Below are 45461 nucleotides of genomic sequence, written 5' to 3' on the forward strand. Positions count from 1 at the left end.
CGGCCGTCAGACGGCCGGGGCCGTCGCCGTGGCGGTGGCCGCCGGGGCGTGGCTGGTGCAGGACGGCAGCACCGAGGGCGGCGGGCCGCCGCTGCCCCCGGAGTACACCGCGGGCGGGCCGGCCCCGGCGGCGACGGCCGCCGGACCGCCGTCACCGGCGCCCGCCACCCCGACACCGCCGCCCGCCCCGGTGCACGCGCCGCTGCCCGCCTCGGCGCCCACCCGGATCCGGATCCCGTCGATCAAGGTGGACGCCCCGGTGACGGGCCTCGGCCTGGACGCCACCGGCCACCTCGCCAGCCCGCCGATGGACCAGCGCAACCTGGCCGGCTGGTACCGGGACGGCGTCACCCCCGGGGAGCGGGGCAACGCGCTCGCCGTCGGGCACGCCGACAACCGCACCGGGCCGGCCGTCTTCTACCGGCTGGGCCTGCTGCGCCGCGGCGACACCGTCGAGGTGGTCCGCAAGGACCGGCGCACGGCGGTGTTCAGCATCGACGACGTGCGGGTGTTCGCCAAGAAGGACTTCCCGGACACGCTGGTGTATGGCGACACCGACCGGGCGGAGCTGCGGGTGATCACCTGCGGCGGGAAGTTCGACCAGCGGACCGGGTACGAGTCCAACACGGTGGTGTTCGCCCATCTCTCCTCCGTCCGCTGAGCCGGTCTCCCCTCCGTCCGCCGGGCCGGCCCGCCCCCGCCCGCCGTGTCCCGTCCGCCCTGCCCCTTCTGGCGGGGCGTTGCGGCCCGTCAGTACGACCTGGGCAGGCCGAGGGTGTGCTGGGCGACGTAGTTGAGCACCATCTCCCGGCTGACCGGCGCCACCCGGCCGACCCGGGTGGCGGCCAGCAGGGCGGCCAGGCCGTACTCCTGGGTGAGGCCGTTGCCGCCGAGGGTCTGCACGGCCTGGTCGACCGTTCGGGCGGCCGCCTCGCCGGCCGCGTACTTGGCCATGTTGGCGGCCTCGCCGGCCGCGAGGTCGTCGCCCGCGTCGTAGAGCAGTCCGGCCTTCTGGGTCATCAGCCGGGCGAGTTCGATCTCCACCGCGCACTGGGCGAGCGGGTGGGCGAGGCCCTGGTGCGCGCCGATCGGGACCGACCAGACGGTACGCTCCTTCGCGTAGCCGACCGCCTTGCCGAGCGCCTGGCGGGCCAGGCCGAGCGAGAACGCGGCGGTCATGATCCGCTCGGGGTTGAGGCCGGCGAAGAGCTGCAGCAGCCCGGCGTTCTCGTCGCCGACCAGCGCCTCGGCGGGCAGCCGGACGTCGTCCAGGAAGACCTGGAACTGCTTCTCGGGGGCGACGAGTTCCATCGGGATCGGCCGGTACTCGAAGCCCGGGGTGTCGCGCGGGACGACGAACAGGGCGGGCCTGAGCTTCCCGGTGCGGGCGTCTTCGGTGCGGGCGACGAACAGCACGGCGTCGCAGTGGTCGATGCCGGAGACGAACACCTTGCGGCCGGTGAGCAGCCAGTCGTCGCCGTCCCGGCGCGCGATGGTGGAGATGCGGTGGGAGTTGGAGCCGGCGTCGGGTTCGGTGATGCCGAAGGCCATCCTCCGGGTGCCGTCGGCGAGTCCGGGCAGCCACTGCCGCTTCTGCTCCCCGGTGCCGTAGCGGGCGATGACCGTGCCGCAGATCGCCGGCGAGACGATCAGCAGCAGCAACGGGCAGCCGGCGGTGCCGAGTTCCTCCAGCACGATGGCGAGGTCGGTGATGCCGCCGCCCCCGCCGCCGTACTCCACGGGCAGGTTGACGCCGAGGTAGCCGGCCTTGCCCGCCTCGGCCCAGAGTTCCTCGGGGGCCTCGCCGGCCCGGGCCTTGGCCAGGTGGTACGCGGAGCCGTAGCGCTGGCCGAGGCCGGTCACGGCGTCGCGCAGGGCCTGACGTTCGGGGGTCTCGATCAGCGGACTGCCGGGGGTGGTGGTGCGCGGTGCGGACATGCGGTGGTCCTTTCCGGGCGGGGCGTCGGCTTGGCGGGGGTGCCGGCTTGGCGGGGCGTCGCTTGCTTCGGGGGCGCCGGCGGCCGGGGCGGGTTGCGGTACGCCGGCCGGTGGCGCCCCGGTCACGGCGTGGGCTGGACGACGGCCAGCAGGGTGCCGAGTTCCACCTGCTGGCCAGGGGCGGCACGGAGTTCGGCGAGCACGCCGTCGGCCGGGGCGGCGACGCGGTGCTCCATCTTCATCGCCTCCAGCCAGAGCAGCGGCTGCCCGGCGGTGACGGTGTCGCCGACGGCGGCGGCGGTGCGGACGACGGTGCCGGGCATCGGGGCCAGCAGGGCGCCGGGGTCGGTGTGGGCGGCGGGGTCGGGGAAGCGGTCCAGCGCGGTGAGCACGGTGGCCCCGGCCGGGGTGTCGACGTACACCCGGTCGCCGTGGCGGGCCAGGTCGAAGGTGTGCCGGACCGGCCCGGTCCGCAGCACGACGTGCTCGGGCGTGGAGGAGACCAGGGCCGTCCCGGGGTGGTCCTCGGCCTGCAGCCCGTCCCGGGTGAGCCGGTAACGGACCTCGAACTCGGTTCCGTCGTCGGCTCGGTAGCGCTTGGACTGCGGCTGGGAGGGGAGGTTGCGCCAGCCGGACGGCAGGGCGCCCCGGCGACCGGCCGCGTCGGCCAGGGCAGCGGCCAGCGCGGCGAGGGCGGCGGCCCGCTCGTCCGGGGCGGTCAGTGCGGCGGCGTGCTCGGCGAGGAAGCCGGTGTGCAGCTGCCCGGCCAGGAAGGCCGGGTGGCGCAGTGCCCGGACCAGCAACTCCCGGTTGGTGGCGGGTCCGTGGATCCGGGCCCGGGCGAGTGCGTCCGCCAGCTTCCGGGCGGCGGCGGGCCGGGTCGGCGCCCAGGCGACCACCTTCGCCAGCATGGCGTCGTAGTGCACGGTGACCTCGTCACCGTTGCCGGTCCCGGCGTCCAGGCGCAGGCCCCGGCCGGCGAACTCGCTGTGCGGCGAGCGGAGTTCGAGCCGGTGGACCATGCCGGTGGACGGCCGCCAGTCGTGGGCCGGGTCCTCGGCGTAGAGCCGGGCCTCGACCGCGCAGCCCTCCGGCTCCGGCGGGGCCGGGGGCAGCGCCTCCCCCTCGGCGACGGCGAGTTGGAGGGCGACCAGGTCCAGCCCGGTGACCGCCTCGGTCACCGGATGCTCCACCTGCAGGCGGGTGTTCATCTCCAGGAAGTAGAACCGGCCGTCCTCGGCCAGCAGGAACTCGGCCGTCCCCGCGCCGGTGTAGCCGATCGCCTGCGCGGCCGCGACCGCGGCGGCGTGCAGCCGGGCGCGCAGCTCCGGGCCGAGCCCCGGCGCCGGGGCCTCCTCGATCACCTTCTGGTGCCGCCGCTGCAGCGAGCAGTCGCGGTCGCCGACCGCCCACACCGTGCCGTGGGCGTCGGCGAGGAGCTGGACCTCGACGTGCCGGCCGGTGGGCAGGTAGCGCTCGCAGAACACCTCGTCGGAGCCGAAGTTCTTCGCCGCCTCGGTGCGGGCGGCGGCCAGCTCGCCCGCCAGGTCGGCCAGCCGGTGCACCACCCGCATGCCGCGTCCGCCGCCGCCGGCCGCCGCCTTGACCAGCAGCGGCAGGTCGGCCTCGACGGGGTCGGTGACGGCGGCCAGCACCGGGACGCCGGCGGCGGCCATCAGGCGCTTGGCGGCGGTCTTGGACCCCATCGCGGCGATGGCCTCCGGGGGCGGGCCGATCCAGGTCAGGCCGGCGTCCAGGACGGCCCGGGCGAACCCGGCGTCCTCGGAGAGGAAGCCGTAGCCCGGGTGGACGGCGTCGGCGCCGGCGGCGAGCGCGGCGGCGATGACGAGGTCGCCGCGCAGGTAGGTGTCGGCGGGCGCCGCGCCGGGCAGCCGGACGGCGACGTCGGCCTCGCGGGTGTGCGGTGCGCCGGCGTCCGGGTCGGAGTGGACGGCGGCGGTGGCGATGCCCAGGCTCCGGCAGGTGCGGAAGACCCGGCGGGCGATCTCACCCCGGTTGGCGACCAGCAGGTTGGTGATCACTTCGGTCCCTCTCACATTCGGAAGACGCCGTAGCCGCGCGCGCCCTCGACCGGCGCGTTGTGGATCGCGGAGAGGCAGAGGCCGAGCACGGTCCGGGTGTCGCGCGGGTCGATCACGCCGTCGTCGTAGAGCCGGCCGGACAGGAAGACCGGCAGCGACTCCGCCTCGATCTGCTGCTCGACCATCGCCCGGATCGCGGCGTCCGCGTCCTCGTCGTAGGGCTGCCCCTTCGCGGCGGCCGACTGCCGGGCCACGATGGAGAGCACGCCGGCCAGTTGCTGCGGCCCCATCACCGCCGACTTGGCGCTCGGCCAGGCGAACAGGAACCGCGGGTCGTACGCCCGCCCGCACATGCCGTAGTGGCCGGCCCCGTACGAGGCGCCCATCAGCACCGACAGGTGCGGGACGCGCGAGTTGGCCACGGCGTTGATCATCATCGCGCCGTGCTTGATGATGCCGCCCTGCTCGTAGTCCCGGCCGACCATGTAGCCGGTGGTGTTGTGCAGGAACAGCAGCGGGATGTCCCGCTGGTTGGCCAGCTGGATGAACTGGGCGGCCTTCTGGGACTCCTGGCTGAACAGCACGCCCTGCGCGTTGGCGAGGACGCCGACCGGGTACCCGTGCAACCGGGCCCAGCCGGTGGCGAGGCTGGCGCCGTAGCGCGGCTTGAACTCGTCGAAGTCCGAGCCGTCCACGATCCGGGCGATCACCTCGCGCGGGTCGAACGGCACCTTGAGGTCGCCGGGGACGATGCCGAGCAGCTCGTCCTCGTCGTACTTCGGCGGCTCGGCGTGCGCATCGGGGCCGGGGCCGGGCTTGCGGTGGTTCAGCCGGGCGACGATCCGCCGGGCCAGCCGCAGCGCGTCCGGCTCGTCCACGGCGAAGTGGTCGGCCAGGCCGGAGGTGCGGGCGTGCATCTCGGCGCCGCCCAGCGACTCGTCGTCGGACTCCTCCCCGGTGGCCATCTTCACCAGCGGCGGCCCGCCGAGGAAGACCTTCGCGCGCTCCTTCACCATCACGGTGTGGTCGGACATCCCCGGCACGTACGCGCCGCCGGCGGTGGAGTTGCCGAACACCACGGCCACGGTTGGGATCCCGGCCGCGGAGAGCCGGGTGAGGTCGCGGAAGAGCGCCCCGCCGGGGATGAAGATCTCCTTCTGGCTGGGCAGGTCGGCGCCGCCGGACTCGACCAGGTTGACCAGCGGGAGGCGGTTGACGAGCGCGATCTCGTTGGCCCGCAGCGCCTTGCGCAGCGTCCACGGGTTGCTGGCGCCGCCGCGTACGGTCGGGTCGTTGGCGGTGATCACGCACTCGACGCCCTCGATCACGCCGATGCCGGTGACCAGCGCGGCGCCGACCGGGTGGTCGCTGCCCCAGGCGGCGAGCGGGGAGAGTTCGAGGAACGGCGAGTCCGGGTCGATCAGCAGCTCGATCCGCTCGCGGGGCAGCAGCTTGCCGCGGCCGCGGTGCCGTTCGACGTACTTGGGGCCGCCGCCGGCCAGCGCCTTGGCGTGCTCACCGGCCAGCTCCTCCAGCTTGCCGAGCATCGCGGCGCGGTACTCGGCGTAGTCGGCGCCCGCCGGGTCGAGGCGGGTGGGCAGGACGGTCACAGCAGCGCCTCCGGTATGTCGAGGTGGCGGGAGCGCAGCCACTCCCCCAGGGCCTTGGCCTGCGGATCGAACCGGTGCTGGGCGGCGACACCCTCGCCGAGCAGGCCGGTGATGGTGAAGTTGACCGCGCGCAGGTTGGGGAGCAGATGCCGGGTGACGGGCAACTCCGCCGTCTCGGGCAGCAGTTCGCGCAGCCGGTCGGCGGTGAGGGTGTGCGCGAGCCAGCGCCAGCCGGCCTCGTCGCGGGCCCAGACGCCGAGGTTGGCGTCGCCGCCCTTGTCACCGCTGCGGGCGCCGGCCACCAGGCCGAGCGGGGCACGCCGGGTCGGCCCCGCGGGCTCCGGCGGCTCGGGCAATCCCGGCTCGGGCAGTCCCGGCTCGGGCAGTCCCGGCTCGGGCGTTTCCGGTCCGGAGAGGCGCTGGCCGGCCCGGCCCTGCGGCTTCGGCGGCGGGACGGCGACCCGCCGGCCGTCCGGCAGGACGGCGGTGTGCTCGACCAGCCCGGCGTCGACGTACGCGGCGGTGAACACCCCGTACGGCGAGCCCGGTCCGGGCGGGGCGGTGAGATGGAACCCCGGGTAGCCGGCGAGCCCCAACTCGACGGCCGCCCGGCCGAGTTCCCGGCCGACCTTGGCCGGGTCGCGGTCCCGGGCGGTGAGCCGGAGCAGCGCCGAGGCGGCCTCCTCGTCGGCGGCGTCCGGGTGGTCGGTCCGGGCCAGCGTCCAGCGCAGTTCGGCCGGGCGGTGCTCCGGCGCCAGGGCCTCCTCGAACTGCCGCCGCACCAGGTCCGCCTTGGCCTCGATGTCCAGCCCGGTGAGCACGAAGACCACCTCGTTGCGGTGGCCGCCGAGCCGGTTCAGCCCGACCTTGAGGTCCGGCGGCGGCGCCTCGCCGCGCACGCCGTCGATCCGGACCCGGTCCGGCCCCTCCCGGGTCAGCCGGACGGTGTCCAGCCGGGCCGTGACGTCCGGGCCGAGGTAGCGCGGACCGCCCGTCTCGTAAAGGAGTTGGGCGGTGACGGTGCCGATGGTGACGGCGCCGCCGGTGCCCGGGTGCTTGGTGATGACGCTGGAGCCGTCCGCGTGCAGCTCGGCCAGCGGGAAGCCCGGCCGCGTGACGTCGTGCTCCCGGAAGAACGCGTAGTTGCCGCCGGTCGCCTGCGCCCCGCACTCCAGCACGTGGCCGGCCACCACGGCGCCGGCCAGGGCGTCCGAGTCCGCCTCGCCCCAGCCGAAGTGGGCGATGGCGGGGCCGGCCACCAGGGCCGCGTCGGTCACCCGGCCGGTGACCACCACGTCCGCCCCCGCCCGCAGGCACTCGGCGATCCCGAACGCCCCGAGGTAGGCGTTGGCGGCCAGCAGGCCCTCCGGAAGGCCGAGTTCGGCCCGGCGCGGCAGCAGATCGTCCCCCTCGACGTGCGCCACGGCCGGCGCGAGCCCCTGCCGTTCCGCCAACTCCCGGACCGCCGCCGCCAGTCGGGCCGGGTTGAGCCCGCCCGCGTTGACCACGATCCGCACCCCGCGCTCCAGGGCCAGCCCGAGGCACTCCTCCAGCTGCCGCAGAAAGGTCTTCGCATAGCCGAGTGCCGGATCCCTGAGCCGGTCCCGCGCCAGGATCAGCATGGTCAGCTCGGCCAGGTAGTCCCCGGTCAGCACATCCAGCGGCCCGCCCGTGAGCATCTCCCGGACCGCCGAGAAGCGGTCCCCGTAGAACCCCGAGGCATTGCCGATCCGCAGCACCGAACGCACGCGTACCCTCCAACTACCCTGCCGGTTGGCGTCGCTGAGCAGCGTGGCACCGCCACGCAAAAGAAGCAAGCACGCCTGCTTGTTTTTGCCTCGGGGGCCTCGAAGCCGACCGGGACGGCCACTGTGACCGGCCAGGCTTGTTGGCCACGGGACTCGCTGCTTGGGAGCAATGCTGGAGACCTGTGGATCGGTTCTTGTGACTCAGCACGCTAACTGTCGTGTCAGCACGACATCTGTCGTCCAGGGCGAGCATCGATCTCGCGAGCGATTGAGCCGGGACAGGTTAGTTGGAACTTGGTCACGGTTCTTGGAACCGGAGCGCCCCAGCACTGGAATCGCTCTTGGGCCAGCCAGTACCCCAGCTGTAGTTCGTGAGGCGCGTGTGGCTGGAGGGATGAACTGCGTGGATCATTCCCAGCAGTGGTCGGCGTAGGTCCGGTTGTCCCACTCCGGGTGCTCTGTGGTGTAGGTGCCCCAACCCATGCGCCGGTAGTACAACGTCATCGCGTCGAAGTGGCTCGCAGCCTCGACGGTCCACACGAGCCGGGCGCGTTCGGACAAGAGCGCACGAGCCCCGTCTCCGCGCGGTCCGGCCAGGCAGAACGTCTTTCCCTCGTCGCCTTCGTCCCAAAGCTCGTGAAGCACTGGGTCAGGATAGATCCCAAGCGGCACGGGGTGGCCACAACGGCTGAACCGCCGTCGCCGCACCAGCTGCCCTGCGAACGCCCTCGTTCGGTTCCATGTCTCTCAGGAGAGCGGCCACGGGCGCCGCGAGCCCGGATGGTTCGGAACTGGTTCCCACATGAACGGCAATCCACCGCAGGTTGCAAGACCGATGGCCAGACGGTTCCAAACAAGACGCGCCCCACAAGGTCAAAACGGCCAGGTCACGACACCGTGCTGGTTCCAACTATCGTGTCCCGGCTCAGCGATTGAGCCCTGACCCGGTGGTTGGAAACGCTCGTGGTCTTCGCCGGAGCCCGTAATCCCCCAGGTGCTGGCTGCAAGAGCCGCTAGGTTGGTGTGCGTGGAGACGCGGGGGCAGAGGTATCGATATGTAGGTCCGGCGGAGCTGAAGGCGCTCGCCCGGACGGGCAGTGAGGGTCGGAGTATCCGTTCGTCGGCGGACTTCGGCGAGTGGGTCTCTGCGCTGACCCTGGATGAGTTGGCCGAGCCGATCACGTTCGTCGTCGACAGCGGTGGGGTGCTGCGCCTCGCCCCGCGCCGCAGCGAGCACGTGGTGTGTGCTGGAGGCGGAGAAGTGCTGAGCGCTGGCGAGATGAGCTTCCGTGAGGAGTCCGGGCGGTGGGTGGTCGAGGAGGTCAGCAACCAGTCGACCGGCTACTGCCCGGACGTCAGCTCATGGCCGGCCGTGGCCGAAGCCCTGGACCAGATCGGAATCCATCACCCGTCCGGGTTCACGCACGAGCTGGTCTTCCGCCGCTGCCGCTCCTGCCGGGAGCTCAACATCGTGCGGGACGAGGACTTCGTCTGCGTCTTCTGCGGCGAGGATCTGCCGCGGGAGTGGAACGCCGGGGAGCCCGGGTGACCGGTCAAACAGCGAAGATCGCCTCGCGGTGCGAGTGCGGCAGCATGGCGAGGCGACAGGTGAACCAGTTCATCCTTCACGAAGAGTTGTGGTGGGACTCGGAGTTCTCGTGCGACGCCTGCGGCACCTACATGTGCGAACACACCGGCCCGGGACGGGCACCTGATGATGTCCGGGAGGCCCTACTCTCAGCGCACGGACCCGTCAGACTGCAGTTGGCCGGTCCGATTCCCAGTCTCGTCCCAGCTTTGAAGGTCGTTCGGGAGGTCTCCGCGGCCTCGTTGCCGCAGGCTCGCGAGCTGGTCGGGGAACTCTGCCGCGACGGCCTGGTGGGGACGTTGTCGGAAATGGAGTTCCTGAAGGCCCGGTTGCAACTGCGCGGGGTTCACGCCGACGTCGATCGGCAGATACCCCGGCGAGACTGACAAGGTTCCAACAAGCGTGTCCCGTCGTCCGGGAATCACCAGCTCACGCTTACTCACTGGTGCCAACTACCGTTTCCAGGAAACAAGGCTGAAGGTTGATCGACCGAGGCCTGAACAGCCCAGGCTGTCACGGGCCGGGGTCACATCTTGTGCACCTCGACCGAGAAGCCGCGGGCGAGGACACCGTTGAGGTGTTCCGCATGGGCGCCAAGCCACTGCTCTGTCGGGACGCCGGGGGCGCTGACCCCAAGGAGTACGTAGTCGTCGGCGTCAGCGGTGCTCTGGCCGCAGACGCAGCACAGGAGGCGCTCGAACATGGTGTCTGCGGGGCTCGCGACGTTGGGCATGAGCGGCAGGGTAACGAACGTAGGCCCTTCGCTCTGGGGGAATATCGCGCCGACTGTCGGGTTCGGGACCCGTCGTCCACCCACGGCCCCAGCAGAAGCGCGACCTCCCCTGGCCTCTAGGCTGCTCAGGTGTCGTGCCACTGGGCGGCTTCGAGCTCAGGGGCGACCGCCGTGTGCTGCAGGCCGCCCTGCCGGCCCCGATTCCCGGGCAGCGGAAGGGCGGCCTGTTCCTGGTCAGTCCCGGCGGGCGCCTTGGATGATCCGGCCGATGACGGCTGCGGCCTGTTCCGGGTGTCCTCCCAGCCACTTGCCGAGGTGTTCCTGGACAGCCTGTTCGACGCAGACGCGCACGGCTGCGTTACCCAGCCGGCCGCGCGTGGAGCCCTCGAACTCGGGATGGTCCAGCTTCACTGACACGACAGCTGTCAGACCTTCACTGATCCGATCGGCGTCAAGATCGGGATCGGTCGCAGTCAGCAGCCGCTGCTCACGTGCGTATGCGGTGACTGCGGCCGCCACTCCGTCGCGGAAGCCGCGCTCGTGCGTGCCGCCGTCAGTGGGCCGGCTGTTGGCGAAGCTCCGGACCCGCTCGACACGGGAGGCACGCCAACGCAGGGCTACCTCCACCGTCCCCGGCATCAGCGGTTCCTCCCGCTCGAAGCCGATGATGTGCGGATGAACGGGTTCTTCCTTCTGCTCGTCAAGGACGGCCACGAAGTCCCGCGCGCCGTCGGGGTACCGGAACCGCGCCGACCGAGCCGCGCCCGGTCGGCGCTGATCGGTCAGAGAGATCCCCAAGCCCCGGTTCAGCAAAGCCAGCTCCCGGAAACGCTCGGCCAGCCCGTCGAACGAGTACTCCGCGGTTCCGAAGATGTCAGCGTCGGGCCAGAAGGTGATGGTGGTCCCGCTGCTGGTCGACGTGCCTGCCTCGGTGAGCGGGGTGACGGCCACGCCGCGTGCGTACTCCTGAACCCAACGGGCTCCCCCACGCCGTACCTCGGCCGTCATCCGGCTCGACAGAGCATTGACGACGAAGGGTCCCACCCCGCAGAAGCCGAGCGTCACATCGTGGCGGCCGCCGGGCCCCGCCCCGGTCTGCATGCGGCTCAGCAGGGCTTCGAGGCCGGAGATGCCTGTGTCCCCCACTTCGTCGATGCGGACGCCCCGCCCATCGTCGGCGACACACACGCCGCTGTCGGATGTGAGAGTGATGTCGACGCAGCTGGCGTTGCCGGCCAGGACCTCGTTCACAGCCCGGTCGGCGATCTCGAACACCAAGTGGCGCAGGCCGCGTTCACCGGTCGAGCCGATGTACATCCCGGGCCGCTTCCGGATAGCTTCCCACCCCTCCAGCACCTGGATCTGGCTGGCGTCGTACTTGCTGGCTTCCTCGCTCATGATGTCCCCTCCAATGCTGTCCAGCAGAACTCCTCAGCCTAGGCGAATCCCTGGAAAACACCAGGTCAGGCCATATTTTGCGGAGTGCGTAGACGGGCGGGTGAGAGCCTGTCTGAAGACGGTCGATCCCGAGGTCGCAAACTGGTGCCGGATCGCTGCCACGGGCCCGGCGAAGCCGCGTACGACACCGTTGTTGGCGGCCCCGGGGTCCCCAATTTCATCAATTTTGCGTGTCATCCCGGGATTCCATATCTGTCGGCATCGCCGCCGCACTGATCGGGTCTCTGGCCAGGCACCTCTACGAGGCCGGACAGGGCCGGCCAGAACGGGCAGTCACATGAAGCCGGGCAGCACCCGGATCGCTGTCGATCTCGCGGGTGAGATGCTCGGCATGTTGAAGCAGGAGGTCGCGCAGGGCCGCGTAGTGGGCCATCGGGTCTGGGCGAATGAGTTTGGCCCAGGTACTACTGCAGCGCTGGAGCCACGTATTGCGGATCAGACCTGGTTGAGCTGCTTCAACAGGTCGCGGCGCGAAGCGAGGCTCACCCTGGGTGACCTGCGCCCACACGAAGGCGGATGCCTCCTGCCGTTTCCGGTCGTCCATGATCGGTTGGAAGGGCCCGGGAACAGTAGGGAGGTGCTCGATGATCTCCTTCCAGAGGTCCAGGGACAGGCTCCAGTTCCGGAGGACAAACCGGCGGTACTGGTAGTCGATCAGAGTGGGGGCGGCATCCAGTTCCTGGTCCGCGCCGGCGCACGCTTCGAGAACGGCGTCCTCGTCGAACGCGAGGAGCAGGCCGCTTGATGGCTGAAGGAGCCTCCAGCCGACCCATACCGAGCTGACCTATCCTCAGTCAGGCTAGTTTGGGGCGCCGAGAGCTTGGTGCGACTGGACTACCGCGCCCAGCGTCCCATGGCCGGCGCGGTGCCGATCAGGCACTCGATGTCGGTCGGGAAGCCGACGAGGGCGTAGGCAGTCAGGCGCAGGTGGCCCTCAAGGCAGACCAGGTTGTCCGGTCTCTCGCCGACGAGGATGAGCGGAGGAAATCGCTCACCTCCGATGACCGCGTGGGCCGCGTCGACGAACGGTTCGTTGGGCACGTCGAACGCCCGTAGCCCTGCCTTGACGCGTGCGGCCGCGTCGGTCGGCCGGCGGCTGCCACCCGACACTTCGACCCAGTAGGAATAGTCGAGGTAGCGTACGGCGGCCGCCTCGTCGGCGGACAGGAGCGCCCTGGTCCACGTGACGTGAGTGGGGAAGTTCTCGAACAAGTCGCGGTTCTCGCCGTACCCGCGCGTCGCAGCGAGCAGAGCGCGACGTGCGATGTTCTCTCCAGCGTCGGAGAGATCCGGATGCGTCAGCAACTGCTCGGCCTGCCCGGCCGCCGCCAGATGGGACCGGAGGTTCGGGCCGAACCTCCGGCTGTACAGCTCGCCGCTCAAGAAGCAGGCGACCATCTCGTCCTCACTGCTCATACCCAGTACCTGCACGGCCGTCAGCATAGGACCGACCCGGCTGGGCGCCGCAGCCTGCTCGCACGTCATCTCGTTCACAGGTCTTGACCATTGCTCAGCTGCTTGGCTGTACCAACGCTCTAACTAGTTCCTGCTCCTGCATCTTCCGGGATGAGCTGCAGCACAGAGGCCGGCCGTCGCCCACGGGATCTCGCGGCTGGGCCCACCGACCGGAAGCCGGCGGCTCACCCGGGCCGCGGCCCGATGGCACGACTCGTCGGTGGTGTGGCGTAGGGTCCCGCTCATGATCGCGCGTCCCACTGGGCAGGCGGAGGGGCCGTACGACGCCGCCTTCCTGCCGCGCCAGCAGATGATCCTCAGAGCCGACGAGCAGCCGGTCTCCGATCCGGTGGCCAAGTTCGGCGGTGAGCCCGTCTGGCTGAGCGCGCCGGCCTGGCCGGTGCACCCGGACTCCGGTGAGCCGCTGGTGTTCATCGGGCAGTTCCCCATCCCCGGCCCCGAGCTCCGGCTGGCCTACCTCTTCCTCCATGAGGAAGACATGGAGATGGGCGGGCTCCGCCCGGAGGACGGCGACGCCGTCCTGCTGGTGCAGCCGGACGGCCGGATCCCGTCGTTCACCGCCATCGGACCACCCGGCACGCGTGGGCGGACACTGTGGCGCCGGGGGCCCGACGACGCCGAGACTCCCGTCGAATGGCGCGTCGAACTCCAGCCGGTGCCGCCCGGGATCAACCGCTCGATCGACGAGACGGCGGCGTTCCAGCGGAGCATGCGCGGCAACGGTCCCGACGTCGAAGTCCCCGGCGGGGAGGATCTGCACGACTACCTCGGCGGCGCCGCCTGCTACCCGAACCACTACGCCCGCGTCGACTCCCCCTGGCAGTTCCTGTTCAAGATCAGCGATGCCGGCGAGGGCGAGGACGATCCGTACGTCCTCAACTTCGGCTACGGCTACGGCTTCGCCTTCGTCAGCCCCGACCACCGCGAAGGCCGCTTCTACTGGGAGTGCTCATAGGATGGCAGCCCAGACCCCATCGCTCACAGCCCTGGGAGCAGTTCGTGTCCTCACTGGATGAGTTGCGGGCCCTCCTGGGCATCCCCGCCCACGGGGTGTCCGACACCGACAACTGGACAGACGTCGAACACCACGTGGGCTCCGCTCTGCCCGGCGACTTCAAGGCGTTCCTGGATGCCTGCGGCAGTGGGGTCATCTCCGGCGAACTCGTCGTCTTCCACCCGCAGGGATCGAGCCCACTGCTGGAGCGCATGATCAAGACCCATCGGACGTTCTCCGAACGTCGACGCGGCGCCCTGGACTGCGGCGACTCCCGGCGCTTCCCGTATGCCTTCCACCCCGAGCCGGGCGGGCTGATCTCGTGGGGATACGACCACAGCGGCGACGAGCACTTCTTCCTGCCCTGCGATCCGGACCCGGACCGCTGGAAGATCGTGACGATGATCCACGAGGAGGGCTACGAGACCTTCGACGGCCCCTTCTCAAGCTTCGCCCTCGCCTTCGTGAAGCGGCTCTTCGAGGTGGATCGGTACCACGGCGTCGAGCCGGAAGCTCTGGAGTTCCTCGAACCGGCGGATCTGGAGGAACTCGCCGCCGCGTGTGGGATCGGGCCCGTTCAGCCGAGCTTCGAACCGTTCTGAAGCGAGGCCACCACTGCGGGCCCGCCGGCGGCACCCGTCTGCGGGGCGGCACCCGCCTGCCGTGTGGCCGCCGTCGACGGCGAGCGGGTGGCGACCGGCGCCCGGCCGTGGGGCGGGCGGGCGCCGGCGTCCGACGGTCAGTCCAGCGGGAGGGCCATTTCCAGCAGCAGGCCGGTCGGGTCCAGCTCGTAGGGCTCGGACTCGCCGGTGAGCGCGAAGCCCCGGCGGCGGTAGAAGGCCGTCGCCCTGGGGTTGTCCTCGTGCACCCGCAGCAGCAGCCGGTGCGCCCCGGCCTCCTCGCGCGCCCAGTCGAGGACGGCGTCCAGCAGGCCGTCGGTGACGCCGAGCCCGCGGCCGCGGTACGCCGGGTCCACCCAGACGCCCACCAGCAGGGCCTCGTCCGGCACGGGCGTGAACGAGATCATCGTCCCGACCCACCGGCCGTCCGGCGCCACGGCCGCGAACCCGACGCTCCCGGCCGCGCTCACCCGCTCCACCCGCGCGCGCCACTCGTCCTCGCCGTGGCCGAGCGCCGTCTCGTACGTCTCCATGAACGCCATCGGCGTGTCCAGCAGCTGTGCGAGCCGTACCTCCCGCATCCGCTCCCAGCCCCCTGGCCCGATGCGCTCGATCCGGTGCTCCATGCCGTTCCCCCGTCACTCCGATGATCATCCGACCCCGGCAGCATAGATCGGGCCGCCGGCGGGTCAGTACTTGATCCGCTCCCAGCCGCGGCGGGGCGGTCGGGCGGCGGGCCCGCGGGAATCGCGGGGGTCGCGGGTGCGGTAGACCAGGTAGGGGCGGAAGAGGTACTGGACGGGGGCGCTGAACATGTGGACGAGGCGGGTGAACGGGATCAGGGCGAACAGGGCCAGGCCGACCACCGCGTGGATCCGGTAGGCGAGCGGGGCGGCCGCCATCAGGCCGGTCTTCGGCTGCAGGGTGAACAGGCTGCGGGCCCACGGCGCGATGGTGGCGCGGTAGTCGTAGCCCGCGCTGAGCGAGGAGTGCATCAGCTTGGCGACCAGGCCCAGCACGATCGCGGCGAGCAGCACGACGTACATCAGCTTGTCGTTGCGGGTGGTGGCCCGGAAGACGGCCGCGTTGGTGCGGCGGCGGTAGACCAGCAGCAGGATCCCGGCCACCGCCAGGAACCCGGCCGCGCAGCCCGCGAACAGCGACAGAAGGTGGTACGCGTGCTCGTCCAGGCCCACCGCGTCGGTCCACGCCGCGGGGACGAACAGGCCCATCAGGTGGCCGGCGAGGACGAAGAGGATGCCGTAGTGGAACAGCGGCGAGGCGATGTTCAGCAGCCGCGACTCGTACAGCTCGGAGGAGCGGGTGGTCCAGCCGAAGCGGTCGTAGCGGTAGCGCCACACCAGGCCGGAGACCAGCAGCGCGAGGGCGAGGTACGGCAGGGCGCCCCAGAGGAAGGTGCTCACCGGCGGCCTCCGGTCAGGACGGGGAGCAGGCCCAGGTGCCCGTACGGCGGCTGCCCGTCGAGGCCGACCCGCTCCTGCGGCGGGCCGCTGCGGGCGAGGGCCAGCGCGGCGGCCCGGTCCTTCGGCGAGGGCCCGGGCAGGGTGGCGCAGACGGCGGCGAGCACCCGGGCGTACGGGGTGCCGTGCTCGGTGAGGGCGAGCCGGAGGAGTTCCAGCGCGGGCCGGTGCTCGCGCAGCAGCGCGTCCGAGCCGGTGGCGGCCGCGAACTCCAGCACGGCGGGCAGGAAGTCCGGCAGTTCCTCGCCGTCGAACTCCAGGCCGCCCGCCCGGTACGCCGCCTTGAAGCGGACCAGCGCCTCGCCGCGCCGCCGGGTGTCGCCGTCGGTCCACCAGGTCAGGTGGAGGCTGTGCCGCCGGGTGAAGTCGAAGGTACCGGTGTAGTGCGCGGACAGTTCGGCGGCGGTCCGGGCACCCGCCCAGCCGAGGAAGGCGCGCAGCGGCCGCCCGGCCGGGTGGCGGACGGGCACGAGCGCCTCGTGCAGGTGCGGGAGGGCGGCGCAGGTCTCCGGATCCGGCCAGCAGAGGCACTCGGCGGCGGTCCGGCGCAGCAGTGCGAGGTCGTCGTTCACTTCGGCGGTTCCTCCTCGTCGGCGGTCTGGCGCCTGCGCAGGGCGTGGAAGCTCTCGACGGTGACCAGCGGCAGCGGCCGGCGGCCGGAGCCGGAGCCGAACGGGCCGTCGTCGAGGGGTCCGTCGCCCGGGATGCCGTCGAGGCTGCAGCCCTGGGCGACGGCGGACTCCTCCAGCTGCCGGGCGTCGGCCTGGGCGGCGGTCGGGATGACGTAGCGGTCCTCGTACTTGGCGATCGCGAGCAGCCGGAACAGCTCCTCGGTCTGCTCGCCGCTCAGCCCCACCGCGGCGGCAGCCGCCGTGTCCGGCTCCCGGCCGAGGTTGACGGCCCGCATGTACGAGCGCATCGCCGCGAGCCGGTCCAGGGCGGCGCGCACCGGGCGGGTGTCGCCCGCGGTGAACAGTCCGGCGAGGTACTCGAGCGGGATCCGCAGGGCGTCGATCGCGCCGAAGAGGTTGCCGGCGTCCTCGCCGTCGTGGCCGCTCGCGGCGACCGCCTCGACCACCGGGGACAGCGGCGGGATGTACCAGACCATGGGCAGCGTCCGGTACTCCGGGTGGAGCGGCAGGGCGACCCGGTAGGTGCTGATCAGGGTGTGCACCGGCGAGCGGCGGGCGGCCTCGATCCAGTCGTGCGGGACGCCGTCGCGTTCGGCGGCCCGCCGCACCGCGGGGTCGGCCGGATCGAGGAAGACGTCCAGCTGTGCCTGGTACAGGGCCTGCTCGTCGGTGACCGAGGCGGCGGCGGTGACCTTGTCGGCGTCGTACAGCAGGACGCCGAGGTAGCGCAGCCGGCCGACGCAGGTCTCGGAGCAGACGGTGGGCAGGCCGACCTCGACGCGCGGGTAGCAGAAGGTGCACTTCTCGGCCTTGCCGGTGCGGTGGTTGAAGTAGACCTTCTTGTACGGGCAGCCGGTCACGCACTGGCGCCAGCCGCGGCAGCCGTCCTGGTCGACGAGGACGATGCCGTCCTCCGCGCGCTTGTAGATCGCGCCGGAGGGGCAGGCGGCGACGCAGGCCGGGTTGAGGCAGTGCTCGCAGATCCGGGGAAGGTAGAACATGAAGGCCTGCTCGTACTCGAAGCGGATCCGCCGGCCCACCTCCTCGCGCATCCGTTCCACGACGGGGTCCGCGGGCGCGTGCTCGGGGGCGCCGCCGAGGTCGTCGTCCCAGTTGGGCGACCACTCGACCGCCATCGGCCGGCCGGTGACGAGCGAGTGCGGCTGCGCCACCGGGTAGTCCTCGCCGAGCGGGGCGTCGACGAGGGTGCGGTAGTCGTACGTCCAGGGCTCGTAGTAGTCCTTCAGGGTGGGCAGGACGGGGTTGGCGAAGATCGAGGCCAGTTTGAACAGCCGGCCGCCCTGTCGGAGCTTCAGCCGCCCGCGCCGGTCGAGCCGCCAGCCGCCCCGCCAGGTCCGCTGGTCCTCGTAGCGGCGCGGGTAGCCGAGCCCGGGCCGGGTCTCGACGTTGTTGAACCAGACGTACTCCATGCCCCGGCGGTTGGTCCAGGTCTGTTTGCAGGTGACGGAGCAGGTGTGGCAGCCGATGCACTTGTCGAGGTTCATCACCATCGCGACCTGGGCCATCACCCGCCCGGGGGCCGCTTCGCGAGGCGCTTCACGCGGGGCTTCACGAGGCGCTTCACGAGGCGCTTCACGAGGCGCTTCACGCGGGGCCATCAGTACTCCACCTCCTGGCTGCGGCGGCGGATCACCGTCAGCTCGTCGCGCTGGTTCCCGGTCGGTCCCAGGTAGTTGAAGGCCCAGGAGAGCTGGGCGTAGCCGCCGATCAGGTGGGTGGGCTTGAGCAGGACCCGGGTCAGCGAGTTGTGGATGCCGCCCCGCCGTCCGGTGGCCTCGGCCCTCGGGACGTTGACCGTGCGCTCCTGGGCGTGGTGCATGTAGACGGTGCCGGCCGGCATCCGGTGCGAGACGACGGCCCGGGCGACCACGACGCCGTTGCGGTTGACGGCCTCGATCCAGTCGTTGTCGCGGACGCCGACGGCCGCGGCGTCCTCGGCCGACATCCAGACGACCTGTCCGCCCCGGGAGAGGGCGAGCATGAAGAGGTTGTCCTGGTACTCGGAGTGGATCGACCACTTGTTGTGCGGGGTGAGGTAGCGGACCGTCACCTCGCGGTGCCCGTCGGGCCCGGTGGCGGGTTCGCCGAAGAGCCGGTGCAGGTCGAGCGGCGGCCGGTAGACGGGCAGCGCCTCCCCCAGTTCGTGCAGCCAGTCGTGGTCGACGAAGAAGTGCTGCCGGCCGCTGAGGGTGTGCCAGGGCTTGAGGTGTTCGGTGTTGAGGGTGAACGGGCTGTAGCGCCGGCCGCCGGCCTCGCTGCCGGACCACTCCGGCGAGGTGATCACCGGGACGGGCGCGGCCTGGGTGTCGGCGTACGTGACCCGCCGGGCCGCCTGCTCGGCGGCGAGCCCGGCCAGCTCCCGGCCGGTGCGCTCCTCCAGGGCCCGGAAGCCCTGGGTGGCCAGCCGGCCGTTGGTCGTGCCGGAGAGCGCCAGGATGGCGTCCGCCGCCTTGACCGCGGTGTCCAGCGCCGGACGGCCGTCGGCCGGGCCGCCGCGGACGACCCCGTTGAGCGCCTTCAGCTGCCCGACCTCCTCGTCCGGGTGGAGCAGCACGCCCTTGGCGGGCAGGCCGAGGCGTTCGACCAGGGGGCCGAGGGAGGCCATCTTGGCGCCGATCGCCGTGTAGTCGCGTTCCACCACGGTCAGTTGGGGCAGGGTGACGCCGGGCACGGGCGGGCACTCGCCCCGCCGCCAGTCCAGGACCACGCCGCCCGGCTGCGCCGTCTCCCCGGGGGTGTCGTGCTGGAGCGGGGTGGCGACCAGGTCGTGCCGGGTGCCGAGGTGGTCGCGGGCCAGTTCGCTGAACCGCCCGGCGATCGCGTGGAAGGCCTCGAAGTCCGTCCGGGCCTGCCAGGGCGGGTCGACGGCCGGGGTGAAGGCGTGCACGTACGGGTGCATGTCGGTGGAGGAGAGGTCGTGCTTCTCGTACCAGGTGGCGGCGGGCAGCACGACGTCCGACAGCAGGGTGGAGGAGGTCATCCGGAAGTCCAGCGAGAGCAGCAGGTCGAGCTTCCCCTCCGGTGCCTCGTCGTGCCAGCGGACGTCACGCGGGCGCACCGCGGCGGGGGCCTCGCCGGCGCGCAGCGAGGAGTGGGTGCCCAGCAGGTGCCGGGTGAAGTACTCGGCGCCCTTGCCGGAGGAACCGAGCAGGTTGGCCCGCCAGAGGGTCATCACCCGGGGCCAGTTGGCGGGGGCGTCCGGGTCCTCGCAGGCGAAGCCGAGCCGGCCCGCGGCGAGTTCGCCGACGGCGTGCTCGCGCGGGTCGCGGCCCAGGGCACGGGCCTCGTCGGCCAGGTCGAGCGGGTTGCGGTCGAAGGTCGGGTAGGAGGGCATCCAGCCCAGCCGGGCGGACTGCGCCAGCAGGTCGGCGGCGGCCAGACCGCGGAACCGGCCGGTGCCGAGCGGGGAGGCGAGGACGTCGGCGGAGAAGGTGTCGTAGCGCCACTGGTCGGTGTGCAGGAAGAACCAGCCGGTGCCGATCATCTGGCGGGGCGGGCGCGACCAGTCGGTGGCCGCGGCGAGGGTCGCCCAGCCGGTGGCCGGGCGGCACTTCTCCTGGCCGACGTAGTGCGCCCAGCCGCCGCCGTTGCGGCCCTGGCAGCCGGTGAGCGTGAGCAGCGCGAGGAAGGTGCGGTAGATCGTCTCGGAGTGGAACCAGTGGTTGGTCCCGGCGCCCATCAGGATCATGCACCGGCCGCGGGACTCCTCGGCCGTGCGCGCGAACTCCCGGGCGATCCGGACGACCTGGGCGGCCGGGACGGAGGTGTGCCGCTGCTGCCAGGCGGGCGTGCCGGGGCTGTCGGCGTCCTCGTAGGAGGCGGGCCACTCCCCCGGCAGCCCGTCGCGGCCGACGCCGTACTGGGCGAGCAGCAGGTCGTGGACGGTGGTGACGAGTGGCCCGTCCGGGCCGCCGATCCTCAGCGCGGGGACGCCGCGGCGGACGGTCCCGCCGCGGCCCCGGCCGTGCCCGCCGTCCTCGGTGTCGAAGCGCGGCAGCAGCACCTCGACGGGGGTGGCGGCGGCGTCGCCGTACAGCGAGAGCCGGGGGCGCAGGCCCTGGAGGTCGAGGTTCCACCGGCCCTTGCCGGACTCGGTCCACCGGAAGCCGAGCGAGCCGTTGGGCACGGCCGGGCGGCCGGTCGCCTCGTCGAGCACGGTGAGCTTCCACTCGGCGCCCTCGCCGGACCCCTCGCCGGCCAGGGCCTCCTCGCCGGCCCCGTCCCCGCCCGTTCCGCCCAGCTCACTCGCCCGGAGGAACTTCGCGGCAACGTACGCCCCGTCCCGCTCGGCCAGGGTGACCAGGAACGGCAGGTCGGTGAACCGCCTTACGTAGTCGGCGAAGAACGGCACCTGCCGGTCGACGAAGAACTCCCTGAGGATCACGTGGCCCATGGCGAAGGCGAGCGCCCCGTCGGTGCCCGGGTGCGGGTGCATCCACTCGTCGGCGAACTTGGTGTTGTCCGCGTAGTCCGGGGAGACCGCCACCACCTTCTGGCCCCGGTAGCGGGCCTCCGCCATCCAGTGCGCGTCCGGCGTGCGGGTGACCGGCACGTTGGAGCCCCACATCACCAGGTAGGCCGCGTCCCACCAGTCCCCCGACTCCGGCACGTCGGTCTGGTCGCCGAACACCTGCGGCGAGGCGACCGGCAGGTCCGCGTACCAGTCGTAGAAGGAGAGCATCGGCGCGCCGATGAGCGAGTGGAAGCGGGCCCCGGCCGCGTGCGACACCATCGACATGGCCGGGATGGGCGAGAAGCCCGCGATCCGGTCCGGCCCGTGCGTCCTGACGGTGTGGACGTGGGCGGCGGCCACGATCTCCACCGCCTCCTCCCAGCCCGCCCGGACCAGGCCGCCCTTGCCCCGGGCCTGCTGGTAGGTGCGACGGCGCTCCGGGTCGGCCTGGATGTCCGCCCAGGCGAGCACCGGGTCCTTCAGACGGCCCAGCGCCTCCCGGTACATCTCCAGCAGCACGCCGCGCACGTACGGGTACCGGACCCGGGTGGGCGAGTAGGTGTACCAGGAGAAGGCGGCGCCGCGGGGGCAGCCGCGCGGCTCGTACTCGGGCCGGTCCGGGCCCACCGAGGGGTAGTCGGTGGCCTGGGTCTCCCAGGTGATGATCCCGTCCTTGACGTACACCTTCCACCGGCACGAGCCGGTGCAGTTGACGCCGTGGGTCGAGTGGACGACCTTGTCGTGGCTCCAGCGGTCCCGGTAGAAGGCGTCGGACTCCCGTCCGCCGGTGATCCGCACGCTGTGCAGGTCGGGCGCCGCCGTCCCGCGGCGGAAGAACCGGCCGGCCCGCAGGAGCGGCGTTCCCGGCTCGTTCGTCGGCTCCGGCACCTGACGCCCCTCCCGTTCGGCCACGGCCCCTTCGGCCGCGCTCCGTCCGGCCGCGCTCCGTCCGGCCACGGCCCGTCCGGACCGGCCCGCGGCGGCGCGGCGTGAGCCCATCGAATCCGAAACCGGCCGGACGCGCGCACCGGGTGGTCCCATCGGGTGCCCGCGGGCCGGCCGCCCCCTCCCACGTCGGGCGCCGCCGACTGGCAGGACCACCGGCCTGACGCTGCGATGGGCCCATGAAGGAGCACGGCATCCCCCGGTGGGCCACGCCGGCCCCGGCGACCGGCGGGGCGGTGATGGCGACCGGCATCGTCTCGGTGGGCTTCCGGCTCACCGGCTTCACGGTGCTCTCGGCGGTGACGCTGGTCCTGGCCGGGGCGCTCTGGCTCTTCCTCGCGGCCGGCTTCGCCACGCTGCTGGCCGTCGACCGGCGGAGCTGGCTGGGCCGGGCGGCGACCCCGCCGGCCCTCACCGCGGTGGCCGCCACCGACGTGCTCGGCGTCCGGCTCGACCTGCTGGGCTGGACCGCGGTGGCGGCGGCGCTGCTCGTCCTCGCCACGGCGGCCTGGGCGGTGCTGCTCCCGGCGGTGCTGCACCGGCTCGGCCGGCGGGTGCCGGGCGCGGCGTTCCTGATCTGCGTGGCCACCGAGAGCCTGGCCGTCCTGGCGGCGGTGCTCACCCCGCAGGCCGGCGACTGGCTCGGCTGGGCGGCACTGGTGCTGTTCCTGCTGGGTCTCGCGCTGTACGCCGACGCGCTGGCCCGCTTCGACGTCCGCCAGCTGGCGGTGGGGGCGGGCGACCACTGGGTCGCGGGCGGGGCGACGGCCATCTGCGCCCTGGCCGGGTCCAAGCTGCTCGCCTCGGGGGTCTGGTCGGGGGCGGCGCACTCGGTGCTGCGCACCACGACGTTCGTCCTGCTGGCGGTCTCGCTCGGCTGGTACCTCGTCCTGCTCGGCTTCGAGGTGGCCAGGCCCCGGCTCCGCTACGACCTGCGCCGCTGGTCCACGGTCTTCCCGCTGGGCATGACGGCCGTCGCCGCCCTCTCGACGGCGGCCGCGGCGCAGGTCCCGTGGCTGGACACGCTCGGCCGGGTGCTGCTCTGGATCGCCGCGGCGGCCTGGCTGCTGACGGCGTGCGGGGCGGCGCGCCGGCTGGCCCGCACCACCGGTGCGGCCCGACTGACGGGGGAACGGGTCTGACGGAACGCCCCGCCCCGCATTCCGGCCGGTCCCCCGGCACCACCGTTGTTGCGCCAGCTTATTGACGAACCCATGACACTGACGGACCATCATGCTGGCGCGCGCCGCTCCTCCCCGTTCCGTCCCTACGGACCCCCCACAGGAGGACAGTCATGCGACTGCCCCGCCGAGGGAAGCCCGCCGCGGTCACCGCCGTGCTGCTCGCCCTCGCCCTCGCCTCCCCGCTCACCACCCGGGTCGCCGCACAGCCGGTCACCGGCGACACCGTCGCCGCGGCCGACGCCACGGCCGACACCGCCCGGCAGTACCGCGTCGACGGCCCCCGCACCGTCGCCGAACGCACCGCCGTCGCCGCCACCGGTGCCTCCGTCGACGCCGTCCGGGACGGCTCGGTGGTGGTCACCGCCACCCCCGCCGAGCTCGCCCGCCTGCGCGCGCTCGGCTGGTCCGCCACCCCGCTGCCGGGCCCCCGGTACGGCGAGGACGAGCGGGAGAACACGGCCGCGGCGCCGCTGTACGACTTCCCGCCCGCCGACTCCGGGTACCACAACTACGCCGAGGCCGCCGCCGACATCGACGCCGTGGTCGCCGCGCACCCCGACATCATGAGCAAGCGCGTCATCGGCACCTCCTACGAGGGCCGGCCGATCGTCGCCGTCAAGATCAGCGACAACGTCGGCACCGACGAGAACGAGCCCGAGGTGCTGTTCACCGCCCACCAGCACGCCCGCGAGCACCTCACCGTCGAGATGGCGCTCTACCTGCTGCACGAGTTCGGCGACAAGTACGCCACCGACAGCCGGATCGCGAACGCCGTCAACAGCCGCGAGATCTGGGTGATCCCCGACCTCAACCCGGACGGCGGCGAGTACGACATCGCCACCGGCCGCTACCGCAGCTGGCGCAAGGACCGCCAGCCCAACTCCGGCAGCCGCAGCGTCGGCACCGACCTCAACCGCAACTGGGACTACAAGTGGGGCTGCTGCGGCGGCTCCTCCGGCTCCACCTCCAGCGAGACCTACCGGGGCGGCGCGCCCGAGTCCGCCAAGGAGACCAAGGTGGTCGCCGACTTCGTCCGCAGCCGGGTGGTCGGCGGCAAGCAGCAGATCACCGCGGCGATCGACTTCCACACCTACAGCGAGCTGGTGCTCTGGCCGTTCGGCTGGACCACCGCCGACACCGCCACCGGCATGAGCACCGACGAGGCCAACACCTTCGCCACCCTCGGCCGGAGCATGGCCGGCACCAACGGCTACACGCCCGAACAGTCCAGCGACCTCTACATCACCGACGGCGCGATCGACGACTGGCTGTGGGGCGCGCACCGGATCTTCGCGTACACCTTCGAGATGTACCCGGGCCCGAACGGCAGCAGCGGCTTCTACCCGCCGGACGAGGTGATCGGCCGGGAGACCAGCCGCAACCGCGAGGCCGTGCTACGGCTGGTGGAGACGGCCGACTGCGTCTACCGGGTGATCGGCAAGCAGCAGCAGTACTGCGGCACCGCCACCTGACCGCCCGGCCACCCGGGCGCCCGGCCGGGGCCCCTCGCAGGGCGGGCCCCGGACGGGCGCAGCCGGGCGGCCGCGACCGGGCTCCGGACGTAGCCTGAGGTGATCCGGTCGGCGTCCGTCCCCCAACGCCCGGCCCCCACGCACCGGATCGGGAGGTTTCACCGATGAACGGTCCCCCCGGAGGCGAAACGCCTCCCCCGCCCGCCGCGCCCACGGTGGTGAGCTCCCGAGCCGGAGAGAAGGGCCTGAAGACCGGCGCCCTCGGCCTGGTCTCCTCGGTCGCCATCGGCCTGGCCTCCACCGCCCCCGCGTACAGCCTGGCCGCCACGCTCGGGCTCATCGTGGTGGGCGTGGGCCTTCAGGCGCCGATCATCACCATCCTGGCGTTCGTCCCGATGCTGCTGATCGCGTTCGCCTACAAGGAGCTCAACGCCTCCGACCCGGACTGCGGCACCACCTTCACCTGGGGCGCCCGCGCGTTCGGGCCGCGCACCGGGTGGCTGGGCGGCTGGGGCATCGTGGCGGCCGACATCATCGTGATGGCCAACCTGGCGCAGATCGCCGGCGTGTACGGCTTCCGGCTGTTCGGCTTCGACGGCCTCGCCGAGAGCACGGCCTGGACCACGGTGGCCGGGGTGGTCTGGATCGTCGTGATGACCGCCATCTGCTACATCGGCATCGAGATCTCCGCGGCCCTGCAGCGCTGGCTGCTCACCGTCGAGGTCGTGATGCTGGTGGTGCTGTCGGTGACGGCACTGGTCAAGGTCTACGGCGACAGCCCGCCCCCGACCGCGATCCAGGTCGACGCCTCGTGGTTCAACCCCTTCGAGGTCACCTCGTCCACCGCCTTCACCGCCGGCATCCTGGCCGCCGTCTTCATCTACTGGGGCTGGGACACCGCGGTCTCGGTCAACGAGGAGACCGCCGACGCCGCCCGCACCCCCGGCCGCGCCGCCGTCATCTCGACCGTCCTGCTGCTGCTCATCTACGCGCTGGTGTCCACCTCGGCCCAGGCCTTCGCGGGCATCGGCACCGAGGGGATCGGGCTCGGCAACGAGGACAACTCGGGGGACGTGCTGTCCTCCCTGGGCGGCGCCGTGTTCGGCAGTACCGGCTTCGGCTGGTTCCTGACCAAGCTGCTGATCTTCATGGTGCTGACGTCGTCCGCCGCCTCCACCCAGACAACCATCCTGCCGACCGCCCGGACCACCTTCTCGATGGCCGCGCACAAGGCCATCCCCACCGAGTTCGCCCGGGTCCACCCCCGTTTCCTGACCCCGACCTGGTCGACCGTCGGCATGGGCGTCGCCTCGATCGCCTTCTACGTGCTGCTCACCGCGATCAGCGGCAACGTCCTGGCCGACTCGATCGCCTCGGTCGGCCTGGCCATCGCGTTCTACTACGGCCTGACGGGCTTCGCCTGCGTCTGGTACTACCGGAGGGTCCTGACCCGCAGCGTCCGCGACTTCGTGCTCAAGGGCCTCGCGCCGCTGGCCGGCGGCCTGATGCTGCTGTACTTCTTCTGCTACGGCGCCTTCGACGTCTACGCCGACCCCGACTACGGCTCCACGTCGATCGACCTGCCGGTCTTCGGCGAGACCGGCGGCGTCACCGTGATCGGCATCGGCGCCCTGGTCCTCGGGGTCGTGCTGATGCTCGTCCAGTGGGCTGTGCAGGGCTCCTGGTTCCGCCGACCCGACGTCCCGGTCAGCGCCGCCGACCCCGCCGACGCGCCGTAGGCCCGGTCCCGGCGGGGTGCCCGGCGGGCGCCCCGCCGGGTGGCCGGCGGCCGGGAAATACCCCCTGGGGTACTCTGGAGCAGAACCACCAGAACCGGAGCGGCCGCCGCGACATCGGCGCACCGCCCCCCGGGCTACCCCCACCGATACCTCGGGGGGTATCCGAAGGCGGCGGTCCGCCGCCACGGCACCGGCTCCGACCAGGGGAGATACCCACCATGGACCACGGCATCGCCGTCACCCTCGACACCCCGTTCACCGAGACCGTCGACCGCGTGCGGTCGGCGCTCGCGGACCAGGGCTTCGGCATCCTGACCGAGATCGACATCCGGGCCACGATGCGGGCCAAGCTCGGCGAGGAGATGGAGGACTACCTCATCCTCGGCGCCTGCAACCCGCCGCTGGCCCACCGCGCCCTCGGCATCGACCGGCAGATCGGCCTGCTGCTGCCCTGCAACGTCGTCGTGCGCTCCGCCGACGGCCGGACGGTCGTCGAGGCGATGGACCCGGACCTGATGGTCCGTTTCACCGGGCGGCCGGAACTCGCCGAGGTGGCCGACGAGGCCGCGGCCCGCCTGCGGGCGGCCCTCGCGAGCCTCTCCGCCTGACGCCCGCCGGACCCACCCCCGCCACACCGCCCACCCCCGCCGCACCGCCCGGCCGCGCCGCACCGCCCGGCCGCGCCCGTCGGCCCGGGCTCCGGCTGCCCCCAGCTATACCCCCGTAGGTATTTTTCCGGGCGATCCGCCCCCGCACGACCTGGGAGAACCCTTGAACCGCCCCGACCCCCTGCTGGCCGACCGGCCACCCTCCGCGCCCTCCGGGGCCGCCGCCCGCCCCGGCCTGCTCGGCCGCCTCGGGATCTGGGCCGTCCGGCACGTCCGGGCCGTCCTGGCCGGCTGGCTGCTGGTCGTCGTCGCCCTCGGCGCCTTCGCCCCGCAGGTGACCACCGCCCTCTCCGGGGACGGCATCGAGGTCCACGCCACCGGCGCCTCCGTCCTGTGGAGCGACTTCAACACCGCCAACCACGACGCGATGATGAAGTCCGAGGTGATGTCCTGGCCGGTCACCCTGGCGATCCTGGTGCTGGCCTTCGGCTCGCTGGTCGCCGCCGGACTGCCCCTGCTCCTGACCATGGCGGGCCTCGCCGCCTCGGCCGGCTCCCTCGTCCTGATCAGCCACCTCTTCCCGGTGTCGGTCTGGGCGATGAACTTCGCCATGATGTTCGCCCTCGCGCTGGGCATCGACTACGCCCTCTTCCTGGTCGTCCGCTTCCGCAGTGCCCGCACCACCCCGTCCCGCACCGGCGGCGCCCGCAGTACCGCCGAGGCGGTGGCCGAGACCATGGACACCGCCGGCAAGGCCGTGCTGCTCTCCGGTGCGACCGTGCTGGTCAGCCTCTCCGCCGTCATGCTGGTGCCCTCCCCCGCGTTCCGGTCGATGGCCGGCGGCATCATGCTGGCCGTCCTGTTCGTGCTCGCCGCCACCCTCACCCTGCTGCCCGCCGTCCTCGGCCGGCTCGGCCACCGGGTGGACTCCCTCGGGCTGCCCTGGCCGAAGCCCGGCGCGCCCCGCTCGCCACGGTTCGCGGCCTGGGGTGAACGCCTCTGGCGGCACCCCGTCCGCTACGGCGCTCTGGCGCTGGTCGCCCTGCTGGCCCTGGCCGCCCCGGTGACCGGCCTGCGCACCGCGATGCCGTCCATCGACGTCCTCCCCGCCCAGGACAGCGCCCGCGCCGGGTACGCCGCCGTCCAGCAGGCCTTCGGCCCCGGCGCCCCGGGCACCCTGCAGATCCTCGCCCCCGCCGACCGGGCGGACGCGGTCGGCGCGCAGCTCGCCACCACACCGGGCATCGCGGGCGTGCTGCCCGCCCAGCGCGCCGCCGACGGCTCGGACTGGTCGATGATCCAGGCCGTCCCCGCCGTCGACCCCTCCGACCCCGGCCTCGGCGGCACCGTGCACGACCTGCGCGACGCACTCCCCGACCACACCCTGGTCGGCGGCGCGGCCGTGGAGAACCTCGACCTGCAGCACCTGCTCACCCAGAAGACCCCGCTGGTCATCGGCGTGGTGATGGGCCTGGGCTTCCTGCTGCTGCTCGTCGCCCTGCGGGCGCCGCTGATCGCGGCCCTGGGCACGGCGGCCGGCCTGCTCTCGACCGGCGCCGCGTTCGGCGTCGCGAAGCTCGTCTTCCAGGACGGCCACGGCAGCGGGCTGCTCGGCTTCACCCCGCAGGGCTTCCTGGACGGCTGGGCGCCGGTGTTCTTCTTCGCGATGATCTTCGCCATCGCGATGGACTACACCGTCTTCCTGCTCGCCTCCGCGAAGGAGCACTACGAGCGCACCGGCGACCCGCGCCGGGCCATGGTCGGCGCGCTCGCCCACTCGGGGCGGGTGGTCTTCGCGGCCGCCGCGGTGATGGTCGCGGTCTTCTTCACCTTCGCGGTCTCCGGCCCGCTCCCGCCCAAGGAGATGGGCATCGTGCTCGGCGTGGCCGTCCTGCTCGACGCGGCCCTCGTCCGGCTCGTCCTGCTGCCGGTCCTGCTCCGGCTCACCGGCCGCGCCGCCTGGCACACGCCGGCCTGGCTCGACCGCGTCCTGCCGAGGATCCCGTTCTCGCACGGGTGACCCAGCCGGCAGGGCCGGCCCGCTCGGCTGCCGTGTGGGCCGGCCCGTCCGGCGGGCGTGCGGGTCAGCCCGGGCGGTGGGCGCCCGGGGTGTGGCCGAAGGCGCGGCGGAAGACGTCGATGAACGTACTGGCCGAGGACCAGCCGCACCGGTGCGCCACCGCCGTCACCGGGACGTCCTCGGCCAGCAGCACCAGAGCGCGGTAGAGCCGGAGCTGGGTGCGCCACTGCGGGAAGGTCATCCCGAGGTCGGACGTGAAGAGCCGGGACAGCGTCCGTGCGCTCGCCCCCACCTCCCGGCCCAGCGCGGCCAGCGTGCGCCCGTCGGCGGGATCGTCCCGGAGGATCGCGCAGAGCCGTGCCAGCCGGGGGTCCGCCGGGGCCGGCAGGTGGACGGGCTGCTGCGGCGAGGCCGCCACCTGGTCGAGCAGGACGGCCCGCAGCCGCAGCCGCTCGGGGCTCCCGTCCTCCGGGGCGCGGGTGTAGGCGAGGATCAGCTCGCGCAGCAGCGGCCCGACGGCGAGCACGGTCGGCCGGTCCAGGCCGAGCGGGTTGTCCGCCGCGGGCAGGCCCACCAGGTGCAGGTCGAGCGCGCCGTGGGCGTGGTGGGCGTGCACCGTCCCGGCCGGCACCCAGAGCGCGCGGGTGGCCGGCGCGACCCAGGTGCCGACGTCGGTGGTGACGGCCAGCACCCCGCGGGCGGCGTAGGCGATCTGGTGGTCGTCGTGGCGGTGCGCGTCGATGCCCGTCCCGGGCCGCAGCCACTGGGCGCGGGTCGGCGCGACGGACTCGTGGCGGATTTCCTGCATCGATTGGCAGAGTATCGGAAGCCCGACACCCCGGCGGCCCGTGACGATGGCCGGGTGTCGAAGAACCGAGCACTCCTCCTCCTGTCCGCCGGGCACGCCTGCGTCGACGTCTACCAGGGCGCGGTGGCCGCCCTGGTCCCGTTCTTCGTCGCCGAGCGCGCCTACACCTACGCCGCGGTCTCGGGCATCGTGCTCGCCGCCTCGCTGCTGTCCTCGGTGGCGCAGCCGCTGTTCGGCGTCCTGACCGACCGGCACGCGATGCCCTGGCTGCTGCCGGCCGGCACCGTCCTCGGCGGCCTGGGCATCGCGCTGAGCGGGCTCGCCGGCTCGTACCCGCTCACACTGGCGTTCGTGGCCGTCTCGGGGCTCGGCGTGGCCGCCTACCACCCGGAGTCGGCCCGGGTGGCGCGGCTCGCGAGCGACGGCAGCCACACCGCGATGGGGTGGTTCTCGTTGGGCGGCAACGTCGGGTTCGCCCTGGCGCCGGTGCTGGTGGCGGCGGTGGTCTCCACCGGCGGACTGCGGCTCTCGCCACTGCTGGTGCTGCCCGCGCTGGCCGGCAGCGTGCTGTGCCTGCCCGTGCTGCGCGGCCTGGAGCGGCGGCGGGCGGGCGGTTCCGCCGCCGCGGGCGTGGCCGGCCCGGCCGCGGTCGCCGAGGACCGCGCCTCGTTCCTGAGGCTGACCCTCGCCGTCGTCTGCCGGTCCGTCGTCTTCGTCGGGCTGAGCACCTTCGTCTCCCTCTACGCCCGGCAGCGGACGGGTGGCGGCACCGCCGCGGGGACGGCCGCGCTGCTCGTGCTGTACCTGGGCGGCGCCGTGGGCACCGTCCTGGGCGGGCGGCTGGCCGACCGCTGGGGCCGGGTGGCCGTGGTGCGCCGGTCCTACCTGGTCACGGTCGCCGCCGTGGCCGGCCTGGTCCTGGTCCCCGGGCCGGCCCTCTACCTGTTCACCGCGCTGACCTCGGCCGGCCTGTACGTGCCGTTCTCGCTGCAGGTGACGCTGGCCCAGGACTACCTGCCCACCCGGGTCGGCACCGCGGGCGGCATCACGCTCGGCCTGACCGTCAGCGTCGGCGGCCTGGCGAGTCCGCTGATCGGGCGCCTCGCCGACGCGACCTCGCTGCAGACCGCGCTCACGCCGCTGATCGCGATGCCCGCACTGAGCTGGCTGCTGTTCCGCACCCTCCCGGAGCCGCCCACACCTGCACGTTCGCCTTCGCCCGCGCCCGTCGAGGTGTCATCGACTCCCCTCAGCAAGTGATCTGACTGGGCATCGCGCGATCAGGCGACGCGCGGCCGCCTTTCCTGCCCGCACCCGCCGTCGGCCTGAGCCGCCGTCACGACCGGCGGACGTCCTCCTCGGCGAACTCGGCGCGCACGCCGAGCAGGCGGACCGGGCGGTCCAGGTCGAACCGCTCCAGTAGCTCCAGCGCGGCCCGGGTGATCTCGCCGGGGTCGCTCGTGGGCGCCGGCAGGGTGAGGCCGTGGGTGTGCGTGAGGAACGGCGCGGAGCGGACCTTCACCGTGACGCGGACGGCCGGTCGGTCCTCGGCGGCCACGTCACCGGCCACCCGCCCGGCCAGCTCGGCGACCTGACGGCCGATCTCCGCACGGTCCGCCAGATCGTGCTGGAAGGTGGTCTCCCGGCTGTGCGAGCGCGCGACGTGCGGGGCGGCGGTGACCTCGGTGTCACCGGCACCGAGCGCCAGCGCCCGGAACCAGGGCCCCATCGTCGGGCCGAACCGCTCGGCCAGCCCGGCCGGGTCGGCCGCGGCCAGCTGGCCCACCGTCCCGATGCCGGCCGCGGCCAGCTTCCGGGCGGTCTTGCCGCCGATCCCCCAGAGCGCCGACGTCGGGCGTCCGCCCATCACCGCCGCCCAGTTCTCGCGGGTGAGCCGGAAGCAGTGCCCGGCGGCGCCCCCGCCGGGGGCGGTCGGCTTGGCGAAGCCGGTGGCCAGCTTGGCGCGCAGCCGGTTGTCCCCGATGCCCACCGAGCACCAGAGCCCGGTCGCCTCTCGCACCGCCGCGCGGATGCCGGCGGCCAGCGCCTCGGGATCGTCGGTTTCGGCGCCGACGAACGCCTCGTCCCAGCCGAGCACCTCCACCACGACCGGGAACCGGCGCAGGGTGTCCGTGAACCGCCCGGAGACCTCCCGGTAGGCCGGCGCGTCCACGGGCAGGAACACCGCCTCCGGGCAGCGCCGCGCCGCCACCCGCAGGGGCATGCCCGAGCGGACCCCGAACGCGCGGGCCTCGTACGAGGCGGTGGAGACCACCCCGCGCGCGGTCCGGTCCCCGGTGCCGCCGACCACGACCGGCCGGCCGCGCAGCTCCGGCCGGCGCGCGACCTCGACCGCGGCGACGAACTGGTCGAGGTCGACGTGCAGCACCCAGGACATCGGCGGCCGGCCGGGTCAGGAGAGGCAGCCGACGTGCGCGAGGGCCCGCTTGAGCAGCACCCCCTGCCCGCCGGGCATCTCCTGCTGCACCAGCGGCGACGCGGCCTCCTGCGGGCTGAACCAGACCAGGTCGAGCGCGTCCTGGCGCGGCCGGCAGTCCCCGGCGACCGGGATGATGTAGGCGAGGGACACCGCGTGCTGCCGGGGGTCGTGGAACTCGGTGATGCCCAGCGTCGGGAAGTACTCGGCGACGGTGAACGGCTGCAGCGAGGCCGGGATCCGCGGCAGCGCCACCGGGCCGAGGTCCTTCTCCAGGTGCCGGAGCAGCGCGTCGCGGATCCGCTCGTGGTGCAGCACCCGGCCGGAGACCAGCGTGCGGCTGACCGTCCCGTCCGGGCCGATCCGCAGCAGCAGCCCGATCTGGACGACCTCACCCGCGTCGTCCACCCGTACCGGCACCGCCTCGACGTACAGGATCGGCATCCGGGCCCGGGTGGTCTCGAGCTCCTCGGGACCGAGCCAGCCGGGCGTGGTTTCCGTCATGTCAGACATTGGCTGATCGTACGTTCCCCGCCACCGTCACACCGAACGCCCCGCCCGCATCGTGGAACGCGAGTGGGCCGACCGCACGTCAGCCGGCTTCGATGCGGGCCACGATCCGCTCGCAGAGCTCGTGGGTGCGCAGCGCGTCGTGGGCGTCGAGGGTCTTGCCGGTGCGGACGGCGTCGAGGAAGGCGAGGACGATCTGCTCGATGCCGCGCTGGCGGGCGACGGACACCCAGTCACCGCGGCGGCGGGTGGTGGGCTGGCCGCGGTGGTCGATGATCTCGGCGAGGTTGTGCACCTCGCGCTTGGAGTCGGCGCCGGAGACCTCCAGCACCTCCTCCGTGGAGCCGGAGACGCGGTTCATGATGCCCAGCGCCGTGAAGCCCTCCCCGGCGAGGGTGAGGACGACGTGCTCGACCAGGCCGTTGCGGGTGCGGGAGCGGACGTCCACGTGCTCGATCTCGCCCGGGACGAGGAAGCGCAGGGTGTCGACGACGTGGATGAAGTCGTCGAAGACCAGGCTGCGGGCCGCCTCCGGGAGGCCCTCGCGGTTCTTCTGGAGCACGATCAGGTCCCGTGGGCGCTCCAGCGCGTGGAGGTAGCCGGGGGCGTGGCGGCGGTTGAAGCCCACCAGCAGCGAGCGGCCGGTGCGGTCGGCGAGGCCGACCAGCCGGCGGGCGCCGTCCAGGGTCTGGTCGAGCGGCTTGTCGACGTAGACGTCGACGCCGGCCGTGAGGAGCTGCTCGACGATCGGCACGTGCTGGTCGGTGGCGGCGTGCACGAAGGCGGCCCGGATGCCGCTGCCGATCAGCTCGCCGAGGTCGGTGAACCGGTGCTCCGGCGCGATCCGGTGGGTGTCGCCGAGGCGGTCGAGCTTGGCCCGGTCACGGGTCATCAGACGCAGGTCGAGGCCCGGCAGCGCGGTGAGGACCGGCAGGTACGCCTTCTGTGCGATGTCGCCCAGGCCGATCACCCCGACCGGGAGCACGGCGTCGGGGGCTTCGGTCTGGCTCATGGAACCTCCTGCGGTCCGGGCGTTCTCGCCGCCCAGCTTAGTCGGGCGGCGGAGGGCTCCCGCGGCGGAGGCTCCGGAGGGCGCGCGGCCGCGGGAGGCTACGGGCGGTCCGGTGGGGCGGTGAGGAACGCCAGGAGGTCGAAGGGGCCCGGGGCGGGGAGTGCGCGGCGGTGCAGGGCGGCGAGCATGGCGGTCACGGCGGTGGTGACCGGGGTGGTGCGGGTGCGCTGTTCGGCCCAGCACCAGTCGCCGTCGGGGTTGACCTCCAGGAAGACCGGGGTGCCGGCGCTGAGCAGGAAGTCGAACGCGCCGTAGCGCAGCGACATCGCGGCGGCCAGGGTCCGGGTGGCGGAGACCACCGCCGGCGGCGGGTCCACCGGACGGACCCCGACCCGGTCGGGGGCGAGCCAGGGGTCGGCGGGGTCGTCCTTGGTCACCTGGAAGGCGTGGAGGCGCCCGGCCACGTAGTAGACCCGCAGCTCCTGTTCGTGCTCGACGTACTCCTGCACGATCACGGGCGGGGCCGGGTGCCCGGCGGCGGACGGCGGGGCGGCGAACGAAGGGCCGGGCGACGAAGGGCCGGGGGACGGCGGGGCGGCGCCCTGGCCGGTCCGCTCGACGATCACCGGGAAGACCCCGGTCAGCCGCCCGGGCGCGGACTCCACGAAGTGGTGGTGCGCCGCCTTGAGGACGAGCCGCGGGCAGTCGAACGCGTCCCCGACGCGGGACGGGTCGGTGGTCAGCAGGGTGCGCGGCACCGCGATCCGGTGGCGCCGCGCGAGCTGCAACTGGGCCAGCAGGCCGGGCCGGCGCGGGCGGATCGCCGTCCCGGAGATCGTGGCCAGCTGGCCGGCCGCGGCCTGCCAGGACTCGCGGAGGAACCGGGTGCGGGCCCGGTCCCCGGCGGTTCCGGTGCCCGGCACCCCGGTCGCGGGCGCCTCGACGGCGGACACCGCGAAGTGCCGGATCCAGGTCACGGTGGGGGCCAGCCAACGGCCGTTCAGCCGGGCCGCCCGGCTGTCCGGGGCCACCAGCAGGTCGGTGGCGAGCAGTTCGTCGGCGTTCAGCCGGGCGGTGCGGACGCCCTCGGCGGCGAGCCGGTCCTGCACCGCGTCCAGCTCGCCGTCGCAGGCCCGGCTGAGCAGCAGCACGCAGGGCACCGGCCGGGGCCGGACGTCGAGCACCCGCGCGGGGTGCGCGAGCTGGGCGAGGAAGGCCGAGGGGGCGGCCGGGCGGGCGTCAGCCATCGTCACCGGCCAGCAGCTCGTCGGCCATCACCAGCAGCTTGGTCACCGTCGCCGCCACGTGGTCGGAGGCCAGCGGGAGCCTCTCGGCCACCCGTTGCAGCAGCGGCGGGCCGTCCTGCGGGCCGGGGGCCGCGCCGGGGAGGGCGGCACGGCCGGCGTCCCGTGACCGGAGCCGGAGCAGCAGCTCCAGCACCGTCGCCATCTCGGTCGCCAACAGCCCGAGGGAGGCCATGTCGCCGAGGTCGCAGCGCTGCCGGCTGTCGTGGTCGAGCACCTCCAGCACGCCGATGCAGTCGCCCTCGCAGATGAGCGGGGCGGCCATGATGCTGCGCGGCACGTAGCCGGTCGACTCCGCGGCCTTCCGGGCGAACCGGGTGCTCTGCGCGACGTCGTCGATCACCACGGGCTGGCCGGAGACCATCGCCCAGCCGGCGATCCCGGTACCGCCCGGGAACCGCGTCCCGAGCAGGTGCCGCTCGCCCTCGCCCGCGACGGCCTCGAAGACGAGGTCCCCGTTCGTCTCGTCCACCAGGAGCACGGAGGCGGCGGCCGCGCCGAAGACGCTGCGGGCGACCTCCACGATCGACTGGAGCAGTCTGCGCTGCGGCAGGTCGTCCCGGTCCAGCGGGCCGGTCTCCCGTGGTCCGGTCTCCGGCGGGTCAGTCGACACACGCACCTCCCTCGGGTACGGCTCCGTTCACGGCGGACGCTTCGGACGCGTCGGACGCGTTCACGGCCGACACGTTCTCGGCGGCCAGGTAGAGGACGGACTTGAGCTGGAACGGCGTGAGCGCACGGTGCTTGCCGAGGATGAGCGCGCAGATGCCGGCGATGTGCGGGGTCGCGAAGCTGTTCCCGGTGCTGAGCAGCCGCCGGCCGCCCGGCCCGGCCACCGGCACCCGGACGCCCCGGGCGTAGAACTCCACCGGCGGCGACGGGTTGTAGTAGTAGGTCATCGGGTCGGGGCTGTCGTGGCTGGCCACCGAGATGACCGAGGCGAACGGCCACGGGTAGCTGCGCACCGGCATGTTGTGGGCGGACGCGACGATGACGCAGCGCCGGAAGTACGCGGCGTCCGCGAGGTCGCGCAGGGCCTCGCGGAAGTCGGGCTTGGTGGTCGAGAGGCTCATGTTGATGACGTCGAAGCCCTCCTCGATCGCCCAGGTCAGTCCGGTCAGCAGGGCGGCGCCGCTGCCGTGCCGGCCGCTGGACAGGACGCGGACCGAGGTGAGCGAGACCGCGGGGGCGAGGGAGCGGATCACGCTCGCGCAGGCTGTGCCGTGGCCGGACGCGTCGCCCGGTTCGACCGGGGTGACGGCGAGTTCGCCGTCCTCGCCGCGGACCACGTCCAGCGCACGGTCGAGCCCGCCGACCAACGGGTGGTCGCCGTCGACCCCGCTGTCGAGCACGCACACCCGGACGCCGGCACCGTCGGAGCCGCCCCAGGCCCACTCCGGGGTGACCGGTCCGAGCGGGGTGATGTCGAAGGGCTCCTGCGGCACCGTGGAGACGGGCAGGCTCCAGGCGGGCACACCCGGGAAGTGGTCGCGCGGGGGTCTGCGCCAGGGCGGCAGGCCGGCCGGCGGGGGTCCGGGCAGTGGGGGGTCTGCCGGCGGGGCCCCGGTCGGCGGGAGGTCAGTCATGGGTAGCGCCCTTCCCCGTGGGCTCCGCGGCGGCCAGCCAGGCGCGGATCCGGCCGGCCGGCAGGGTGGCGCCCTTCTGCTCGAACCTCCGCAGGGCCTCGGCCCCGGCCGCGTTCGCCCGGCTGCGCTCCCCGGCGGCGCGGAGCACGACCGCCAGGTCGAAGAGCGTCTCCCCGGCCAGGCACAGGTCGTCGGAGCCGTCGGCCAGGGACCGGGCGGCCAGGGCGGCGGCCACCGCCTCCTCGTGCCGGCCGTGGGCGGAGGCGATCCGGCCGCGGAGGGCGGCCGCGCCCAGCCGGGCCCGCAGGCCCGCACCGCCTCCCGTCCCGCCGTCGCCACCTTCCCTGTCGAGCCGGTCGAGCCGGTCCAGGGCGGACGTCGCGGCGGCGGTCCGGCCCTGGGCGAACAGCTCGCGGGCGATGGCGACTTCGGTGTTCCGGGTGTCCTGGGCGTACGCGGTGGTGCTCAGCACGCTCAGGCTCTGCCGGTAGCGCGCCTCGGCCACCTCGTGGGCTCCCGCCAGCGACTCCACGAAACCGGCGGCGTCCAGCACCACCGCGTCGGCCAGGTCGGCGTGCACCTCGCCGGAGTACGCGAGCGCGTCGGCCACGGTGCGGCGGGCGCCGTCGAGGTCGCCGCCGAGCGCCTCCAGGTGGGCCCTGGTCACCAGGACCGGGATGAGCAGGGCCCGGCCGGCCGCGAAACGGTGGCCGAGCAGGGCGCAGAGTTCCAGTCCGGCGGCCACCGGGGTCGGCGCCCACTGCGCCAACTCGCAGACGGCGCAGAGCAGTCGGTCCTCCTCGTAGCGGTCGCCGAGGGTCTGTGCGCGGGCCAGTGCGAGCCGCAGCGAGGCCTCGGCGGAGGCGGCGCGTTCGGCGGCGAGGTCGAGGTGGGCGGTGAGTTGGTGGAGGCGGCACCAGCCGAGGTCGTCCCCGGGGTCGCGTTCCAGCTCCGCCGTGAGCGCGGCCGCGTCGGCCGCCACGGCTCCGGGCGGGGCCAGGCCGAACCGGAGCCTGACGATGCCGCGCTGGACCGCGCAGACGGCCGTGTTGCGGGGGTCGCCCGGCAGTGCGGCCTCGGCGGCGGCGAGCGCGTCGCGGCACCGCCGCTCGTCCTGCAGCCAGATCCCGGCGTCGCAGACGTGCAGCGCGAGCGGGGCGTGCCGGGGGTCGCCGTCGGGCAGCAACTCGCGCCCCCGTTCCAGCAGTTGGACGGCTGCGGGCAGATCCTTGCGGGTCAGCGCGGCCATCCCCTCGGCGATCAGGGTGTCCGCCGCCGGGCCGGCCAGCGGCGGCAGGTCCCGCTCCCCCGGCCGCAGTTGGCGGCGCAGCCGGCTCGTCGCCTCGACGTGGTACACCACGGCCATCGCGTCCTGCGGCCGCTCCCGGCCGAACCGTTCGGCGAGGTGGCCGTGCCAGCGCTCGCGCCGGGTCTTGGGGGTGAACTCGTAGGCGGTGTCCCGCAGGAGGGCCTGCGCGAAGCGGTAGGTGCCGGCCGGGCCGCGTTCCAGGACGCGCCGCCGGGCCAGCCGCGCCATCGCCTCGTCGGCCTCGGCGGCGGCGAGACCGTCCGCCTCGGCCAGCTCGCGCAGCAGCTCCCGGGTGAACTCGCGCCCGATCACCGCGGCGAGCTCCAGCAGGCCGCGTTCGGCCGCGGGCAGTTGGTCCAGCCGGGCGCCGAGGATCGCCTGGATGGTGGGCGGGACCTGAGTGCCGGGGGCGGTCTCGGCGAAGACGTCCATGAGCTGCTCGGCGAAGAGCGGATTGCCGTCGCACAGGGTGGCGACCCGGCTGTTCACCTCCTGGTGCTGCTGCGGGTGGACGTCGCCGCGCAGCGCCAACCGCCCGACCAGTTCGGCGGTCTGGCCGGCGTCCATCGGCCCGAGTTCCAGCGTCGTCGCACACGGCTTGCCGCCGCCCCAGGCGCTGCGGAGGTCGAGCAGCTCGGGGCGGGCGACGCAGAGCAGCAGCACGGGGACGCCGTGCAGCCAGGTCGCGACCTCGTCGATGAGGTCGAGCAGGGTCTCCTCGGAGCGGTGCAGGTCGTCCCAGACCATGACGACGGCCCGCGACCGGCCGAGGACTTCGAGGAGCTGCCGCACCGCCCAGGCGATGTCCTCGACGCCGACCTGGCCGGTGACGCCGGTGCCGCCGGAGCCGCCGGTGCTGCCGTCCTGCTCCACCACGGTGCCCAGGGTACGGGCGACCAGGCCGGGCGCCGGCGCCCCGTCGGCGGGGCCGGCGTCCTCCGCGAGCAGCCGGCTGAGCGCGGGCCAGCCGCCGGGGAGCGAGCCGAGCATCTCGGCCAGCGGCCGGTAGGTGATCCCGCGGCCGTAGGCCGAGCAGCGGCCGGTCAGGACGGTCACCTCGCCGTCGGGCAGGCCGGCGAGGAACTCCCGGACCAGGCGGGACTTGCCGATGCCGGGCACGCCGAGCACCGTGGCCAGGCAGACCTGTCGCCGCAGCCTCGCCCGCCGGAAGCTGTGCGCCAGCTCCTCCAGTTCGTCGGTCCGGCCGATGAACGGGGTGACCGGCCCGGGGCTGTCGGCGGCCGGTGCGGGGTCGGTGACCCGCCATGCCGGGACCGGCCGGGCCTTGCCCTTCAGCTGCAGCGGCGCGACGGGCTCGATGCCGACCTGCCAGCGCACCACGGCCGCGGTGTCGGCGCAGAGCAGCACCTCGCCCGGCCGGGCGGCGGTCTGCAGCCGGCTGGCCGTGTTGACCGAGTCCCCGACGACCCGGAAGTCGTCCCCCGCCCTGGTGATCACCACGACGTCGCCGGTGCAGATGCCGGCCCGTGCCTCCAGCTTCACCTGGTAGCGGGCGTCGAGTTCGGCGGCGAGGCCGGCCAGCGCCGCGAGCGCCCCGGTGGCGGCGCGCACCGCCCGGACCGCGTCGTCCTCGTGGGCGACAGTGGCGCCGAAGGCCGCCAGGATCGCGTCGCCGATGAACTTCTCCACCACGCCGCCGTGTTCGGCGATGCAGGCGCCGCAGCTGGCGAAGTACCGGTCCATGACCTGCCGCAGCGGCTCCGGGTCCAGCCGCTCGGCGAGGGCGGTAGAGCCGACGACGTCCAGGAACAGCATGGACACCTTGCGACGCGTCTCGCGCTGCGGGGCGCCGGCCGCCAGCGGCGCGCCGCAGCCGGCGCAGAACCGGTCGGCGTCGGCGGCGTGGCGTCCGCACGCGGGGCAGTTCACCGGGTGCCCTTGAGGGTGGGCTCGGCCGGGCCGGGGCCGGGTCCGCCCCCGTTCCCGCCGTCGTCTCCGCCGCCGCCTCGGTCACCGTCGGGCCCGCTCCCGGGCTCGTCCCCGGCCTCGGCGTCGGGCTCGGCGTCGGGCCGGGCGGGACCGGGCCCGGCGGCCGGTGCGGCGTCCGGGCCGGGGAGGGCGAACCGCGCGCAGACGCCGGCCAGGACGACGACGACCCCGGAGGCGGCGAAGATCGTGTCGATCGGGCCGAACCGGATCCCGGCCGCCGAGCCGCTGAAGTCCCGCAGGCCGCTGCCGGCGAGCCAGCCGGCCAGCACCGCCGTCAGCATCGCCGCCAGCCGGGTGACCGGGTAGAACACGGCGAGCACCCGGCCCCGGAACTCCTGCGGGGTCGCGGCCAGCAGCAGCGGCGCCATGGCCGTGTTCAGCATGGTGATCGGCAGGATGAAGACGAACAGCACGCCCACGGCGGCGGGGAAGACGGTCTGCCGGGAGTACAGGACCAGCAGGGCGCCGCTGACCATCAGGCCGATCCAGGTCGTCCGCCGGGCGCCGATCCACCCCACCACCCGGCCCGCGGCCAGCGCGCCGGCGATCCCGCCGATCCCCGTCACCATGCCGAGGTAGCCGTACAGGTGGGCGGAGGCGTGCAGGTTCCCGGTGGCGAAGAAAACGTTCAGGGTGGACAGGGCGCCCACCCCGAGCTGGCCGACCACGGTGAGCAGCAGCAGCGCCACCAGGAACCGGCTGCGCACGAAGAACCGCAGGCCGGCCGTGAACTCCTTGGCCAGGCTGGCCCGTTCGGCGCCCGACCGGTCCGGGCCGGCGGCCGGTGCCGGCGGGATGTCCACCGAGCGGATGGCGACGTACGACACCAGGTAGGAGAGCGCGTTGAACAGCAGCGCCCACTGCAGTCCGACGGTGAACAGCAGCGGTGCGGCGAGCGGCGGGCCGACGATCCAGGCGGTCTGCCCGGTCGCCTGGGCGATGCCGGCCGCCCGCGCGCGGTCGGCGTCGTCGGAGACGAACTCCGCGACGACCGCGAACCGCGCCGGGGTGAAGAACTGGCCCGCCGCGTTGAGGACCAGCACGGTCAGGTAGATCAGGCCGAGCCAGACCCCGGCCGGGAGGTCCCCGGCGGGCAGGAAGGAGACGGCGGTCAGCGCGGCGACCAGTCCGCCGCGGATGACCTCGGTGCCGAGCATCGTGGCGCGTTTGTCCCAGCGGTCCACGAAGACGCCGGCGAGCGGGCCGACGAACAGGACGGCGGCGCTGGTCGCCAACACGACACCGCTGACCGCCTGCGGCCCCCAGGGCTTCCCCTTGGCCAGCACGGTGGCCACCCAGAGCACGAGGGTGGTGCCGAACACGGCGTCCCCGACGGAGGAGACGGCCTGGCCGAACCAGAGGCGGGTGTACTCGCGGTTGATGAGGGTCGGCGGGAAGGTCATGCGGCACCCGCCGGGGAGACGAGCAGCGTCATCAGGGCGGTCACCAGGGTGGTGTGGTAGGCCTTCGCGAAGAACGCCCCGGCCGGGTCGGCCGCCGTCACCCCGGTGCCCGCGGACCGTCCGGGGATCGCGCCGTCGCCCTGCTGGGCCCGGGTCAGGCAGGCGACGGCGGCCCTGCCCCAGGGGGTGCGCAGCGGTTCCAGGCCCAGGCAGACCTGGGTGATCAGCAGCTCGGCGGCCAGGTCCCACCAGTCGCGCCGGACGCAGTGCTCCAGCAGGCGGCGGACCAGCTCCGCCGCGTCCGCCCGGGCGCCGGCGGACAGCCCCGGGCCGGTCCGGCCGAAGTCGGTCAGGTAGAAGGCGGAGTGCGTGACGGCGTACGCCTCGGGGACGGTGACCGGCGCCTCGCCGTCCGGCACGGCGCGTTCGGCGGCCTCGGCGGGCAGCGTGACGAGGACGTTCCGCGCGACGAGGTCCCGGTAGGGCTCCACCGTGTGCGGCACGCCGGCCTTGTCGGCGTAGTACCGCAGTTCCAGCCGCTGGTAGGGCGACCTCCCCCGCGGTGACAGGTCGTCGGCGGCCAGCCCGGCGAGCACGGCCCGGCACGGCCGGTCGTCGATGCCGTCGGGCGCCAGCGCGGCGTAGACCAGCCCGTAGTAGGCGGCGCAGCGGGGTTCGGCGGTGACGAGCCGGGGGAAGTCCGGGTGCTGCCAGAGTGTGCGGACCAGCGCGGTCACCCGGTCGAGCCGGGGGTCGTCGCCGGTGTCCAGCCGGGCCCAGCAGTGGCGGAGCAGCGCCAGCTCCAGCGCGGCCTTCGCGTCGGCGTACGCCGTGCCGTGCGCCGGGCGGCCCGGGCCCCGCGCGTACGGGTCGAAGCGGTCGAGGTTCCGGTCCAGCCAGCCGAGGGCGCCGGCGGACAGCCGGCGCAGGTCCGGCGGCAGGGCGTAGGGCGGCAGGGCGTCCGGGATCGTGGCGGCCGGCGGCAGGGCGTCCGGGGGCGTGGTCACAGGCGCCCCGTCTCGTCGAGGTAGTCGAGCAGGGCCGCGTCCACCGTGTCGTGGAAGTCCGCGAGCGTGTGGCGGTCCTCGGTGCGCCGGTAGAGGTCCTCGCAGCCGACCCAGCGTTCCCGGGTGACCGCGCCGGGCAGGTACCCGCCGGTGATCGTGCCGACCTCCCAGTCGGCCCGGCCCGCGGTCTCCCAGCAGCTCGCCAGCGTGCCGTCCGCGCTGACCACCGCGCCGTAGCGGCCGTCGCCGTAGCCGCAGGTGACGCACGGCCGGTGGGCCTGCGGGCGGCTCACGGTGAAGCCGAGGTCGAGGGCGCGGCGCTGCCAGCGGGTGAAGCGGGCCGACAGGTCGCGGCTGTGCAGGAGGTCGTTGCCGTAGCCGATGCCCACGTCCCCGACCTGGGCGAAGTACAGGGTGCACCGGGCGGGGTCGAGCGCCGCGGCGAGCCGGTCGACCAGCGCGTCGACGCCCCGGTAGGTCTCCCGGGAGACGTTCACCCGCAGGATCCACCGGAGTGGGGAGACCGCGGAGGCGCGGACGATGTTGCGGACGGTCGTGTCGAAGGTCCCGCCGCCGTCGGCCCGCCGGATCCGGATCCGGTCGTGGTCGGGGCGGTCGCCGTCGAAGCTGACCTGGACGGAGCGCAGCCGGAGGCCGGCCAGCCGGGCGGCCAGGGCCGGGCTGAGCAGGGTGGCGTTGGAGATCATCCAGGCGGACGCCAGTCCGTGGCCGGCCGCCCGTTCCAGCAGCTCCAGGCAGCCGCGCGGGTTGAGCAGGGGCTCCCCGCCGAACAGCAGGACCCGGAGCTCCGTCACGCCGGCGGCGGCCATCCGCCGGTCGGTGAAGTCGAGGATCGAGTCGATGGTCCGCGAGGTCAGGCGCGTCCGGGCGATCCGCGGCGGACGGCTGCCGCCGTCCGGGTCCTGACCGGTGTTCTGGAAGCAGTAGCCGCAGCCGAGGTTGCAGTTCGTGCTGGTCAGCACGGTCAGCGAGAAGCTGTGCGGGAGTGCGGTGGTCAGCAGGCCGTGGTCGCGCAGCCGGCGTTCGGTGCCGGGCAGCAGCCGTCCGTCGGCGGTCAGCTGTCCGTCGCGCAGGCGGGCCAGCCCGCCGCCCGGGCCGAGGAACCACCAGTTCCGCTCGCCGCGGAGGATGCGGGCGCCGGCCGGGTTCCCGGTGCGTTCCTGCGCCCGGGCCCCGGTCACCGCGTCCCCCGGACGGCCGCCGGCGGCTCGTCGGCGCGGTCCGCCCCGCCGGGGCGCCCGTGCAGGACGATCAGCGTGGCGAGGGCGGTCACCAGGGTCGACTGGTAGGCCTTGCGGAAGAACTCCACGGTGGTCGGGGCCTCGTCCGCCCGGTCGCCGGCGGACCGTCCGGGGATCGCGCCGCCGGGTGACTGGACCTCGGCGAGCATCCGCAGCCCGGCCGCCCCGGACGGCGTGCGCAGCGGGTCGAGGCCGAGGCAGTGCTGCGCGAGCACCAGCTTGCCGGTCAGGTCCCACTCCTCGCGGCGCACGGTCTCCTCGGTGAGCCGGCGGACCCGGTCGCGGGCGTGCTCCAGGGCCGCGCCGGTCAGCACGGCGTCCGGGTGGCCGCGGCCGGGGGTGCGGAAGCCGAAGTCGGTCAGGTGGAACACCGTGTGGGTGACGTCGCAGACGTCCAGGTCGGCCAGCGGCCGGTGGTCGCCGTGCCGGGCCAGCCGGCCGGCCTCGTACAGTTCCCGGTAGGAGCGCAGGTGGTGCCGGAGCCCGGCGAGGTCGGCGTAGTACCGGGTCTCCAGGCTGCCGAAGGCCGACTGCCGGCGCGGGGCCGGGAAGCCGTCGGCCGCCAGTTCGGCGAGCACGGCGGGGTGCGGGCCGTCGGTGAGCCCGGCGGGTGCCAGCGCGCCGTAGGCCAGCCGGAACTGCCAGGCGTAGCGGGGTTCGGCGGCGAGCTGGGCGGGGAAGCCGGGGTCGCGCCAGACGCGTTGGACGGTCCCGGTGACCTCCGGCAGGCCGGGGTCCTCCGGTGCGGCCCGTTCCCAGGAGCGGCGCAGCAGGGCGAGCTGCAGCAGGGCCTTGACCCGCGGGGTGAGCGGCAGCTCGGCGCGGCCCGACGGCGAGTCAAGAAAGCCCGAGTGGAGGCGCATCCAGTGCAGCGCCCCCGTCGACAGTTCCGCCACGACCGCTGTGTCCAGGCCTGCTGATCGCGTACCCATGGTTCTCCCGGTTCTGTGTGGAGGTGGCCGGCTGCCCGGCCGCGTGCTCGATGACCTCGGCCGCGCGGGCGGCGCCGTCCGCGGCGGCCAGCCGCCGGCCGAGCCGACGGGCGCGCTCCCGCAGCAGGTCGTCCCGCCAGGCCGCTTCGACCGGCGCGGACGCGTCCGGCGCCGCCGTTCTCGGGACGTGCACGGCCACGCCGGCCCGGAGCAGGGCGCCGGCGAGCAGCGGCTGCTCGGAGCCGTTGGGCGAGACGCCGAGGGCCCGGCCGCGCAGCAGGGCGGCGAGCACCGGGGCGGACGTGCCGCTGGTCAGCACCAGGCCGGCCAGGTCGACCAGCGGCCCCAGCCACGGCTTGCGGACGAGCAGGAGGTCGGCCCCGGGGGCGGGTCGCGGGTCGGTCGATCGTCCCTGCTCGACGACGGCCTGGAACGGGCCGCCGGTGAAGGCCGCGTTGAGGCGGGGCCACGGGCTGCCGCCGCCGAAGAAGCGGCCCAGGTGGACGTAGACGACGGGTTTGCCGGAGCGCTCCAGGTGGGCCCGGACCGCCGCCAGCTCGGCCCGGTCGGCCGCGGGTTCCCAGGCGAGCGGCCCGACCTGGTGCACCCGCTCGGGCAGCACCGCGCCCGGGTGCTCCAGTTCCGGGCCGCCGCGCAGCAGCAGCGCCTCGCCGAGCAGCGGGCCGCCGGCGTCCCGGTGCCGGGCCCAGCGGGACGGCCGCCCGGCCAGTCCGGCCTGCTCCCGGGTGGCGGCGTACAGGTCCAGGCACTCGCGGGTGCGGTTCTCCCTGGTCCGGCCGAACTGCGGCTCGCCGTCGCCGCCGCTGCGGTAGTCCCACAGGTGGACGGAGAGCCCGATCACCGCCACCGGGATGTCCAGCGTCTCGGCGGCGAGCAGCGCGCCGTTGCACAGCACCGAGGTGACCAGCAGGTCGGCCCGGGCCTGCCGGGCGGCGCGCAGGACCGCCCGGTACTGCGCCGCCCCGGTGGTGCCCCACCAGGTGGCGGAGAAGGCCCGCCGGCCGCCGAAGTCCTCCGCCGCCGCGAACGGCAGGCCGGCCTCGGCCGCGACGGGGGCGGCGGTGCCCGGAGAAGCCCAAGCCGGAGCTGACCGCCGAGGACGAGGACAAGGTCCGCGGGCTGCTCGACCGGCACGGCGAGCGGGACTCGCTGGGCTAC

The 45461-nt window shown here is 73.9% G+C and carries 38 protein-coding genes; 12 read left to right on the forward strand and 26 right to left on the reverse strand.

Annotated features, from left to right (window positions below; translation table 11 throughout):
* The first annotated feature begins 34 nt into the window (after positions 1-34).
* A complete protein-coding gene (locus tag ABZ885_RS06075) occupies positions 35-661 on the forward strand; it encodes a class F sortase (RefSeq protein ID WP_360183936.1) in 627 nt (208 codons plus the stop codon).
* Between the two features lie 89 nt (positions 662-750).
* Here the strand turns inward: ABZ885_RS06075 and ABZ885_RS06080 are convergent, their stop codons facing one another.
* The 5 genes from ABZ885_RS06080 to ABZ885_RS06100 form a co-directional block, all read right to left on the reverse strand.
* Positions 751-1938, reverse strand: coding sequence for an acyl-CoA dehydrogenase (locus ABZ885_RS06080; protein ID WP_360183865.1), 1188 nt, complete (start codon positions 1936-1938; stop codon positions 751-753).
* 122 nt (positions 1939-2060) lie between these two features.
* Positions 2061-3980, reverse strand: a complete 1920-nt coding sequence (locus ABZ885_RS06085; RefSeq protein WP_360183867.1) for a biotin carboxylase N-terminal domain-containing protein — start codon at positions 3978-3980, stop codon at positions 2061-2063.
* An 11-nt stretch (positions 3981-3991) separates the two neighbouring features.
* Positions 3992-5590, reverse strand: coding sequence for a carboxyl transferase domain-containing protein (locus ABZ885_RS06090; protein WP_360183869.1), 1599 nt, complete (start codon positions 5588-5590; stop codon positions 3992-3994).
* Positions 5587-7338, reverse strand: a complete 1752-nt coding sequence (locus tag ABZ885_RS06095; RefSeq protein WP_360183871.1) for an acyclic terpene utilization AtuA family protein — start codon at positions 7336-7338, stop codon at positions 5587-5589. The genes ABZ885_RS06090 and ABZ885_RS06095 overlap by 4 nt, the downstream gene beginning before the upstream one ends.
* A gap of 408 nt (positions 7339-7746) precedes the next feature.
* Positions 7747-7983: a hypothetical protein gene (locus tag ABZ885_RS06100; RefSeq protein WP_360183873.1), complete on the reverse strand. Its 237-nt coding sequence runs from the start codon at positions 7981-7983 to the stop codon at positions 7747-7749.
* Positions 7984-8365: 382 nt separating this feature from the next.
* Between ABZ885_RS06100 and ABZ885_RS06105 the strand changes: the two genes are divergently transcribed.
* Together ABZ885_RS06105 and ABZ885_RS06110 are read left to right on the forward strand one after the other, a co-directional pair.
* On the forward strand, positions 8366-8887 hold the full coding sequence (locus ABZ885_RS06105; protein WP_360183875.1) for a hypothetical protein: 522 nt from the start codon (positions 8366-8368) through the stop codon (positions 8885-8887).
* 59 nt (positions 8888-8946) lie between these two features.
* Positions 8947-9312 carry a hypothetical protein gene (locus ABZ885_RS06110; protein WP_360183877.1) on the forward strand — a complete coding sequence of 122 codons (366 nt, stop codon included), beginning with the start codon at positions 8947-8949 and terminating at the stop codon, positions 9310-9312.
* Positions 9313-9452: 140 nt separating this feature from the next.
* Here the strand turns inward: ABZ885_RS06110 and ABZ885_RS06115 are convergent, their stop codons facing one another.
* Entirely contained in the window at positions 9453-9659 is a 207-nt protein-coding gene (locus tag ABZ885_RS06115) for a hypothetical protein (RefSeq protein WP_360183879.1), read from the reverse strand.
* Between the two features lie 234 nt (positions 9660-9893).
* Positions 9894-11057, reverse strand: a complete 1164-nt coding sequence (locus tag ABZ885_RS06120) for an ATP-binding protein (RefSeq protein WP_360183881.1) — start codon at positions 11055-11057, stop codon at positions 9894-9896.
* A 337-nt stretch (positions 11058-11394) separates the two neighbouring features.
* Between ABZ885_RS06120 and ABZ885_RS06125 the strand changes: the two genes are divergently transcribed.
* On the forward strand, positions 11395-11862 hold the full coding sequence (locus tag ABZ885_RS06125) for a hypothetical protein (protein ID WP_360183883.1): 468 nt from the start codon (positions 11395-11397) through the stop codon (positions 11860-11862).
* 89 nt (positions 11863-11951) lie between these two features.
* Here the strand turns inward: ABZ885_RS06125 and ABZ885_RS06130 are convergent, their stop codons facing one another.
* Complete coding sequence (locus ABZ885_RS06130) at positions 11952-12548, reverse strand: hypothetical protein (RefSeq protein ID WP_360183885.1); 597 nt, start codon at positions 12546-12548, stop codon at positions 11952-11954.
* Positions 12549-12816: 268 nt separating this feature from the next.
* Here ABZ885_RS06130 and ABZ885_RS06135 point away from each other — a divergent pair, with 268 nt between their 5' ends.
* Entirely contained in the window at positions 12817-13548 is a 732-nt protein-coding gene (locus tag ABZ885_RS06135; RefSeq protein ID WP_360183886.1) for a hypothetical protein, read from the forward strand.
* A 44-nt stretch (positions 13549-13592) separates the two neighbouring features.
* Positions 13593-14189 carry a hypothetical protein gene (locus tag ABZ885_RS06140; protein ID WP_360183888.1) on the forward strand — a complete coding sequence of 199 codons (597 nt, stop codon included), beginning with the start codon at positions 13593-13595 and terminating at the stop codon, positions 14187-14189.
* Positions 14190-14326: 137 nt separating this feature from the next.
* On the opposite strand, the gene ABZ885_RS06145 is transcribed toward ABZ885_RS06140, so the two are convergent.
* From ABZ885_RS06145 to ABZ885_RS06165, 5 genes are all read right to left on the reverse strand, one after another.
* The gene (locus ABZ885_RS06145) at positions 14327-14833 is read right to left on the reverse strand and encodes a GNAT family N-acetyltransferase (protein WP_360183890.1); all 507 of its coding nucleotides are present in this window, start codon (positions 14831-14833) and stop codon (positions 14327-14329) included.
* A gap of 63 nt (positions 14834-14896) precedes the next feature.
* On the reverse strand, positions 14897-15631 hold the full coding sequence (gene narI, locus ABZ885_RS06150) for a respiratory nitrate reductase subunit gamma (protein WP_360183892.1): 735 nt from the start codon (positions 15629-15631) through the stop codon (positions 14897-14899).
* Positions 15628-16260, reverse strand: coding sequence for a nitrate reductase molybdenum cofactor assembly chaperone (narJ, locus tag ABZ885_RS06155; RefSeq protein WP_360183894.1), 633 nt, complete (start codon positions 16258-16260; stop codon positions 15628-15630). The genes narI and narJ overlap by 4 nt, the downstream gene beginning before the upstream one ends.
* Positions 16257-17846, reverse strand: a complete 1590-nt coding sequence (narH, locus tag ABZ885_RS06160; RefSeq protein WP_360183896.1) for a nitrate reductase subunit beta — start codon at positions 17844-17846, stop codon at positions 16257-16259. Before narH ends, narJ begins: the two co-directional genes overlap by 4 nt.
* 92 nt (positions 17847-17938) lie before the next feature.
* The gene (locus tag ABZ885_RS06165) at positions 17939-21682 is read right to left on the reverse strand and encodes a nitrate reductase subunit alpha (RefSeq protein WP_360183898.1); all 3744 of its coding nucleotides are present in this window, start codon (positions 21680-21682) and stop codon (positions 17939-17941) included.
* A 236-nt stretch (positions 21683-21918) separates the two neighbouring features.
* Between ABZ885_RS06165 and ABZ885_RS06170 the strand changes: the two genes are divergently transcribed.
* The 5 genes from ABZ885_RS06170 (at position 21919) to ABZ885_RS06190 (ending at position 28762) form a co-directional block, all read left to right on the forward strand.
* A complete protein-coding gene (locus tag ABZ885_RS06170) occupies positions 21919-22881 on the forward strand; it encodes a tellurite resistance/C4-dicarboxylate transporter family protein (protein WP_360183900.1) in 963 nt (320 codons plus the stop codon).
* A gap of 152 nt (positions 22882-23033) precedes the next feature.
* Positions 23034-24395 (forward strand): M14 family metallopeptidase, encoded by a 1362-nt coding sequence (locus tag ABZ885_RS06175; RefSeq protein ID WP_360183902.1) that lies wholly within the window; start codon positions 23034-23036, stop codon positions 24393-24395.
* A gap of 218 nt (positions 24396-24613) precedes the next feature.
* On the forward strand, positions 24614-26134 hold the full coding sequence (locus ABZ885_RS06180) for an APC family permease (protein ID WP_360183904.1): 1521 nt from the start codon (positions 24614-24616) through the stop codon (positions 26132-26134).
* A gap of 218 nt (positions 26135-26352) precedes the next feature.
* The gene (locus tag ABZ885_RS06185; RefSeq protein WP_360183906.1) at positions 26353-26742 is read left to right on the forward strand and encodes a DUF302 domain-containing protein; all 390 of its coding nucleotides are present in this window, start codon (positions 26353-26355) and stop codon (positions 26740-26742) included.
* Positions 26743-26905: 163 nt separating this feature from the next.
* Positions 26906-28762 carry an MMPL family transporter gene (locus ABZ885_RS06190; RefSeq protein ID WP_360183908.1) on the forward strand — a complete coding sequence of 619 codons (1857 nt, stop codon included), beginning with the start codon at positions 26906-26908 and terminating at the stop codon, positions 28760-28762.
* A gap of 64 nt (positions 28763-28826) precedes the next feature.
* On the opposite strand, the gene ABZ885_RS06195 is transcribed toward ABZ885_RS06190, so the two are convergent.
* Positions 28827-29570, reverse strand: a complete 744-nt coding sequence (locus ABZ885_RS06195; protein WP_360183910.1) for a helix-turn-helix transcriptional regulator — start codon at positions 29568-29570, stop codon at positions 28827-28829.
* Between the two features lie 54 nt (positions 29571-29624).
* Here ABZ885_RS06195 and ABZ885_RS06200 point away from each other — a divergent pair, with 54 nt between their 5' ends.
* Positions 29625-30830, forward strand: a complete 1206-nt coding sequence (locus ABZ885_RS06200; protein WP_360183912.1) for an MFS transporter — start codon at positions 29625-29627, stop codon at positions 30828-30830.
* Between the two features lie 76 nt (positions 30831-30906).
* On the opposite strand, the gene ABZ885_RS06205 is transcribed toward ABZ885_RS06200, so the two are convergent.
* From ABZ885_RS06205 to ABZ885_RS06260, 12 genes are all read right to left on the reverse strand, one after another.
* Complete coding sequence (locus ABZ885_RS06205; protein ID WP_360183914.1) at positions 30907-31959, reverse strand: DNA polymerase IV; 1053 nt, start codon at positions 31957-31959, stop codon at positions 30907-30909.
* A gap of 24 nt (positions 31960-31983) precedes the next feature.
* On the reverse strand, positions 31984-32511 hold the full coding sequence (locus tag ABZ885_RS06210) for an NUDIX hydrolase family protein (protein WP_360183938.1): 528 nt from the start codon (positions 32509-32511) through the stop codon (positions 31984-31986).
* Positions 32512-32599: 88 nt separating this feature from the next.
* Positions 32600-33529 (reverse strand): Gfo/Idh/MocA family oxidoreductase, encoded by a 930-nt coding sequence (locus tag ABZ885_RS06215; protein WP_360183916.1) that lies wholly within the window; start codon positions 33527-33529, stop codon positions 32600-32602.
* 98 nt (positions 33530-33627) lie between these two features.
* Entirely contained in the window at positions 33628-34782 is a 1155-nt protein-coding gene (locus tag ABZ885_RS06220; protein WP_360183918.1) for a hypothetical protein, read from the reverse strand.
* Positions 34769-35446, reverse strand: coding sequence for a GAF domain-containing protein (locus ABZ885_RS06225; RefSeq protein ID WP_360183920.1), 678 nt, complete (start codon positions 35444-35446; stop codon positions 34769-34771). Before ABZ885_RS06225 ends, ABZ885_RS06220 begins: the two co-directional genes overlap by 14 nt.
* Positions 35436-36419 (reverse strand): S8 family serine peptidase, encoded by a 984-nt coding sequence (locus tag ABZ885_RS06230; RefSeq protein ID WP_360183922.1) that lies wholly within the window; start codon positions 36417-36419, stop codon positions 35436-35438. Before ABZ885_RS06230 ends, ABZ885_RS06225 begins: the two co-directional genes overlap by 11 nt.
* Entirely contained in the window at positions 36412-39618 is a 3207-nt protein-coding gene (locus tag ABZ885_RS06235) for an adenylate/guanylate cyclase domain-containing protein (protein ID WP_360183924.1), read from the reverse strand. Before ABZ885_RS06235 ends, ABZ885_RS06230 begins: the two co-directional genes overlap by 8 nt.
* The gene (locus ABZ885_RS06240) at positions 39615-41081 is read right to left on the reverse strand and encodes an MFS transporter (protein WP_360183926.1); all 1467 of its coding nucleotides are present in this window, start codon (positions 41079-41081) and stop codon (positions 39615-39617) included. Before ABZ885_RS06240 ends, ABZ885_RS06235 begins: the two co-directional genes overlap by 4 nt.
* Positions 41078-42088, reverse strand: coding sequence for a hypothetical protein (locus tag ABZ885_RS06245; RefSeq protein ID WP_360183928.1), 1011 nt, complete (start codon positions 42086-42088; stop codon positions 41078-41080). The genes ABZ885_RS06240 and ABZ885_RS06245 overlap by 4 nt, the downstream gene beginning before the upstream one ends.
* The gene (locus ABZ885_RS06250; RefSeq protein ID WP_360183930.1) at positions 42085-43290 is read right to left on the reverse strand and encodes a radical SAM protein; all 1206 of its coding nucleotides are present in this window, start codon (positions 43288-43290) and stop codon (positions 42085-42087) included. The genes ABZ885_RS06245 and ABZ885_RS06250 overlap by 4 nt, the downstream gene beginning before the upstream one ends.
* Positions 43287-44246: a hypothetical protein gene (locus ABZ885_RS06255; RefSeq protein ID WP_360183932.1), complete on the reverse strand. Its 960-nt coding sequence runs from the start codon at positions 44244-44246 to the stop codon at positions 43287-43289. Before ABZ885_RS06255 ends, ABZ885_RS06250 begins: the two co-directional genes overlap by 4 nt.
* On the reverse strand, positions 44188-45461 hold a 1274-nt coding region (locus ABZ885_RS06260), incomplete at its 5' end, for a hypothetical protein (RefSeq protein WP_360183934.1). The genes ABZ885_RS06260 and ABZ885_RS06255, both read right to left, overlap by 59 nt.

Source organism: Kitasatospora sp. NPDC047058, from assembly GCF_040643935.1.
Lineage (GTDB): Bacteria > Actinomycetota > Actinomycetes > Streptomycetales > Streptomycetaceae > Kitasatospora.

What these genes read in the sequence shown, in the direction of transcription:
- ABZ885_RS06240 (WP_360183926.1), bottom strand. Translation starts at nt 41,081, where the DNA reads ATGACCTTCCCGCCGACCCTCATCAACCGCGAGTACACCCGCCTCTGG.
- ABZ885_RS06145 (WP_360183890.1), bottom strand. Translation starts at nt 14,833, where the DNA reads ATGGAGCACCGGATCGAGCGCATCGGGCCAGGGGGCTGGGAGCGGATG.
- ABZ885_RS06125 (WP_360183883.1), top strand. Translation starts at nt 11,395, where the DNA reads ATGAAGCCGGGCAGCACCCGGATCGCTGTCGATCTCGCGGGTGAGATG.
- ABZ885_RS06135 (WP_360183886.1), top strand. Translation starts at nt 12,817, where the DNA reads ATGATCGCGCGTCCCACTGGGCAGGCGGAGGGGCCGTACGACGCCGCC.
- ABZ885_RS06115 (WP_360183879.1), bottom strand. Translation starts at nt 9,659, where the DNA reads ATGCCCAACGTCGCGAGCCCCGCAGACACCATGTTCGAGCGCCTCCTG.
- ABZ885_RS06175 (WP_360183902.1), top strand. Translation starts at nt 23,034, where the DNA reads ATGCGACTGCCCCGCCGAGGGAAGCCCGCCGCGGTCACCGCCGTGCTG.
- ABZ885_RS06215 (WP_360183916.1), bottom strand. Translation starts at nt 33,529, where the DNA reads ATGAGCCAGACCGAAGCCCCCGACGCCGTGCTCCCGGTCGGGGTGATC.
- ABZ885_RS06230 (WP_360183922.1), bottom strand. Translation starts at nt 36,419, where the DNA reads ATGACTGACCTCCCGCCGACCGGGGCCCCGCCGGCAGACCCCCCACTG.
- ABZ885_RS06120 (WP_360183881.1), bottom strand. Translation starts at nt 11,057, where the DNA reads ATGAGCGAGGAAGCCAGCAAGTACGACGCCAGCCAGATCCAGGTGCTG.
- narH (WP_360183896.1), bottom strand. Translation starts at nt 17,846, where the DNA reads ATGGCCCAGGTCGCGATGGTGATGAACCTCGACAAGTGCATCGGCTGC.
- ABZ885_RS06080 (WP_360183865.1), bottom strand. Translation starts at nt 1,938, where the DNA reads ATGTCCGCACCGCGCACCACCACCCCCGGCAGTCCGCTGATCGAGACC.
- ABZ885_RS06210 (WP_360183938.1), bottom strand. Translation starts at nt 32,511, where the DNA reads ATGACGGAAACCACGCCCGGCTGGCTCGGTCCCGAGGAGCTCGAGACC.
- ABZ885_RS06185 (WP_360183906.1), top strand. Translation starts at nt 26,353, where the DNA reads ATGGACCACGGCATCGCCGTCACCCTCGACACCCCGTTCACCGAGACC.
- ABZ885_RS06170 (WP_360183900.1), top strand. Translation starts at nt 21,919, where the DNA reads ATGAAGGAGCACGGCATCCCCCGGTGGGCCACGCCGGCCCCGGCGACC.
- ABZ885_RS06195 (WP_360183910.1), bottom strand. Translation starts at nt 29,570, where the DNA reads ATGCAGGAAATCCGCCACGAGTCCGTCGCGCCGACCCGCGCCCAGTGG.